47 protein-coding genes, 1 tRNA gene and 1 pseudogene (2 of these 49 only partly in view) are annotated in these 57053 nt (G+C 73.1%); 25 read left to right on the top strand and 24 right to left on the bottom strand.

The window, feature by feature from the left end; all coding sequences use genetic code 11:
- On the bottom strand, positions 1 to 1317 hold the 5' portion of the coding sequence (locus RBL05_RS06565) for an HNH endonuclease (RefSeq protein WP_308740195.1). The gene continues 153 nt to the left of window position 1, outside the view; only the first 1317 of its 1470 coding nucleotides appear in the window; it begins with the start codon at positions 1315 to 1317; the stop codon falls past the left edge of the window.
- Positions 1318 to 1801: 484 nt separating this feature from the next.
- Between RBL05_RS06565 and msrA the strand changes: the two genes are divergently transcribed.
- The gene (gene msrA, locus RBL05_RS06570) at positions 1802 to 2494 is read left to right on the top strand and encodes a peptide-methionine (S)-S-oxide reductase MsrA (protein ID WP_308740194.1); all 693 of its coding nucleotides are present in this window, start codon (positions 1802 to 1804) and stop codon (positions 2492 to 2494) included.
- Positions 2495 to 2506: 12 nt separating this feature from the next.
- On the opposite strand, the gene RBL05_RS06575 is transcribed toward msrA, so the two are convergent.
- The 3 genes from RBL05_RS06575 to RBL05_RS06585 all read right to left on the bottom strand — a co-directional run bounded on the left by RBL05_RS06575 (position 2507) and on the right by RBL05_RS06585 (position 7046).
- Positions 2507 to 3016, bottom strand: coding sequence for an arsenic metallochaperone ArsD family protein (locus tag RBL05_RS06575; RefSeq protein WP_308740193.1), 510 nt, complete (start codon positions 3014 to 3016; stop codon positions 2507 to 2509).
- A gap of 253 nt (positions 3017 to 3269) precedes the next feature.
- Complete coding sequence (locus tag RBL05_RS06580) at positions 3270 to 5951, bottom strand: S8 family serine peptidase (RefSeq protein WP_308740192.1); 2682 nt, start codon at positions 5949 to 5951, stop codon at positions 3270 to 3272.
- A 270-nt stretch (positions 5952 to 6221) separates the two neighbouring features.
- Positions 6222 to 7046 carry a hypothetical protein gene (locus RBL05_RS06585; RefSeq protein ID WP_308740191.1) on the bottom strand — a complete coding sequence of 275 codons (825 nt, stop codon included), beginning with the start codon at positions 7044 to 7046 and terminating at the stop codon, positions 6222 to 6224.
- Positions 7047 to 7111: 65 nt separating this feature from the next.
- Between RBL05_RS06585 and RBL05_RS06590 the strand changes: the two genes are divergently transcribed.
- The gene (locus RBL05_RS06590; RefSeq protein ID WP_308740190.1) at positions 7112 to 8542 is read left to right on the top strand and encodes a DUF2079 domain-containing protein; all 1431 of its coding nucleotides are present in this window, start codon (positions 7112 to 7114) and stop codon (positions 8540 to 8542) included.
- A gap of 57 nt (positions 8543 to 8599) precedes the next feature.
- On the opposite strand, the gene RBL05_RS06595 is transcribed toward RBL05_RS06590, so the two are convergent.
- From RBL05_RS06595 to RBL05_RS06605, 3 genes are read right to left on the bottom strand one after another with little or no spacing between them, the layout of a single operon-like run.
- Positions 8600 to 10084, bottom strand: a complete 1485-nt coding sequence (locus RBL05_RS06595) for an alpha/beta fold hydrolase (RefSeq protein WP_308740189.1) — start codon at positions 10082 to 10084, stop codon at positions 8600 to 8602.
- Between the two features lie 39 nt (positions 10085 to 10123).
- On the bottom strand, positions 10124 to 12331 hold the full coding sequence (locus RBL05_RS06600; protein WP_308740188.1) for a prolyl oligopeptidase family serine peptidase: 2208 nt from the start codon (positions 12329 to 12331) through the stop codon (positions 10124 to 10126).
- Between the two features lie 50 nt (positions 12332 to 12381).
- Entirely contained in the window at positions 12382 to 12966 is a 585-nt protein-coding gene (locus RBL05_RS06605; RefSeq protein WP_308740187.1) for a hypothetical protein, read from the bottom strand.
- 77 nt (positions 12967 to 13043) lie between these two features.
- Here RBL05_RS06605 and RBL05_RS06610 point away from each other — a divergent pair, with 77 nt between their 5' ends.
- Complete coding sequence (locus RBL05_RS06610) at positions 13044 to 14258, top strand: glycoside hydrolase family 3 N-terminal domain-containing protein (protein ID WP_308740186.1); 1215 nt, start codon at positions 13044 to 13046, stop codon at positions 14256 to 14258.
- 291 nt (positions 14259 to 14549) lie between these two features.
- Here the strand turns inward: RBL05_RS06610 and thiD are convergent, their stop codons facing one another.
- Complete coding sequence (thiD, locus tag RBL05_RS06615; protein ID WP_259882491.1) at positions 14550 to 15425, bottom strand: bifunctional hydroxymethylpyrimidine kinase/phosphomethylpyrimidine kinase; 876 nt, start codon at positions 15423 to 15425, stop codon at positions 14550 to 14552.
- A 205-nt stretch (positions 15426 to 15630) separates the two neighbouring features.
- Here thiD and RBL05_RS06620 point away from each other — a divergent pair, with 205 nt between their 5' ends.
- Both RBL05_RS06620 and RBL05_RS06625 read left to right on the top strand, forming a co-directional pair.
- Positions 15631 to 16560 (top strand): hypothetical protein, encoded by a 930-nt coding sequence (locus RBL05_RS06620; RefSeq protein WP_259882493.1) that lies wholly within the window; start codon positions 15631 to 15633, stop codon positions 16558 to 16560.
- Between the two features lie 34 nt (positions 16561 to 16594).
- Positions 16595 to 17392: a hypothetical protein gene (locus RBL05_RS06625; RefSeq protein WP_263312033.1), complete on the top strand. Its 798-nt coding sequence runs from the start codon at positions 16595 to 16597 to the stop codon at positions 17390 to 17392.
- Positions 17393 to 17435: 43 nt separating this feature from the next.
- Here the strand turns inward: RBL05_RS06625 and cls are convergent, their stop codons facing one another.
- The 7 genes from cls to RBL05_RS06660 all read right to left on the bottom strand — a co-directional run bounded on the left by cls (position 17436) and on the right by RBL05_RS06660 (position 25251).
- A complete protein-coding gene (gene cls, locus RBL05_RS06630; protein ID WP_308740185.1) occupies positions 17436 to 18920 on the bottom strand; it encodes a cardiolipin synthase in 1485 nt (494 codons plus the stop codon).
- A 111-nt stretch (positions 18921 to 19031) separates the two neighbouring features.
- Positions 19032 to 19940 carry a Bax inhibitor-1/YccA family protein gene (locus RBL05_RS06635; RefSeq protein ID WP_308740184.1) on the bottom strand — a complete coding sequence of 303 codons (909 nt, stop codon included), beginning with the start codon at positions 19938 to 19940 and terminating at the stop codon, positions 19032 to 19034.
- Between the two features lie 207 nt (positions 19941 to 20147).
- Entirely contained in the window at positions 20148 to 20921 is a 774-nt protein-coding gene (locus tag RBL05_RS06640; RefSeq protein WP_308740183.1) for an amino acid ABC transporter ATP-binding protein, read from the bottom strand.
- Positions 20908 to 21573: an amino acid ABC transporter permease gene (locus tag RBL05_RS06645; protein WP_263312037.1), complete on the bottom strand. Its 666-nt coding sequence runs from the start codon at positions 21571 to 21573 to the stop codon at positions 20908 to 20910. Before RBL05_RS06645 ends, RBL05_RS06640 begins: the two co-directional genes overlap by 14 nt.
- A gap of 6 nt (positions 21574 to 21579) precedes the next feature.
- A complete protein-coding gene (locus RBL05_RS06650) occupies positions 21580 to 22416 on the bottom strand; it encodes a transporter substrate-binding domain-containing protein (protein ID WP_263312038.1) in 837 nt (278 codons plus the stop codon).
- A 38-nt stretch (positions 22417 to 22454) separates the two neighbouring features.
- Positions 22455 to 23588 (bottom strand): trans-sulfuration enzyme family protein, encoded by a 1134-nt coding sequence (locus RBL05_RS06655; RefSeq protein WP_010551150.1) that lies wholly within the window; start codon positions 23586 to 23588, stop codon positions 22455 to 22457.
- Positions 23589 to 23943: 355 nt separating this feature from the next.
- Entirely contained in the window at positions 23944 to 25251 is a 1308-nt protein-coding gene (locus RBL05_RS06660; protein WP_263312039.1) for an MFS transporter, read from the bottom strand.
- Positions 25252 to 25442: 191 nt separating this feature from the next.
- Between RBL05_RS06660 and RBL05_RS06665 the strand changes: the two genes are divergently transcribed.
- Positions 25443 to 26534 carry an ROK family transcriptional regulator gene (locus RBL05_RS06665; protein WP_308740182.1) on the top strand — a complete coding sequence of 364 codons (1092 nt, stop codon included), beginning with the start codon at positions 25443 to 25445 and terminating at the stop codon, positions 26532 to 26534.
- A 92-nt stretch (positions 26535 to 26626) separates the two neighbouring features.
- On the opposite strand, the gene RBL05_RS06670 is transcribed toward RBL05_RS06665, so the two are convergent.
- Together RBL05_RS06670 and RBL05_RS06675 are read right to left on the bottom strand one after the other, a co-directional pair.
- Positions 26627 to 27358, bottom strand: a complete 732-nt coding sequence (locus RBL05_RS06670; protein ID WP_070501087.1) for a YggS family pyridoxal phosphate-dependent enzyme — start codon at positions 27356 to 27358, stop codon at positions 26627 to 26629.
- 49 nt (positions 27359 to 27407) lie between these two features.
- Positions 27408 to 27481: transfer RNA gene (locus tag RBL05_RS06675), tRNA-Leu, on the bottom strand.
- A gap of 64 nt (positions 27482 to 27545) precedes the next feature.
- Here RBL05_RS06675 and RBL05_RS06680 point away from each other — a divergent pair.
- From RBL05_RS06680 to RBL05_RS06690, 3 genes are all read left to right on the top strand, one after another.
- Positions 27546 to 29129 carry a hypothetical protein gene (locus RBL05_RS06680; protein WP_318604189.1) on the top strand — a complete coding sequence of 528 codons (1584 nt, stop codon included), beginning with the start codon at positions 27546 to 27548 and terminating at the stop codon, positions 29127 to 29129.
- Positions 29039 to 29704, top strand: coding sequence for a helicase-associated domain-containing protein (locus tag RBL05_RS06685; protein ID WP_318604190.1), 666 nt, complete (start codon positions 29039 to 29041; stop codon positions 29702 to 29704). Before RBL05_RS06680 ends, RBL05_RS06685 begins: the two co-directional genes overlap by 91 nt.
- Before the next feature lie 176 nt (positions 29705 to 29880).
- A complete protein-coding gene (locus RBL05_RS06690; RefSeq protein WP_053918986.1) occupies positions 29881 to 30156 on the top strand; it encodes a hypothetical protein in 276 nt (91 codons plus the stop codon).
- Positions 30157 to 30346: 190 nt separating this feature from the next.
- On the opposite strand, the gene gndA is transcribed toward RBL05_RS06690, so the two are convergent.
- The gene (gene gndA, locus RBL05_RS06695) at positions 30347 to 31807 is read right to left on the bottom strand and encodes an NADP-dependent phosphogluconate dehydrogenase (protein ID WP_010551144.1); all 1461 of its coding nucleotides are present in this window, start codon (positions 31805 to 31807) and stop codon (positions 30347 to 30349) included.
- A gap of 236 nt (positions 31808 to 32043) precedes the next feature.
- Between gndA and RBL05_RS06700 the strand changes: the two genes are divergently transcribed.
- The 5 genes from RBL05_RS06700 to RBL05_RS06720 all read left to right on the top strand — a co-directional run bounded on the left by RBL05_RS06700 (position 32044) and on the right by RBL05_RS06720 (position 37681).
- Positions 32044 to 32901, top strand: a complete 858-nt coding sequence (locus tag RBL05_RS06700) for a hypothetical protein (protein WP_308740180.1) — start codon at positions 32044 to 32046, stop codon at positions 32899 to 32901.
- Positions 32902 to 33033: 132 nt separating this feature from the next.
- Positions 33034 to 34689, top strand: coding sequence for a DNA repair helicase XPB (locus RBL05_RS06705; protein WP_318604193.1), 1656 nt, complete (start codon positions 33034 to 33036; stop codon positions 34687 to 34689).
- Positions 34690 to 34827: 138 nt separating this feature from the next.
- Positions 34828 to 35292: a lipopolysaccharide assembly LapA domain-containing protein gene (locus RBL05_RS06710; protein ID WP_308740178.1), complete on the top strand. Its 465-nt coding sequence runs from the start codon at positions 34828 to 34830 to the stop codon at positions 35290 to 35292.
- Between the two features lie 54 nt (positions 35293 to 35346).
- Positions 35347 to 36069, top strand: coding sequence for a response regulator transcription factor (locus RBL05_RS06715; RefSeq protein ID WP_062948766.1), 723 nt, complete (start codon positions 35347 to 35349; stop codon positions 36067 to 36069).
- 31 nt (positions 36070 to 36100) lie between these two features.
- Positions 36101 to 37681, top strand: coding sequence for a sensor histidine kinase (locus RBL05_RS06720; protein WP_308740177.1), 1581 nt, complete (start codon positions 36101 to 36103; stop codon positions 37679 to 37681).
- 5 nt (positions 37682 to 37686) lie between these two features.
- On the opposite strand, the gene RBL05_RS06725 is transcribed toward RBL05_RS06720, so the two are convergent.
- The 5 genes and pseudogenes from RBL05_RS06725 to RBL05_RS06745 form a co-directional block, all read right to left on the bottom strand.
- Entirely contained in the window at positions 37687 to 38241 is a 555-nt protein-coding gene (locus RBL05_RS06725; protein ID WP_308740176.1) for a DUF4031 domain-containing protein, read from the bottom strand.
- Positions 38238 to 39572 carry a DUF418 domain-containing protein gene (locus tag RBL05_RS06730; RefSeq protein ID WP_318604195.1) on the bottom strand — a complete coding sequence of 445 codons (1335 nt, stop codon included), beginning with the start codon at positions 39570 to 39572 and terminating at the stop codon, positions 38238 to 38240. The genes RBL05_RS06725 and RBL05_RS06730 overlap by 4 nt, the downstream gene beginning before the upstream one ends.
- Positions 39569 to 40590 (bottom strand): annotated as a pseudogene (locus tag RBL05_RS06735) (RNase H family protein). The gene RBL05_RS06730 and the pseudogene RBL05_RS06735 overlap by 4 nt, the downstream one beginning before the upstream one ends.
- A 122-nt stretch (positions 40591 to 40712) precedes the next feature.
- The gene (locus tag RBL05_RS06740) at positions 40713 to 40937 is read right to left on the bottom strand and encodes a hypothetical protein (protein WP_308740172.1); all 225 of its coding nucleotides are present in this window, start codon (positions 40935 to 40937) and stop codon (positions 40713 to 40715) included.
- An 8-nt stretch (positions 40938 to 40945) separates the two neighbouring features.
- Entirely contained in the window at positions 40946 to 42901 is a 1956-nt protein-coding gene (locus RBL05_RS06745) for a glycoside hydrolase family 2 protein (protein WP_308740171.1), read from the bottom strand.
- A gap of 384 nt (positions 42902 to 43285) precedes the next feature.
- Between RBL05_RS06745 and RBL05_RS06750 the strand changes: the two genes are divergently transcribed.
- Positions 43286 to 44926, top strand: a complete 1641-nt coding sequence (locus RBL05_RS06750; RefSeq protein ID WP_318604197.1) for a DEAD/DEAH box helicase — start codon at positions 43286 to 43288, stop codon at positions 44924 to 44926.
- Positions 44923 to 45372 (top strand): rhodanese-like domain-containing protein, encoded by a 450-nt coding sequence (locus RBL05_RS06755; RefSeq protein WP_308740169.1) that lies wholly within the window; start codon positions 44923 to 44925, stop codon positions 45370 to 45372. The genes RBL05_RS06750 and RBL05_RS06755 overlap by 4 nt, the downstream gene beginning before the upstream one ends.
- Before the next feature lie 124 nt (positions 45373 to 45496).
- Here RBL05_RS06755 and RBL05_RS06760 read toward each other — a convergent pair whose 3' ends face one another.
- On the bottom strand, positions 45497 to 47050 hold the full coding sequence (locus RBL05_RS06760) for a long-chain-fatty-acid--CoA ligase (protein WP_308740168.1): 1554 nt from the start codon (positions 47048 to 47050) through the stop codon (positions 45497 to 45499).
- 147 nt (positions 47051 to 47197) lie between these two features.
- Between RBL05_RS06760 and RBL05_RS06765 the strand changes: the two genes are divergently transcribed.
- The 9 genes from RBL05_RS06765 to RBL05_RS06805 all read left to right on the top strand — a co-directional run.
- Complete coding sequence (locus tag RBL05_RS06765) at positions 47198 to 47548, top strand: ArsR/SmtB family transcription factor (RefSeq protein WP_308740167.1); 351 nt, start codon at positions 47198 to 47200, stop codon at positions 47546 to 47548.
- Positions 47545 to 48543, top strand: a complete 999-nt coding sequence (locus RBL05_RS06770; RefSeq protein ID WP_308740166.1) for a cation diffusion facilitator family transporter — start codon at positions 47545 to 47547, stop codon at positions 48541 to 48543. Before RBL05_RS06765 ends, RBL05_RS06770 begins: the two co-directional genes overlap by 4 nt.
- A gap of 80 nt (positions 48544 to 48623) precedes the next feature.
- Positions 48624 to 49127, top strand: a complete 504-nt coding sequence (locus RBL05_RS06775) for a hypothetical protein (protein ID WP_308740165.1) — start codon at positions 48624 to 48626, stop codon at positions 49125 to 49127.
- Between the two features lie 304 nt (positions 49128 to 49431).
- Positions 49432 to 50844 (top strand): FAD-binding oxidoreductase, encoded by a 1413-nt coding sequence (locus RBL05_RS06780; protein ID WP_308740164.1) that lies wholly within the window; start codon positions 49432 to 49434, stop codon positions 50842 to 50844.
- A complete protein-coding gene (locus RBL05_RS06785) occupies positions 50841 to 52100 on the top strand; it encodes a PLP-dependent aminotransferase family protein (protein ID WP_318604199.1) in 1260 nt (419 codons plus the stop codon). Before RBL05_RS06780 ends, RBL05_RS06785 begins: the two co-directional genes overlap by 4 nt.
- Positions 52097 to 53836, top strand: a complete 1740-nt coding sequence (locus RBL05_RS06790; protein WP_318604201.1) for an ABC transporter substrate-binding protein — start codon at positions 52097 to 52099, stop codon at positions 53834 to 53836. Before RBL05_RS06785 ends, RBL05_RS06790 begins: the two co-directional genes overlap by 4 nt.
- A complete protein-coding gene (locus RBL05_RS06795; RefSeq protein ID WP_318604203.1) occupies positions 53833 to 54876 on the top strand; it encodes an ABC transporter permease in 1044 nt (347 codons plus the stop codon). The genes RBL05_RS06790 and RBL05_RS06795 overlap by 4 nt, the downstream gene beginning before the upstream one ends.
- 9 nt (positions 54877 to 54885) lie before the next feature.
- On the top strand, positions 54886 to 55755 hold the full coding sequence (locus RBL05_RS06800) for an ABC transporter permease (protein WP_308740160.1): 870 nt from the start codon (positions 54886 to 54888) through the stop codon (positions 55753 to 55755).
- On the top strand, positions 55752 to 57053 hold the 5' portion of the coding sequence (locus RBL05_RS06805; RefSeq protein ID WP_308740159.1) for a dipeptide ABC transporter ATP-binding protein. Its footprint extends 399 nt past the window's final position; the window shows 1302 of its 1701 coding nt (coding positions 1–1302); its start codon is at positions 55752 to 55754; the stop codon falls past the right edge of the window. The genes RBL05_RS06800 and RBL05_RS06805 overlap by 4 nt, the downstream gene beginning before the upstream one ends.

Consider the following 57053-nt stretch of genomic DNA (forward strand, 5'->3'; position numbering starts at 1 on the left):
CAGGAGACGCCTCAGCAGCGGGGAGGTCGACTGATAGACGTGTCCCGTGGGGGTCCTGATCGTGAGGCGGTGCGGACGGTCATCGCTCGAGGGGTCGACCGTCGACTCCCATCCCGGCATCTCCTTGACGAGGTTGAAGCGCTGACAGTGGCCGATGCCGTTGTCGGCGTCGGTGCTGCCGCCGTCGGCGAAGCGATGGGCGTGGTCGATGTCGTGGATCGGCGCATCGCACCATGGCGTGCGGCAGCGCTGATCGCGCAGCAGGATGAATCGGCGGACCTGCCCACGGAAGAGTCGTCGCCTGGCGTCGACCTCGGTCAGGTCTCCGACCTTGGCGTCGGCATAGAGGCGACGGATCCACCGCGCCGCGCTGCTGATCTCCGGCGGGGGTGCGGGAGCATCTGCGGCCACGTGTGCTGGAGACGGGAGCGTCGGCACGCCGAGCGCAAGGTCGCGGGCGACTCGTCCGGGAAGTGGATGACCCTCGATCCATGCCGTCGCCTCCTCGTCGGCGAGGAGGGTCATATCGGTCATGAGCAGCTGGATCTCGACGGGGATGTCGTCGGGACTCTCGAGTCCGCAGGCGCGCGCTGTCAGGGTGTCGGCCATGATCTGGCCCTTGGTGCGCGGGTCCCCCGCGGCCTTCGCCGTCTTCGCCGCCTCGGTCAGCACCTTCAGCACCGCGACGCCGTCCTTCACGGGGAGCGTGGCGCGGAGGATCGACATGCCGTCGACGGCCGGCTGGAGCGAGACCCGTCGATCGGCGACCGCGCGCTGGTGCCGGTGCACCGCGGCGTCGGCGTCGAGCTCCTGCGCCCGGGCGCGGGCGAGGTCCCCGGCCCGGCGCGCGGTGACCGATGGCAGCTGGTCGGCGAGGTCGACATCGACGCGGGCCCGGTCCTCCTCCTCGAGCACCAGCACGTTCTCGGCGACCCTGCGGGCGGCGTACTCGCTGATCTCCCCCGCCTCGAGCAGCTCGCTGGTGCGCGGCAGGGATCCGAGCAGCACCCGGTGCAGAGCGACCTCGTCGGACGCCTGCTTCGGGGTGATGCGACGGGCGAGGGCGACCTGGTCGGCGATGCCGCGGCCCCGCTGTCCCCTGGGCACTCCCTGTCTCTGCTGCTCGCGGATCTGCGCATCCCAGAAGGCGGCCTCTGCCCGGGCCTGTGCGGCGGCGAGCCGTCCTTTGGCGCGCTCCGTCGCGGCGATCAGATCGATCAGTGCAGCGTCGTCCTCTGCGGCGAGCGCCTCGGCCGACGGGGCATGGTCGAGAAGACGGGACAGCTGACCGGCCCAGTCCAGTGCGGATTCCGGCATGGCTCTCCTCCCCTCGCTCGGCGGTGGTCCCGACGGCTCCGAGAGCGGCGCGACCTGACGAGCCCAGCCTGGTCGCCTCGTCGACGACGTGCCAGCATCAGCGCAAGGATGTGGATGGACACGGCATGTGGAGGAGACGTCCGACAGCGGACAGCAGCGGGCTTGCCCGGGGCTCTCGATGCGTGACGCCGGAGTCTCGCCCCTCCTCCCGATGCGTGGTGCCGGGCCCTCGCCGTCTCTCCCGATGCGTGGTGCCGGGGTCTCCGCTCCTCCTCCCGATGCGTGGTGCCGGGCCCTCGCCATCTCTCCCGATGCGTGGTGCCGGGGTCTCCGCTCCTCCTCCCGATGCGTGGTGCCGGGCCCTCGCCATCTCTCCCGATGCGTGGTGCCGGGGTCTCCACCCTGTCACGCCCTCAGCGGAACCGGCGTGACCGCCGTCGCTCGCCCTTCCCGCTCGGCGTCGATCGGGACTACCGTGCTGAGCATGTGGCAGATGATGGATCTCCTGTACGCGCACAAGAAGGACATGGTCGCGCCGGAGGACGCCCTGCCCGGCCGCGACGCCTACCCCTACCCCCTCGAGCGCGAGCACCTCGTGCTCGGCACAGACATGCTCGGACCCGACGCGCCCCGCGACCCGCACCCGTGGCCGGAGGGCTCCGAGGAGCTGATCCTCGCCGGCGGCTGCTTCTGGGGCATCGAGCGGATCGCCTGGCAGATCCCCGGCGTGCACACCACCTCGGCCGGCTACGCGGGCGGGTACACGCCCCACCCCACCTACGAAGAGGTGTTCTCCGCCCGGACCGGCCACGCCGAGGCGGTGCGCGTGATCTACACCGGCGGCGAGGACACCCTGCGAGCGCTGCTGACCGAGTTCTGGCAGCAGCACGATCCGACCACCGCGAACCGCCAGGGCAACGACGTGGGCACCGAGTACCGCAGCGCCGTGTACTGGACCACGGAGGCGCAGGGCGAGATCGTGCGCGACTCCGCCACCCGCTACCAGGAGGCGCTGGACGCCGCCGGTCGCGGCGCGATCACCACCGAGCTCGCGCCGCTGGCCGAGGCCGGAAACGGCGTCTACTACACCGCCGAGCCCGAGCACCAGCAGTACCTCGAGAAGAACCCCACCGGCTACTGCAACCACGGGTTCAACGGGGTCGCCTGCTCGCTCTGAGCCGCAGGCCGGTCAGCGCTGCGGCAGGCCGTCCCCGGTGTCGCCGCCCATGAGGTTGCGCCGCCCGCCGATGTCGGGGCCGCCCGACGGCCGGGCCGCGGCCGGCGCGGCGCCCATCAGCTGCGCCGCGAAGCCGCCGGCTTCGCGCGGGAGCGGGGCCGCACCGCCCGGACCGCAGGCCGCGGCGGCCGCCGACGGCTTCGCCCGCTCGGCCGCGCCCGCCTGCGCGAAACGCTGCATCTGCGAGGTGGTCGGGTAGGTGCCGCTGACCACGATGTCCAGGCCCAGCAGGGTCACTGGCAGCACCGCCTCCCCGGCGGACTCCATCAGGGCACGGACCGGCTCGCACTCCTCGAAGGCCCAGGCGTCCTCGTCCTGCAGGTACACCGTGATCGGCTGGCCGTCCAGGGCGAGCGCCGCGGCCTCGTCCAGGAAGGCCTCCTGCCGCTCCGCGTCGGGCGGCGGGGACGGGAGGAAGATGTCCAGCCCCGCGAGCTGCGGGGCGTCGTCGGCGTCGGTCATGGCCCCACCGTAGCGCGGGACGGGATCACGACCGTGCGGTCGTGGGACCATGGCGGCCCTGCACGGGACCCGCGCCGACGGGGCGGAGCTCGAGCTGCACGGCGACATGCTGGGGCTCGTCCACGAGTTCCGGTACGGGGCGTGAGTCGCCGCGGCGCGCTCTCGACGGTCGCGGCGAAAGGCCGCGACGAGGACGGGGCGTCGGCACCATCGAGGTGCCGCCGCCCCGTCCTCGGGTGGCGTCGGGCCAGACTCAGCGGGCCCCGGGCTGACGCGGGTTCGCGTAGTCGATCGTGAACTGCGGCGAGGTCCAGGTCTCCCAGTGCTCCGGGTTCTCCGGATCGCCGAGGGGCCTCAGGACCTTCATCTCCAGGACGTAGTCGCCGTCCTTCACGCTGCGGGACTTCTGGTTCTTCATCGAGAAGGTGCCGTCCCAGGCGAACAGCTCGGGCTCGGGGGAACGGCCCAGGTGATCGGTCGCGTCGATCGTGCCCATGGAGGGGTTGACGACCTTGAGCTTCCCGTTGGCCCGCACCTGGTAGGCCGAGATCTCGAGCCGCTCGGCGGGCAGCGCGAAGGCGTAGGCGAGGTAGGGCACGTCGCCGTCGGCCATCGTGTAGGTGTGGCCGCCCTCGGGATCCAGCAGCACGCTGCCGGCGCCGTCGCTGACGCCGAGGCCGGGCAGGCCCATCCCCTGGTCGTCCAGGACGGTGAGGGCCTGGTAGTCGCCGGAGAGGCCGGCGAAGGGCACCACGAGGTCGTCATCGGCGCCGGTCAGGGTGATCCAGCCGCCGTAGATGAGGCCGTCCGTCCCGAAGCCCTCACCGAGGGTCACGGTGACCTCCGCGCTTCCGTGCGCGGGCACGGTCACCTGCTCGGCGGAGGTGCCGGTGGTCGCCTCGGCCGTGTAGAACTCGGGGTTGCTGGTCGGGATCGCGGTCGCGACGCCGCTCTCGAAGCCGACGTCGTACACCTTCTGGGCGTCGGAGTCGTTGGTGACCGTCAGGGTGACGTCCTTCGGCCCGGCCTCGCCCTCGCCGAGGGAGATCGTCGGGGTCGTGACGGACGAGGTCGCGTGCACCGCGGCGACCATGTTCAGCATGCCCGCGCCCTGACGGTGGACGGGCTCGAGATAGCCCTGCTCCGGCAGCAGCGACCAGGTGAGCTGGTCGGCGGTGTTCATCATCGCGGTCTTCACGTCCGCGGGGGCGAGGTCGGGCTTCGCCTCCAGCAGCAGCGCGGCCGCGCCGGCGACGTGCGGCGCCGCCATCGACGTGCCGGACATGGAGCCGTGGCCGCCGCTCTCGAGCGGCAGCGTCGACCAGATCGAGCCGCCGGGCGCCGCGACGTCGGGCTTGAGGTCGAGGTCGGCCGTCAGACCGTAGGAGGAGAAGTCGGAGACGAGACCGCCGGTCCCGTTCTCGACCGTGGTGGAGCCGGACTGCCAGGCCCAGGTGACCGGGCCGGCCGCGAGCGCCTCCTGCAGGGCCAGGCCGTCGGCCTGGGAGAGCATCACGACCGGGACGGTGAGCGCGGGATCGCCCTCGACCGTCGGGTTCACGACGCCGGGGGCGTTGTCGTACAAGATCACGGCGTCGTAGCCGCCCTGCTCGCCGGCGACGGCCTTCTCGCGGAACGCGCAGCTGCCGCGCTCGACGAGCAGGGCCTGGCCCGGCTCGGCGGCGGGCACGGCCGTCGGGTCGCAGGCCTGTGCGGCGGTGGTGCCGGGAGCGCCGGCGGCGACGAGCGCGAGCTCGCCCGAGGTCGGCGGCTGCGGCGAGCCGGTCGCGGCCGAGTAGGGCCGGTCGGCCCCGCCCGCGGTCGCGAAGGGCGCGGAGCGGTGGGTGTTGTCGACGGAGGCGACGGTGATCGCGCTCTCGGCCACGCCCGGCGCGCCGCTCGAGAACAGGCCCGCGGCCCCCTCGTTGCCCGCGGAGATGACCACGGTGACGTCGTCGTCGACGAGCGTCTCGACCATCTGCGCGGTCGGGTAGTCCTGCCAGGTCATGAAGGAGGCGCCGAGGGACATGTTGACCACGTCCGCGCCGTCGTCCATCGCCCGCTCCATCGCCTCGAGGATCACCTCGGTGTCGCTGGAGCCCTCGCAGCCGAACACGCGGTAGGAGAGCAGGTCGACCTTCGGGGCCACGCCGACGACCTCGCCGTCGGCGCCGATGATGCCGGCGACGTGGGAGCCGTGGCCGCCGCAGTCGTCGGGGAACTCGTCGGGGACGGGGGCCTCGCCGGTGCGGGAGTCGTAGGCGTCGCCGACGAGGTCGTAGCCGCCGACGACGCGGTCGTTCGGGAAGTCCTTCGTCTCGTCGTCCACGCCGGAGCCGCCGAGATCGGGATGGTTGTAGTCGATGCCGGAGTCGATCACCGCGACGGTGACTCCCTCGCCGCTGAGGCCGTCGACCTGCTGGACCTGGTCCACGCCGGTCATCGCGTTGCCGTAGACGTCCGAGGGCGTCGCGTCGGCCGGCTCGGGGGCGGCGACCTCGAGCACGGGGTACACGGCCCGCACGCCCTCGACCTCGCTGAGCTTCTGCGCATCGGCGTCGTCCATCTCGACGGACATTCCGTTCCAGCCGGTGGTGAAGCTCTCCTGGACCTCGAGCGGGATCGCGGCGTCCTCGGCGCGCTCGGCCACGGTCTCCTGCGCGGCGGTCGCCGACGTCTTCGAGCCGCCGCGGAGCGTGGGCTGCCCCTCGACCTCGACCAGCCAGCGGCCGGGGACGGTGGTCTCCCCGGCGGCGCGGAGCTCGTCGGCCGTGGGGATCTCGACGCCGAGCTCGGCGGCGGTGCCGAGCTTCTCGGGGGTCTCGCCGTCGGCGAGCGCGGGGGCGCTCACCAGCATGCCGGCGACGAGCGCCGTGCCGGCGGAGGCCGCGAGCAGGCCGCGGGGTCTGGGAAGATCTGGTCTGGGCAGAGGCATCGGCGCCGTCCTTCGAGGAGAGAGGGAGGACGGTGCGCGCGCGAAGGGTCGCCCCGGGATGTCCGGTGCGCACCGCCGCTCACCATTTGATCATGTGACTCCCCTCACCGGGAGTCGAACGACCGGATTGCGGGAGGGAGGGTCCCGATCAGGTCACGGATCCGCGCCGCCGGCGGTCGCGCGGACGCTCAGGAGGTAATGCTCAAGGCGTCCCGGCCCACGGCTCGGCCCGGCCCGCTCTCCCGGTCCGGGACGGCTCGGTCTCCCGGTTCAGGGCGCCTCCGTCTCGCGGCGCAGCGCGATCCGGTCCGGATCGGGCAGCACGAAGGCCGGGGAGGCGAGCTGGGAGAGCGCGTGCTCGAGCCGGGGCTCCTCGTCGGGGACCATCACCGAGAGCATGCCGAGCCGGCCCCCGTCGATCTGGAGCTCGAGCTCGTAGCGGATCCCGCCGCGGAGGAACTCGCCGCGCACCGGCCACTGCTGCTGGCGCGGCACCGCGAGGCGCCGGGGATCCTCCACCACGAGCTGCAGGTCCGCGCCGACCCCGCCGGTGTCGAGGACCCGTGCGGTCTCGAGCTGCTCGCGCAGCGCCTCCGCGCCCGGCGGGGCCGGGGCGTCCGGGGCATCGGCCAGGAGCGCCTCGATCAGGGCCCGCGCCTCGGAGGGCAGCGGCACCCCGGCGGGCTCCCCGAAGGTCTCCTCGCGCAGGGACCAGCTGCGATCGGGGTCCCCCAGGTGGGGCAGCGCGATCACGGCCGCGGTGCCCGCCGCGCCCAGCGCCGCGAGCGCGAGGCGGGGCCGGGTCATCCCGAGCCCGCGCAGGGCGTCGACCATCCGGGCGTCGAAGCCCTCGACCACGTCCATCAGCCCCAGCGTCACGCCGCCGGCGACGACGCCGTCGCGCACCGGGTCCAGCACCGGCAGGTCGTAGCGGGAGGAGTCCGCGACGAGCGCGGCGGTCGCCGCGGCGACGCCCACCCGGTAGGCACCGTGCGCGAGCGGACCCAGCCGACGCGGCTCGGCGAGCGACAGCGCCCCGACGGCGCCGGCACCGGCGACGACTCGCAGCATCCGTGCCCTGGTCAGCGAGATCATGCTCGGAGTCTAGAGCCCCGCGGGGCGGGATCGACGTGCGGTCCGCGGCGACTACCCTCTCCTCTGTGAGCCAGGCACCCGAGATGTCCCGCCCGGCGCGCCCCGCTCCCGTGCCCGCCGAGCCGACGCGCCTGCGCCTCCTGGTGCCCGCGCTGCTCGCGCTCGCCGGCACCCTCGCCTACGGCCTGCTGGGCAGACAGCAGTTCCGCAACCTCGTCGCGCAGTCCTGGGACCTGGGGATCTTCACCCAGCTCCTCCGCGCCTACGGGGAGCTGCGCGCTCCGATCGTGCCGATCAAGGGCGATGCGGTGAACCTGCTGGGCGACCACTTCCATCCGCTGCTCGCGCTGCTGGCCCCGGTGTGGTGGATCTGGCCCAGCGGCGAGGCGCTGCTGTGGACCCAGGCGCTGCTGTTCGGGATCTCCGCGATCCCGCTGACCCGTCTCGCGATCGACCGGCTCGGAGCGGGCCTCGGCACGGTCGCGGGCGCCGCCTACGTCTTCTCCTTCGGGCTGCAGTCCGCGGCGGCGGTGCAGTTCCACGAGATCGCGCTCGCCGTGCCTCTGCTGGCCTTCTCGCTGACCGCGCTGCTGCGGGAGAAGGTGCTCGCCGCGGCGCTGTGGGCCGCGCCGCTGGTGCTGGTCAAGGAGGATCTGGGGCTGACCGTCGCGGCGCTCGGGCTCGTGATCGCGCTGCGGGGCCGGCAGCACCGCCCGCTCGGCGCGCTGCTCGCCTCCTGGGGCGCGGCATGGTTCGTGCTGGCGACCTTCGTGATTCTCCCAGCGCTGAACACCGCCGGGCAGTACGACTACACCGACAACCTCGGCTCGCCGCTGGAGGTGGTCTGGCCGCCGGTGAAGTGGCTGACCGTGCTGATGCTCCTCGCGCTCGCCGGCGGGATCGGTGCCCGCTCGCCGCTCATCTGGCTGATGGTGCCGACCCTCGCATGGCGCTTCACCGGGACGGTCGAGTTCTACTGGGACTGGTACTGGCACTACAACGCGGTGCTCATGCCGATCGCACTCGCGGCCCTGCTGGACGCCCTCGGCGACCGCCGCACCGGGTGGGCCACGGCCTGGCTGCGCCGCGACGCGCCGCTGCCGCCCAAGCCGGTGCGGACCGCCGCCGTCGCACTGTGCGCCGCGGTCACGCTGGTGCTCGGACCCCAGATGCCCGTGCTGGACGTGCTGCGCCCGCAGCAGTGGGAGCCGACGTGGCGGGCCGAGCCCGCGCAGGCCGCGCTCGAGGCGGTGCCCGACGACGCGGTCCTCGCCGCGGACATCACACTCCTCGCCCAGGCCGTGCCCGACCACGACGTGCAGTGGCTGCACGGCCCGAACGACCGCGTCCCCGACTGCGTGCTCGGGGACTGGTACGCGTTCTCCTGGAACTCGATGCCGCCCGATGACCTGGCGGTCTGGGCTCAGCAGCGGTGGGGCGCCGAGTACCGGCCGGTGTTCGACGAGGGCGGCTTCACCGTGGCCTGCCGGGCCTGAGCCGCGCACCGGAAGGCAGCGTGGTCAGGTCTCGTCAGGCCGGGCCGGCGGTGCTCCTCAGACCGGGTCCTCCCGGACGGTGCCGGTGCGTCGGCCCCGCTGACCTCGGGAGGTCGCCTGCGCCCGCTCCAGCACGTGTCGCTCCCGCTCCGCCCGCGCGGACTCGAGCCGGAGCCGCCACGGCGAGTGCCGCTCCGCCGCCAGCGCGATCTGCAGGCCCCGCGACAGGGCCCGGTCGGTCGCGGAGACCGGCAGCGCCGCGAGCTCCGCGGCGTGCTCGGGCAGCCGGTGCGCGACCCCGCAGGCGCTCCAGCGCGCCGCGATCTGGAGGATGCGGCTGCGGGTGTCGAGCATCGAGTGGCCCGCGCCGCGGATCTCCAGCAGCTGCGCGCCGGGGATCCGCCCGGCGACCTCCCGGGCGACCCGCGTCGGGCTGACCAGGTCCTGGCTCCCCGAGATCACCAGGGTCGGGGCGGTGATCGCGGGGGCGAGGGCGTGCAGGTCGATCGGCTCGCGCGCGAAGGGCGGCACGGCCCGGCGCTCCTCGCCCGTGAGCAGCAGCGGGTCCAGCGGTCCCCCGTCGGCGTACGCCCCGTACCCGAGCTCCGTGTGCACGAGACGGGCCACGAGGTCGTGCTCGACCACGAACGGGGTCGACTCGAGCCAGGCCCGGTTCAGCACCTTCCGCACGCTGGACCAGGTCAGGGAGCCGCGACCGACGGCGAGCAGGTCCACGAGATCGCGCACCGCGGCCGGTCCTCCGTGCTCGTGGACGGCGAGCACGACGGGGCCGGCGCGGGAGGCCTCCACCTTCCCCTCCGCGGCGAGGCGACGCAGCACGGCGGCGGTGGACGAGGTGGTCGCCTCGCCGCCGTCCCAGTACAGCTCGCGCAGACGTCGCTGGGCGACCAGCTCGTCGGTCGCGGCGCTGCGCGGGGAGTCCAGCACCAGGGAGTGCACCCGCTCCGGGTGCAGGATCGCGAGGATCTGGGCGAGCTGGGCGCCGTAGCCGGTGCCGACGAGCGCCGCCCGCTCGACGCCGGCGCGGTCGAGCACGGCGAGCACGTCCCGCACCACCTCCCGCAGCGTGATCGCCCGGGCGGGCAGGTCCTCCCCGACGGCGTCCAGCCGGGAGAAGCCGACGCCGCGGTGCTCCATCATCAGCACGTCCACCCCGCGCGCGGCGAGGCTGCGGCGCAGCACGTCGTAGGGCAGCACCGAGGCCCGTGCCGGACCGTCGGGCAGGATCAGGACCGGCACCTCGGGGCTGAGGGACTCGGGCGGCGAGCTCCCGTCCGCTCCCCGCACCCGGCGGGGACGGCGCGGGGTCGCGCGGGCGTAGCGCAGCGGGAACAGCTCCGGCCCCTCCCCCTCCACCTCGCGGTAGACGGTCATGAGATCGTTGCGGATCTGCAGCAGCTCGTCCTGGGTGGCGCGCTCGATGATCTCGACCGGCCGCGCCCAGGGCGCGATCCGCCGGGGCAGGGGCAGGGCCGGCAGCCCGGACGTGGGGGTCCGGGAGGTGCGGGGCTCCTCGCTCATCGCCGTCCTCTCATCGCGTCCGACGGGGCACGGGGCTTCTCATGCGTCGCCGCCCGTCGCACCGCTGCCCGTCGCGCCGCCGATCGTGTCCCACAGGAAGGTGTACAGCAGCGCATTCATCCGCGCCGCCTGCTCGTTGTTCGCCGCGCCGCCGTGACCGCCCTCGATGTTCTCCCAGGAGCGCACGTCGGCGCCGAGCGACTCGAGCGCCGCGGTGAACTTCCGGGCGTGCCCGGGATGGACGCGGTCATCGCGGGTGGAGGTGAGCACGAAGGTGGGCGGGTAGTCCGCGGCCCGCTCCTCGGAGAGCAGGTGGTACGGGCTGAAGGTGCGCACGAACTCCCAGTCCTCGGTGTCGGGGTCGCCGTACTCCGCCATCCACGAGGCTCCGGCCAGCAGGTGGCTGTAGCGCTTCATGTCCAGCAGCGGCACCTGGATGATCACCGCGCCGAACAGCTCCGGGTACTGGGTGAGCATGTTCCCGGTGAGCAGGCCGCCGTTGGAGCCGCCGCGCACCGCGAGGTGGTCACGGTCGGTGACGCCCCGCTCGACGAGGTCCTTCGCGACCGAGGAGAAGTCCTCGTAGGCGCGATGGCGCTCCTCCTTCAGCGCCGCCTGGTGCCAGGCCGGGCCGTACTCGCCGCCGCCGCGGATGTTGGCGAGCACGTAGGTGCCGCCCCGCTCGAGCCAGGTCTTCCCGATCGCGCCGAGGTAGGACGGGGTCAGGGAGATCTCGAAGCCGCCGTATCCGTAGAGCAGGGTGGGACGCGGGCCGGGCTCCTCCCCCTCCTGGCGCACCTGGGAGATCTCGAAGTACGGGATGCGGGTGCCGTCGTCGCTGGTGGCGAAGTGCTGGGTGACCTCGAGCCCCTCGGCGTCGAAGCGGGCCGGGGCGGACTTCACCGGCTCGAGGTCCGTCGGCTCGCCGCCGCCGGCGACCTCGGCGAGGTCCCCGAGCAGCAGCGCGGTCGGCTCGATGAAGTCGGTGACGGTCACCCAGATCTCGTCGCTCTCGTCGGCGTCGACCGCGGAGACGCCGATCGAGCCGCGCAGCTCGGGGTACAGATCTCGGCGCACCCACTGCCCGTGCTCGTCGCGGGTGTGGACCTCGAGGCGGTGCACGACGTCCTCGAGGATGGAGAGGACCACGGCGGTGCGGGTGATGGTCATGTCCGCGAGGGAGGTGGAGGCGGTGGGCTCGAAGAGCATGTGCAGCTCGGGCTCGCCCGACTGGAAGCGGGCGAAGTCGCCGACGACGAGGGAGCCGGCCGGGTAGACGTCCTCTCCCACCTGCCAGTCGCTGCGGGGGCTGAAGATCCCGAGGTCCCTGTGCGCGGTCGCCTCGAGGTCGCGGGGCACCTCGACGGTCGTCAGCTCCGGCGGGGTCGCGGACCGGTCCACGACGTGCACGGTCTGGTCGTAGAAGGCGTGGGCCTCGACGATCCAGTCCCGCTCCCAGCCGGGGGTGTGGTCGTGCGCGGCGAAGACCGCCATGTCCGAGGCGGGGATCTCGTGGACGAGCTCCGCCTCGTCCAGCGGCGTGCCGCGTCGCCAGATCCGGGCCTGGCGGGCGTAGCCGGAGCTGGTCATGGTGTCCTCGCCGAAGTCGGTGCAGGCCCAGACGGTGTCCTCGTCGATCCAGGACAGCGAGCCCTTGGCCTCGGGGCGCACGAAGCCGCCCTCGAACTCGGGGACGAAGGAGAGGGTCTCGAGGTCGAACTCGCGCGTGACGTCCGCGTCGGAGCCGCCGTGGGAGAGCGCGACCAGGGCGCGGCGGTAGGGCTCCCCGTCTGCCAGGCCCGCGGGGCGGAGCAGGCGCGCGCCGTGCCACACCCAGTCCTCGCCCTCGGCCTCGTTCAGCGCGTCGACGTCCAGCAGGATCTCCCACTCGGGCTCGTCCGTGCGGTAGGACTCCATCGTGGTGCGTCGCCACAGCCCGCGCTCGTGCTCGGCGTCGGTCCAGACGTTGTAGAGGTGCTCGCCGCGTTTGACGACGCCGGGGATGCGGTCCTTCGCGTCGAGGATCTCCCGGATCTGCCCCTGCAGGGTCTCCGCGAGCGGGGCGCCGTCGGGATCGGCGGGGTCCTGGACGCTCTCCAGCGCGGACTCGGCGCGGGCGTTGCGCTCGCGCACCCAGTCCAGCGCCTCCTCGCCGGTGACGTCCTCCAGCCAGGCGTGCGGGTCGGTGCTGCCGTCGGGGGCGGGGAGATGCGCGGTGTGCTCGGCCTGGTCGGTGCTGTCGGTCATCGTGGGGATCTCCGTGGTCGTGGTCCGGTCGGTCGTGGGGGCGGGGTCCGTCACCGGTCGCCCTGCCCGTCGGTCTGCTCGGGGAGCGCGGTGAACTCGCCGAGCACGCCCTTCCAGGCGCCCTTCCAGGCGGTCCGCGCATCGGCCGTCTCCAGGCCCTTGTGCTCGATGCCGAGGGTGCTGCGGCCCTCGTCCTTCGCGGTGATGTTCACCGAGACGCGGCTGCCGTCGGCGACGGCCGCGCGCCAGTAGCGCCACGTCGCGGTGTCGCTGAGCAGGGGCTCCTCGAGACCGAGGCCGTCGCGGCGGGCCTCGGTCATGAAAGCGTCCCAGCGGTCGCGCACCTGCGTCGGCGTGCCGGGCACGGTGCGGGAGGCGGAGGCGAAGAAGTCCCCGTCGCAGCTCTGCCCCACCACGCGGCGGCCGATCACCTGCTCGTAGGCGACGGTGACGCCCTGCGCCCACCACTCCTCGACCTCCCACCGCTCCACCAGCATCCGCGCGATCGCGGTGTGGTCGAGGTCGCGCCCGCCGGCCGCGTCGAGCCGGTCCGTCCACTCGGCCAGCGAGGTGCCGGTGCCGTTCTCGAGCCGCGCGGCGTGCGGATGGTCCTGCGGGAGGATCTGGTCGCTCATGGAGGACACGATACGGCGAGCGCCGGGCCCGGGGACCCGGTCCGACGGGCCCGCTGCGTGCATGGAACACTGGCGGGATGCGACGTCGTCACCTGCTCGCCCTCGCCCCCGCGGCCGCTCTCGCCGCCTGCACCGCCCCTGAGGAGGACCCCGCGTGCCCGGGCGGCGACGGCGGGGGCGCGGCCCCCTCCGACGGCGGAGACGGCGGCACCGCCCCGTCCGACGGCGACCCGTCCGACGGCGAGGAGCCGACGACGACCGCCCCGCCGAGCGCCGCCGAGCAGCTGCTCGAGGGGCTCTCGCCGCGCGAGATCGCCGGACAGCTGGTCCTCGTCGGCATCGCCGCCGGCTCCGAGATCCCGACCGCGACGTTCGAGGAGCACCACGCCGGAGGGATCTTCCTGCTGCAGGTGTGGGAGAGTGCCGAGCAGGTCGACGCCGTCGTCGACTCCGCCTTCTCGCTCGCCCGCCCCGAGCTGCCGCCGCTGCTGGCCGTGGACCAGGAGGGCGGCCAGGTGCGGATGCTGCGGGGCGACGCGGCACGGGAGACGGCCTCGGCCGAGACCCTCGGCGCCGAGGGTCCGCAGGCGGTGGCCGACGCGTACACGAGCATCGGCGAGGACCTCTCCGCGCGGGGGCTGCACGTGGCCCTCTCCCCCGTCGCCGACGTCGTCGACCCGGAGCTCGGCGACGCGAACGAGCCCGTGGGCGGGCTGGACCGCGGCTTCGGCACCGATCCCGAGCAGGTCGCCGACTGCGTGACCACCGCGGTCGAGGCGCTGTCCGAGCAGGGCATCGGCGCGACGCTGAAGCACTTCCCGGGCTTGGGCAGGGTGGAGCAGAACACCGACTTCTCCGCCGAGGGGATCGAGGACACGACCACCGGGCCCGAGGACCCGTTCCTCGAGTCCTTCCGCGCCGGGATCGACGCCGGCGCGCAGCTGGTGATGATGTCCTCCGCGATCTATCCGCGGATCGAGCCGGACGTCCCGGCGATGTTCTCCGCCGCCGCGATCCAGGACCTGCTGCGCGACGGCCTCGGCTTCGAGGGGCTCGTGGTCACCGACGACATCGGCGCCGCTCAGGCCGTCGCCGACGTCCCCGTCGCCGAGCGCGCGACCCGGCTGCTCGAGGCAGGCGGCGACGCGGTGCTCACCGCCGACCCGTCACTGACCGGCGAGCTCGTCGACGCGATCGAGGAGTGGGCCGGGCGTGGCGAGGAGCAGGAGCAGCGGGTGCGGGAGTCCGCCGGCCGGATGCTCGCGCTGAAGGAGGCGCTGGGGCTGCTCTGACCGCGCGCGGCACCAGGAGGCGGGCAGGGCGAGGCGGCGGGCCGGGCCGGGCGCTCCGCCCGACTCAGTCCTGTACCTTCGACCGAGCTCCTACCGGCTCGTCCCTCGCCAGTACGTCGCTCAGTCCTTGCCCTCTCGACCGAGCTCCTACCGGCTCGTCCCTCGCCAGTACGTCGCTCAGTCCTTGCCCTCTCGACCGAGCTCCTACCGGCTCGTCCCTCGCCAGTACGTCGCTCAGTCCTTGCCCTCTCGACCGAGCTCCTACCGGCTCGTCCCTCGCCAGTACGTCGCTCAGTCCTTGCCGAGGGTGATGAGGTGGTTCACCGGGCCGTGGCCGCCGGCGGTGCGGGAGAGGCGCCAGTCCTGCGCGTTCTCGCTCGCGCTCGCCACGAACTCGCGCGCCGAGGCGACGATCGTGGGCATGTCGTCGTCCGTGCCCGACTCGCCGATCTCCTGCAGCTCCCCCGCCCGATCGAACTCGGCGATCCGTGCGAGCTGGGCCGTCAGCGCGGCCGACAGGGTCGTGCCCGCCCCGCGCAGCGTCCGTCCCTCGATCCGCTGCGCCCGCAGCAGATCCGTGCCGCCGGGATGGACCAGCACGTCGACGACCTCGTCTCCCGGGAGCGACCCGCCCGTGATCAGGACGGAGCGGGGCCCCTTCGCGACGAGCGCGAGCGCGTGCTCGCGCATCTCCTCGATCGAGGTCGCCACCGCCCGGCGCAGCAGCTGCGCGGACTCCCTCATGGTCAGCACCAGCACGTCCACGAGCGGGAGCAGATCGTGCTCGATCGCCGCGGCGCCCTCCGCCGAGATCAGCGCCGTGCCGTCGGCGCTGACCATCACCGGGTCCAGCACCACGGTCCCGAAGCGCTCACGATGGGCCCGCAGCGCGGCCACGACCTCGGCGACCACGGCGGCGCTGCCCAGCGAGCCGATCTTCGTCGCGTCCAGCAGCAGCTCCTCGGAGACCGCGTCGATCTGGGAGCGCACCACCTCGGGCGGCAGCGGGTGCACCCCGCGCACGCCCTGTGGGGACGCGGAGACCACCATCGTCACGGCGCTCGCACCGTAGGAGCCCAGCGCCGTGAAGGTCTTCAGGTCCGCTTGGACGCCGGCGGCGCCGTCGGACTCCGATCCGGCGATGGACAGGACGAGGGGCGGGCGCATGCGATCTCCATCCGACGAGTGGACCGGGCCCCGGATGACCCGTGAGCGGAGAGTACCAACCGTCCCTGGCATCCCCCTGCCGGGACGCGGCGGCCCGGATGCCCGGCGGACGCGCCCGGTCGTGGGACAATCTCCCCCGGACGGGGGTCACGGGGACCCCGCCGGGAGGCGACCGGGGACAGGGCCCGGGACAGGGGAGGTGCCGATGACGCAGGAGCCGCACGGCGAGGGCTCGCCCGAGAGCGCCCCCCTGCCCGACTTCGCCTCCTCGACCTCCCCGACGGGACTCCCCGACTTCGGCGAGGACCACGGGCCGGCGACCCTCGGCGAGCCGAGCGAGCGCGCCCGCCACCGCACCCGGCTGACGATGATCGCCGTGATCGGCGGCTCGGTCGTCATCCTGCTCGTGCTGGCGCTGATCCTCTCCCAGACCGTCTTCCGCTCCGTGCTCGAGGATCCGGACCCGTCGGCCTATTCGACCGGGCCCCGCAGCGCCGAAGGCCAGTCCGAGTACGTCCCCGATCCCGAGGACCCGGACATCGCCCCTCCCCCGCCGATCTTCACCCAGGCTCCCACCACCGAGTGCACGGTCCCGCAGAACACGACCCCGCCGCAGCCCTCCGGTACGGGCACGGTGCGCGGCGGCGGGCTGGAGTACACCAGCCCCGAGGGCTGGGGCGACGGCTGGGCCGTCCACTCCCTGCCCTATCTCACCGAGATCGCGGCCGACGGCCGACGGGTCGAGGGCAGCTGGTACAGCGTCGTGAACCTCGGCCGGGTCACCTTCCCCGAGGACGAGGGCGGCTATCCCGGTCTCGAGGCCTCGGCCGTCGCGATCTTCCAGTGCTACGCCACCACCTCCGGGGTCGTCTCCCACTTCGGCGAGCACCCGGAGGTGACCGACTACCGCTCCGAGGTGATGACGGTGGACGGCACCGCCGCCTGGATCGTCCAGGCCACCTACCACTTCGAGGACCCCGAGGTGCTGGACACCTCGAGCGCCTCGATCGTCACGTCGATCGTCGTGGAGACGCCGAACGGCCCCAGCGCCCTGGCCAGCGACGTCGCCGCCGATCAGCCCGAGCATGTCCAGAACCTCGAGGACATCATCGCGAGCCTCGACGTCGTCGAGTGACCGACCGCTTCCCGATCCCCCTGCAGGAGCAGCCGTGCACACCGGACCGCAGTTCACCCCCACCCAGCCCGCCACCCCCGGCGGGGGCGGGGGCCGGGCGACGCCGCTGCTGATCGGCGGGATCGCCTTCGCCGCGGTGTTCCTGCTGATCGTCGGCGGCACCATCGGCTATCTCGTGCTCCGCGGGAACGGCGGCGAACCCGCCTCCGGCGGGACCGCGACCACGACGGACCCGTCGAGCGCCTCTGCGAGCGCGTCGGCGACCCCGACGGGCGAGGTCGAGGAGGAGCGCTGCTGGCAGCCGGAGACCATGGAGCGCGCCGGCGACAACCCCTCCGGGAAGCTGCGCGGCGGGGGCCTGCAGTTCATCCCGCCCGCGGTCTACGACCAGCGGCAGACGCCCCGCGGCGTCGCGTACGTGAACGACGCCCAGGGCGCCTACGCGCAGGTCGAGGACGGCTGGTACTCGGGAATGTTCGTCGGCGCGGTCGAGTGGCAGCCCGGCATCGAGTACCCGGGCAACGAGGTCGCCTCCGAGAAGATCGTCGCGTGCTACTTCGCCGCGTCGATCTGGGGAGACACCGAGGGGCGCACGCTCGACGACCAGGTCACCGAACCGGTGACGATCGCGGGCCTGCCCGGCTATCGCACCACCGCGACCGTGAACTTCGCGAAGGCCCCGATGGAGTTGACCTCCGCGACGAGCCTGACGGTCATCGTGCTGGACACCCCGCAGGGTCCGAGCGTGTTCATGCTCGAGACCGCGGTCGGCGTCGCCGAGCACGAGGAGGCCGCCGCCGAGGCCCTCGAGTCCCTCACCGGCGTCGCCTGAGCTCCTCCCCTGCCCAGGCCCGCCGCTCGGCCGGGGCGCTCCCTCACACCACCGAGGAGGCGAGGCGGCAGAGGTTGTCGATGACCTGCATGGTGCGGGGCCGGGACTCCCACTCCTCGCGCGTCAGCTGCCGGCTGCGGGAGCGGTAGGTGTCCTCCACCTCGCGCATCTTCTCCATGAAGTCGGTGCCGCCCACCATCAGCGAGCACTCCATCTGCAGCAGGAACGAGCGCATGTCCATGTTGGAGGAGCCGATCACGCTGACCGAGTCGTCGATCGTGACATGCTTGGCGTGCAGGATCGTCGGGGCGCGGTAGAGCCAGATCTTGACCCCCGCATCCAGCAGCGTCGAGTAGTAGGAGCGCTGGGCGTGGAAGACCAGGAACTGATCGCCGATCTCGGAGACGAACAGCTCCACCTCGACCCCGCGCCGCGCGGCGGTGATGAGGGCCGAGAGCATCGACTCGTCGGGCACGAAGTAGGGCGAGACCGCGACGATGCGCCGGGCCGCCGAGTAGAACAGCTGGTTGAACAGCAGCAGGTTGTTCTCCGCGACGAAGCCGGGGCCGCTGGGCACGAGCTGGCACTCGTAGGTGCCGGAGGAGTCCGGGGAGGGCCTCACCAGCGTCTCCACGGGCAGCATCTCGTCGGACTCGTAGTACCAGTCTGAGGCGAACAGCAGGTTCAGCTCCGAGACGATCGGGCCGCGGAAGCGGGCCATCGTCTCCTGCCAGTGCAGGCCGCGGCGGATGTTCGCGGGCTTGTCGTAGTGGGCGGCGATGAGGTTCTGGCTGCCCATCCAGCCGACCTCGCCGTCGACGATGACCATCTTGCGGTGGTTGCGCAGGTCCGGGCGCTGGAAGGCACCGTCGCGGAACAGGCGGATCGGCATCATCGGAGCGTGCTGGATGCCGTGGGCGTCGAGCTTCTGCCGCATCGCGCGGTACACGGCGCGGTGGCTGACCGCGCCCCAGTGGTCGTACAGCACCCTCACGGTCACGCCGGCGTCGGCCCGCTCCGCGAGCGCCTCGAAGAAGTCCTCGGTGACCTCGTCGAGGCCCATGATGTAGAAGAGCACGTGGACGCTCTCGCGCGCGGTGCGGATGTCCTCCGCCATCCGCGCGATCGAGGTGTCGTAGTCGATCTCGAGCTCAGCCGAGTTCTTTCCGGTCAGCGGGAACGCGCCGAGCTCGCGGTTCAGCTGCACGGCGGACTGCAGCCAGCTGGGCGCGTCCTCGTCGAGCTCGCTGTCGGGGATCTCGTGGGCCCGCACCCGCAGCAGCCGGTTCACGACCTTCTGCTTCGCGAGCCGGCGCTTCGGGAGCTGGGAGCGGCCCAGCAGCAGGAACAGCGGGAAGCCGACGATCGGCAGCACCATGATCGCCAGCAGCCAGGCGAGCGCCGAGCCGGGCCGACGGTTCCGGGGGACGACGACCAGGCTGATCAGCCGCAGGACGACATCGATGCCGACGTAGAGATAGGTCCACACCAGGGCCCAGTTGTCGAGCACCCACTGCCACAGTCCCATCGGTAGTCTCCTCCTGCATCGTCGGGTCCCCGGAAGGCGGAACGGCGGGCCCCCGAGAGGACCCGCCGTTCAGCATACGGAGTGCGACGCCGGCGGCGCCGCGCGGTGGCGTCAGTCGTTGCCGCGCAGGATCATCAGGATCCGCAGCACCTCGACGTACAGCCACACCATGGTCACGGCGATGCCGAATCCGAGGCGCCAGGCGTACTTCCGCGGCGTGCCCGCCTCGACGGAGCGCTGGACGTCCTCGAAGTCCATCACCAGCGAGTAGGAGGCCATGACGACGGCGAGGCCGCCGATCACGAGGCCGAGCACGCCGTCGCGCAGGCTCTGCCCGGAGAGCAGCAGGTAGCCGATGTTCACGAGCCCGAACAGCAGGTACGCGACCATCGCGACGAAGAAGATCTTGTTCAGGCGCGGGGAGGTGCGCAGGACGCCGACCCGGAAGAGGACCAGCACGGTGGCGGCCACCGCGAGGGTGCCGAGCACGGCCTGCAGGCCGATGCCGCGGTAGGCGCCGCCCGCCGCCCACTCGAGGCTGCCGGTGATGCCGCCGAGGAACATGCCCTCGAAGGCCGCGTAGGCGAGCACCGCGATCACCGAGGGCTGCTTCTTGAAGATGTTGATCAGCGAGGTCACGAGCCCGCCGATGACGCCGACGAAGGTCAGGACGCCGGTGACCGCGAGACCGATCTGGATGCCCTGGTCGCCGGCGACGAGGCCGAGGGCGAGCGGCATCATCGCGACGGCGAAGCCGACCACGATGATCACGCCGAGGGTCGCGCTGATGGCGTTGAGCGCATCGCGCATGGTCATGCGACCGGTGTCGTGACCGGTGGCGGCCGGGCGGGCGTACATCGCCTCGAGCTGGTCGCCGCCCTGCTGGCCGAAGCCGGAGGACCACCGGGTGTCGGAAGCGGGTCCGGTCTGTGCGCCCTGGCCGAAGCGGGGGCCGCTGTACGCGCTGCCGCCCTGCTGCACTGCCTGGTCACGGCCGAACACGATGTTGTGGCGTGCCATGTGACTCCTCACGTGGGAATGATCGGGGGTCGACGGCGGAGCTCGACAGGGTCCACCGGACCGACCCGCCCAGCCTAACGGGCGTTCCCGAGATCCACCTGGGCGTGCTCTGCGCCGTGAGCGAAGCGTGACCCGCGCTCGGGGCCGCCGCCGCGCCGCTCCTCGCCCGTGCCGGCGCTCCTCGTGCAGGCGCCGGGCCCCGCCGGCTCAGACGGAGCTGATCACCTCGCGGAAGCGGCGCAGGCGCTCGTCGATGCTGGAGAAGAACTCCTCCGGGCTGCCGTCCTGGAGGATCCGCCCGTCCTCGAGGAAGACCACCCGGTCCGCGACCCGTCGGGCGAAGGCGAGCGAGTGGGTGACCACCACGAGGGTGCGGTGCTCGGCGGCGAGGTCGGAGAGCACCGCGACCACCTCTGCGGCCAGCTCGGGGTCCAACGCGGAGGTCGGCTCGTCGAACAGCAGCACGTCGGGGTCCATGGCCAGCGCCCGGGCGATCGCGACGCGCTGCTGCTGGCCGCCGGAGAGCCGGTCGGGATAGGCCTCTGCCTTGTCGGCGAGACCCACCTTCCCCAGCAGCTCGCGCCCGCGCGTCTCGGCCTCCGCCCGGTCCAGGCCCAGGTTCTCGATCGGGGCGAGGGTGACGTTCCCGAGGGCGGTCAGGTGCGGGAAGAGGTTGAACTGCTGGAAGACCATCGTCGAGCGGGAGCGGATCTGCCGGACGGTCCGGGCCGGGAGCCTGCCGCCCACGTCGATCGGGCCGTCGCCCAGGTCGAGGGTCCCCGCATCGGGCTGCTCGAGCAGGTTCAGGCAGCGCAGCAGGGTGGACTTGCCCGAGCCCGAGGGGCCCAGCAGCACCGTCGTGGTGCCGCGCTCGATCTCCAGCGAGACCCCCTCGAGGGCGACGAGCTGCCCGAAGGTCTTGCGGAAGCCGGCCACGCTCAGCGGCGGCCGGGCGTCGGGAGCGTTCTCAGGCGCGGACATGGGCGGACACCTTCCTCTCCAGCTGGTTCTGCCCGAGGCTCAGCAGAGACACCACGAGGAGATAGATCAGGGCCACCAGGGTGTACATGATCAGCGGCTCGTAGGTGGTCGCCGCGACCTGCCGGCCCACCTGGAACAGGTCGATGAGCGTGATCGCGAAGACCAGGCTGGTGCCCTTGACCAGGTCGATGAAGTCGTTCGCGAGCGGCGGGAGCACGATCCGCATCGCCTGCGGGGCGACGACGCGGCGGAAGGTCGCCGCGCGTGAGAGGTTCAGGGACCTGGCCGCCTCGAACTGGCCGCGCGGGATGGAGAGGATCGAGGCGCGCACGGCCTCCGAGGCGTAGGCGCCGGTGTTCAGCGCGAGCGTGATCACGGCTGCGGGGAAGGCGGCGAGCTCGATGCCGATGCCCGGGAGCCCGAAGTAGACGATGAACAGCTGCACCACCAGCGGCGTGCCGCGGAACACCTGCACATACGCCCAGGCCAGAGCCTTCAGCGGCACCGGGGAGTACAGGCGCGCGAGCGCGACCAGCACCGCGATCACCAGCGCGATCGCGAAGGACAGCAGGGACAGCGGGATCGTGACCTGGACCAGCGCGGCGAGCAGCCGCGGGAAGGACTCGATCCACAGCTCGAGGAAGCGGGGCACGGCGCCTCAGCCCTCCGGGGTGATGTCCTGACCCACCCACTCCTCGTAGATGGCGGTGAGCGAGCCGTCCTGCTTCATCTCCTCGAGGATCGCGTTCACCTCGGTCAGCAGCGGCTCCTGCCCCTGCTGCATGATGACGCCGACGGTCGTCTCGTCGGGCAGCTCCTCGTCGAGGAGACGGAAGTCCGCCTCCGGATGCTCCTCCTGGTAGGTCTGGAAGGAGATCAGGTCGTTCGCGGTCGCGTCGGCCCGGCCCTGGAGCACCAGCTCGATCGCCTCGGCGAAGCCCTGGACCGGCACGATCTCGGCGCCGAGATCCTCCATCTGGGCGGCCCAGTTGCTGGTCGCGGTCTGGGCGCTGCGCGCGCCGTCGAGCTCGGCGAGGGTCTGCACCTCGGAGTCCGCGGGCACGGCGACCCGGCCGATCGAGCGGGCGTAGGGCTCGGAGAAGGCGTAGACCTCCTCGCGCTCGGGGGTGATGCCGACGTTGTTGACCACGAGGTCGTAGCGGTCCACGTCGAGCCCCGCGATGAGGGAGTCCCATTCGGTCTCGACGTACTCGGGCGTCGCCCCGAGTCCTTCGGCGATGCGATCGGCGATCTCCTTCTCGAAGCCGACGAGCTCGCCGGAGCCGTCGTGGAAGGCGTAGGGGCGGTAGGTGCCCTCGAGCCCGATGCGTACGGTGCCGCTCTCCTGGATGCGGGCGAGGACGTCCTCGCCGCTGCCGCCGCCGTCGGAGGCGCCGGAGCCTCCTTCGGAGCTGCAGGCCGCCAGGACGGCGAGCACGGAGGTGCCGCCGAGGGCGAGGGCGAGGCGACGGGTGGGGCGCGGGGCGGGGCTCATGGTGATGTCCTCTGCGGTGGGGAGCGGTCGGGGGCGGGTCAGCCGGCGGCGGCGAGGGCCTGGTCGAGGTCCTCGAGGAGATCGGCGAGGTCCTCGATGCCGACGCTCAGGCGCAGCATCTCGGTGCTGATGCCCGCCGCGGCCTGGGCCTCGGGGGTCATCGCCTCGTGGGTCATGGTGGCGGGGCGGCAGATCAGCGACTCGACGCCGCCGAGGCTCACCGCGTAGGCCGGGTAGCGCAGGGCGCGCAGGAAGGCGACGCGGTCCAGACCGTCGGCGAGCTCGAAGGAGAGCACGGCGCCGCGGCCCGTGGCCTGGGCGTCGTGCAGGCGCGCCTCCTCCTCGCTGTGCGAGCCGGGGTACCAGACCCGGGCGATGCGCTCGTGACCGCGAAGATGCTCCACGATCGCCTCGGCGTTGGCCTGCTGGCGCTCCAGGCGCAGCGGGAGGGTCTTGATCGACTGGATCAGGCGGAAGGAGTCCTGCGGGCCGAGCACCCCGCCCTGGGCCTTCTGGGCGAGGCGGAGCGCGTCGGCGAGCCCGTCGTCGTCGGTGGTGACGGCCCCGGCGAGGAGGTCGGAGTGGCCGGCGAGGTACTTCGTGGCGGACTGCACGACGATGTCGACGCCGAGCGCGAGCGGCTTCTGCAGCACAGGCGTCATGAAGGTGTTGTCCACGATCACGAGGGCGTCGTGGCGGTGGGCTAGCTCGACGATGCGGCGCAGGTCGGTGATGCGCAGGGTCGGGTTCGCGGGGGTCTCGACGAAGACGGCGCGCGTGGCGGGGGTGAAGTCCTCGTCGGTGAGCTCGGCGAGGTCCGCGACGAAGCGGCCGGTGATGCCCCGTCCCGGCAGCACGAGGTCGACCAGGCGATAGGTGCCGCCGTAGACGCTCGCGGGGAGGATCACCTCGTCGCCGACCTCGAGGGTGGACAGCGAGGCGGCGGTCGCGGCCATGCCGGAGGCGAAGGCGAAGCCGTGGCGGGCGCCGTCCAGCGCCGCGAGGACCTGCTCGAGCTGGGCGCGGGTGGGGTTCGCCCCGCGCTGGTAGGCGTAGGCGCCGTCCTCGGTGGCGGGGTCGAGCTCGAAGGTCGAGGCCAGGTGCACCGGTGGGACGACGGCTCCGTGCTCGAAATCGCGCAGGGTATGCACGGCGGCGGTCTGGATGTGCACGGCAGCTCCTCATCGGGGGACGTCGGGGATGCGGCCACACTAGGTCGCCGCCTCCCCGGAGGCCAGCTGGGATGAACGACTGTGACGTCCAAGTGGAGCCGATGCTACGCCCAAGACCGCTTTATGGGCAGGGACGTGGGACCCGTTCCCGCCGAGCCGCGCCTCGGACCCACGGCAGGCTGCGGGGCCCACCCGGCGGTCCGGCGCACACGGCGCACGCGGCGGCCGTCGGCCCCGAGGATGCACGAGGGCCCGCGACCGTGATGGTCGCGGGCCCTCGCGGCGGGGGTCCAGCGGGATCCGGCGCCGACGGGTCGCTCGTCGGCGTCCGGCGCCGACGGGTCGCTCGTCGCGCTCAGACGCCGGCCGGGACGACGGGGATCGAGCCGGTGATGGTCTCCTCGTGCTCGCTGAGCACCTGCAGGGTGCGGCGCGAGCGGACCTTCAGCGCGATCAGCGTGGTGACGACCATGGCGAAGCCGGTGCTCGCCAGCACGATCGCGACCACCATCGGCGCCTCGTAGCCGAAGCCCGCGGCGATCACGGCACCGCCGAGGGTGGCGCCGAGCGCGTTGGCGACGTTGAACGCGGCCTGGTTCATCGAGGCGCCCAGCAGCTCGGAGCGGTGGGCGATGCGGATCATCCAGGTCTGCATCGCGGGGCTCAGCGAGGAGTTCACCAGGTTCGCCGCGAAGAACGCGATGATCAGCGCGGTCAGCGACGTGTGGGCGACGGCGAAGAGCACCACGAGGGCGGTGATGTAGAGCGGGAAGCCGATCAGCAGCGTGCCCTTCAGGGAGCGGTCGGTGGTCACGCCGCCGACGATGTTGCCGATGGTCATGCCGAGGCCCGCGGCGGCGAGCACCCACGGCACCGAGCTCTCGGGGGCGCCGGTGACCTGGGTGGTGATGTCGGCGACGTAGCTGAACACGGCGAAGGCGCCGGAGAAGCCGACCGCGGCGATGCCGATGACGACCCACAGCTGGAGGCGCTTGAGGGCCACGAGCTCGTCGACCATGCGGCGGCCGATCGTCTTCTCCTGGTGCGGGACGGTGAGGTAGAGGGCTGCGAAGGTCGCGACGAACACGCCGGCCAGCAGCAGGTAGACCACGCGCCAGCCGGCCGCCTGGCCGACGGCGGTGAGGATCGGGACGCCGATCAGGTTCGCGACGGTCAGCCCGGACAGGGCGAGCGCCGTCCCCTTGCCCTGGCTTCCGGGGCCCATCAGCGAGGCGGCCAGCAGCGAGGCGACGCCGAAGTAGGCGCCGTGCGGGATGCCGGCGACGAAGCGGGCGAGCACGGTGAGCTCGAAGGTCGGCATCATGCCGGAGAGCAGGGTGCCGACGGCGAGCGCGATCGCGAGCAGCATGATCATCGTGGTGCGGCTCCAGCGCACCGAGAGGAGCGCCAGGGCGGGGGCGCCGACGACGACGCCGAGCGCGTAGGCGGTGATCGCGATGCCGGCGCGGGCGATGCCGCCCTCGGGGTCGGCGGCCATCATCTCGGGCAGCAGGCCGTGGGCGATGCCGGGCAGCAGGCCCATGGAGACGAACTCGGAGCCGCCGATGCCGAAGCCTCCCAGCGCGATCGCGAGCAGGGCGAGGCGGACGCGGGTAGGGCTGAGCTCGGAGGAGGCGGGGCGCGGGGTGTCGAGGAGGGTCATGAGGGGACCTCGGAGTTCGGGAGCGGACGGTCAGGGGACGGGCTCCATCGACCCGGGGCACAAGAATAAGCAAACGCTGTTGCGTTGGGTCAAGGGGGTGGCGGGGATCTGTTGGATCACACAGGAGCGCGGCACCTCGCCTCGGAGCGCTGCTGCCCGGTCACAGCGTCGTGGCGTGCGAGGATGACCGCGTGAGACCGACCACCCCGCTGGACCGCATGGCGGGCGCGCACGACGCCGCCGTCCTCGCCGTCGCGCGCCGCGGCGACCCGGTCTCCCGCTCCGGCCTCGCCCAGGAGCTGCAGGTGACCCCGCAGGCGATCTCGAAGATCCTGGCTCGACTGATGGAGCGCGGCCTCGTCGAGGAGGCCGGCACCGTGACCTCGGGCCCCGGCAAGCCCACGACCCTGTACGAGATCGTCCCCGGCTCGCGCCGTGCGATCGGGCTGCACCTGACCCGCTCGCGGCTCCACTCCGTCGTGGTCGATCTCACCGGGGAGATCCTCGAGCGCCGCGAGCTCGAGATCGGCCGCCTCCAGCCGGTGCCCGAGCTGGTCGCCACGCTCGCCGACGAGGCGCGCGCGCTGCAGGACGTCGGCCCGGGGATCCTGCTCGGCGTCGGCGTCGGGATGCCCGGCCCGGTGGACGGCGAGGAGGGCGTCTACCGCGGCACCTCCGACCCCGATCCCTGGCGGGGCGCGCCGATCCGCCGCCTGCTCGCCGAGGAGCTCGGCATGCCGGTGCTGCTGGACCACGACTCCCGTGCGGCGCTGGTCGGCGAGGCCTGGTCCCAGCCCGGGCTGCTCCGCAACGCCGCGCTGCTGCTGGTCGAGGACGGGCTCGGGGCGGCGCTGTGCCTGGACGACCAGATCGTGCGCGGCGCCCACTCCCACGCCGGCGAGATCGGTCACACCGTGGTGCGGATGGACGGGATCCCCTGCCCCTGCGGCCGCCGCGGCTGCGCGCAGAGGGAGCACCGGGCCGCGCTCGAGCGAGGGGAGGACGAGCTCGCCGCTCGCATCCTCGCCGAGGTGGTGGTGAACCTGGTGCGCCTGGTGGACGTGGACCGCGTGGTGCTCGGCGGGCGGACCGTCCACGAGCAGCACGAGGCGTCGATGGACGCGATCCGCGAGGCGCTGACCGCCGGGCTCAGCGACGAGCCGTGGGTGCACGTCGAGGTGATGCTCTCCACCCGCGGCATGGACCTGATCGCCGTGGGTGCGGCCTGCGAGGTGCTCGAGCACGAGTACGGTCTGCCGCAGGTGCTCGTCGGCCCCGAGTGACGCGGCGGGCCGGCCCGGAGTGACGCGTCGGCCCGGAGTGGGCGGCCCGAGGGGCCGGGTCGAGCGCCGGGACGCCGCTCGCCGGAGCCGGGTCAGTCCCGGGGGCCGAAGAGCGCCGAGCCGACGCGCACGATGGTCGCGCCCTCCTCGACGGCGATCTCGAGGTCGCCGCTCATCCCCATCGACAGCTCGGTGAGCTCGGGGATCCCGAGCCGCTCGCGCAGCGCGTCGCGCAGCTCGCGCAGGGAGCGCAGCGAGGCGCGCACCGCGGTCTCGTCGCTCGTGTTCGCCCCGATGGTCATGAGGCCGACGGGGCGCAGGTGCTCGCTGCCGCGCAGGCGCTCCACGATCGGCGCGAGCGCTTCGAGGCTCGGGGCATAGCCGCCCTTGGACTCCTCGCCGGAGGTGTTGACCTGCACCAGCACGTCGCGGCGGAGGTCCGCGAGCTCGGCCCGGCGCTCCAGGGCGTCGGCGATGTCGTCCCGGTCCACGCTGTGCACGAGCTCGGCGAAGGCGATCACGTCGCGGGCCTTGTTCGTCTGGAGCCGGCCGATGAAGTGCCGGGGCACGCCGTTGCCCGCGAGCAGCGGGTCCTCGTGCTTGGCGATCTCCTGGGCCCGGTTCTCTCCCACCGCGATCCGTCGGCCGCGCTCTTGCAGCAGCTCGATCATCTCCGCGATCTGGGCTGGGGTGCGGGTCTTGGTGGCCAGCAGCAGCGTGATCTCCGCGCCGTCGCGCCCTGCACGGGCCGCGGCGGCATCGATCCGCCCGAGCACCTCGTGGAGGCGGGCGATGAGCTGGGGGTCGGCGGAGGAGGCGGTCATGACCTCCATTGTGGCCGATCCCGGGCGTGCCCGGGACGCGGGCATCCGGTGCCCCCAGCGGGACTCGAACCCGCACTGTGCCGCTTTTAAGGCGGCCGCCTCTGCCGATTGGGCTATGGGGGCGTGCACGCGCCGGCGCTCGCGGTGGTGCGACCGGCGGCGGCGTCACCCTATGCTGGAATGCATCATGACCGCTGTGATCCGGTCCCTCGCGGACTCCCTGCGACGGTTCGGCGACGACCGCCTCGAGGCCCTGCTCGTCGCCCGACCGGATCTCGCCTCGCCCCTGCCCCGGGGGATCGGCCCCCTGGCCGCGCGCGCCGGAGGCAGCACGTCGGCCCGTCGGGCGCTCGACTCCCTCACCCTGCCCGAGCTGCATCTCGTCGAGGCGCTCGCCGTGCTCGAGGACGGCTCCTCCCCCGCCTCGCTCGCCGCCGCGGTCTCCTCCGATCCGGCGACGATCGCCCCGTCCCTCGAGCGGCTGATCACCCTCGCGATCGTGTGGGGCGAGGACGAGCTGCACCTGCTGCGGCCGCTGCGCGACGGCCTGCGCGCCCCGGCCGGGCTCGCCGCCGCGACCGCCTCCGATCCCGACGCCGAGGAGGCCGCGCGCCGCGTCGAGGCGGCCCGCGACCGGCTCGGCCCGGCGCTCGACGCGCTCGCCTGGGGGCCCAGCGCCGTCACCGGCAGCGGGAAGCTCGCCGCCGCGCTGCGCCAGGCCGGGATCGTCGAGCCCGACGGGGAGAGCCTGCACATCCCCCGCTCCGTGCACCTCGCCCTGCGCGACGGGAGGGTGCGTCGCAGCCATACGGCGCAGCGCCCCGTGCCCGAGGGCCCCGAGGTCACCGAGCGGATCCCTGGCTCGCGCACCGCGCAGGCCGTCGAGCGGGCCTTCGAGGCGCTGCGCCTGCTGGGCACCGTGCGCGGCTTCGACGAGGACCCGCCCGGGGTGCTCAAGCGCGGAGGACTCCCCCAGCGGGACCTGCGCCGCCTCGCCGAACGCGCCGGCGCCCCGCTGCTGGACCACGCGACCGTTCTGCAGAGCGCCTGGCAGGCCGGGCTCATCGGGCACGACGGCCAGGAATGGCATCCCACCCGCGACTGGGACGTGCACCGGATGCTGCCCCCGTCCCAGCGCTGGGCCGAGCTCGTGCTCGCCTGGGCACGCGGGCACCACCTCGCCGCCGTGGTCGGCACCCCCGACTCCTCCGGCACCGGGCGCTCGCTGCTGTCCGACCTCACCCGACGCGACGGCGTGCGCACCCGGCGCGGCAGCCTGCTGCGCCTGCTGCGCACGAGTCCGGGCGTGGACGCGACCGAGGACTCGCTCGTCGCGGCGCTCGCCTGGGCGTTCCCGCTGGTGCCCTCGGAGGTACTGCGGGAGGAGACCTCGGCACTGCTGGTCGAGGGCCGGGCACTCGGCGTGCTCGACGCCGGCAGCCTCACCGTGCTCGGCCAGACCCTGGTCCCGGCCCTCGACGAGGACATCACCACCGCCGACGCCCGCCTCGCGGCGGCGCTGGAGGAGGTCGCCCCCGCCCCGGTCGAGGAGGTGCTGCTGGACGCGGACCTCACCGCCGTGATCCCGGGCCGCCCCGCCGAACGCCTGCTGCCGCTGCTGGACTGGACCGAGGTGATCTCCCGGGAGGCGCGCTCACGCTCCGCTTCAGCGCCGCCACGGTGCGGCGGGCCCTCGGCGACGGCCGCGATGCCGAGGCGCTGCTCGCCCTGCTCGAGGACGTCTCCCGCTCCCCCGTCCCGCAGGCCCTGACCTACCTCCTGCGCGACGAGCAGCGACGGCACGGCCGGGTGCAGGTCTCCCGCGCCTCGACCGTCCTCACCGCCGAGCCAGAGGTGCTGGACCTGCTGCAGGCCGCGTCCGAGGCGGTGCCGCTGGGGCTGCACCGTCTCGCGCCGACCGTCGCCGTGACCCTCTCGGATCCGGGCTTCGCCCTGCAGATCGCCCGGCAGGCCGGGCTGTCGCCGCAGGCCGTCGGCCCCGACGGCAAGCCCGTGTCCGAGGAGCTGTCGCACTCGCTGCGCCCGGGACCGGTCGATCCCGATCTCGTGACCGTCGAAGGTCCGGAGCTGCGGATCCCCGCCGCGGAGGCGGTCGCACGGATCCGCGACGCCGAGGAGGGCGGCACCGACCTCAGCGTCACCGACCGGCTGCTGGACGCGATCGCCCGGTCCACCGCGATCCCGCTCGGCATCGTCGACGGGCAGGGCGGCGTGGTCGTCAAGCAGGCCCTCCCGCTCTCCCTGGAGGGCGGCCGGCTGCGGGCCCGCGAGTCCGGCAGTCAGGAGGAGTTCACGGTGCTCGTGCACCGGGTGACGCTCGGCTGAGCACGCCCCTGCGCCGGTGCAGGTCACGGATCGGTCCATGGGGAGCGCTCCCCATGGCGGAGCACCTCCTGCATCGGGGTACTATTCCGCTCGCCAGGCACGGGGCGACCTCAGCGCCTCCCTGGGCCCGGGCGCATCCGTCTCGGGGCATGATCATCAGGAAAGAGGGGTTTCCCATGACCAACCAGCCCTACGCTGCGAGCACCGGCGCTCCGGTCTCCAAGACGAAGTGGATCGTGCAGCTCGTCGTCTCGGTGCTCTGCTTCTTCAACATCATCACCATCGTGCTCGCGATCCTCGGCCTGACCAAGGCCGACACCGATCTCGCGACCGCGAACAAGTACTACAAGTGGGGCTGGATCGCCTACATCATCTGGGCTGTGCTGGTCATCGGCGTCAACCTGCTGCTCCTGCTCACGGGCGCCTTCACGGCCTCGTTCGAGACCTACTGAGTCGACCGACTCCAGCACGAAGGCCCCGGACCGTTCGGTCCGGGGCCTTCGTGGATCAGCGGTGCTGACGCCAAGTAATCAGTCCTGCATCGACTCGACTGATCTCCTACCGCTCGTACCTCGCAGTACGTCGATCAGTCCTGCGTCCGATCGACTGATCTCCTGCCGCTCGTACCTCGCAGTACGTCGATCAGTCCTGCTTGGTCTCGCGGCGGTCCTGGGTCCACTCGACGTGGAAGGTGCCCTCGGTGTCCACGCGCTGGTAGGTGTGGGCGCCGAAGTAGTCGCGCTGGGCCTGGACCAGGGCGGCCGGGAGGCGCTCGGCGCGCACCGCGTCGTAGTAGGACAGGGTCGAGGAGAAGACCGGGACCGGGTAGCCGGAGGCCGCCGCGAAGGCGACGATGCGGCGCCAGGCCGGGATGCACTTGGCGATCTCCTCGGTGAAGTACGCATCGGCCAGGAGCAGCGGCAGGTTCGCGTCGCGCTCGTAGGCCTCGGTGATGCGGTTGAGGAAGCGGGCGCGGATGATGCAGCCGCCGCGCCAGATCCGCGCCATCGCGCCGAGGTCGATGTCCCAGCCGTACTCCTTCGCGCCGGCCGCGATCTCGTCGAAGCCCTGCGAGTAGGAGACGAGCTTCGCCGCGTACAGCGCCTTCTGGAGGTCGTCGATGAACTGCGCCTTGTCGGCGATCTCGAGGGTCTGCGCCTCGGCCTTCAGCACGCCGCGGGCGGCCTCGCGCTGCGGGGTCGAGCCGGAGGTGGAGCGGGCGAAGGTCGCCTCGGCGATGCCGGTGACCGGGACGCCGAGGTCCAGCGCGGTCTGCACGGTCCAGGCGCCGGTGCCCTTCTGGGCGGCGCGGTCGAGGATGACGTCGACGAAGGGCTTGCCCGAGGTCTGGTCGGTGTGGTGGAGCACCTCGGCGGTGATCTCGATGAGGAAGGACTCCAGATCGCCCTTGTTCCACTCGGCGAAGACGTCACCGATCTCGGAGGCGCCCATGCCGAGCGCCTTGGACATCATGTCGTAGGCCTCGGAGATGACCTGCATGTCCGCGTACTCGATGCCGTTGTGGACCATCTTCACGAAGTGGCCCGCACCGTCGGCGCCGACGTGGGTGCAGCAGGGGACGCCGTCCACGTGGGCGGAGATCTTCTCGAACATCGGGCCGAGGCGGTCGTAGGACTCCTTCGTGCCGCCGGGCATGATCGAGGGGCCGTTCAGGGCGCCCTCCTCACCGCCGGAGACGCCGGAGCCGACGAAGTGCAGGCCCTTCTCGCGCAGCGCGGCCTCACGACGACGGGTGTCGCCGAACAGGGCGTTGCCCGCGTCGACGATGATGTCGCCCTCCTCCATGAGGGAGGCGAGCTCGTCGATCACGGCGTCGGTGGGCTTGCCGGCCTTGACCATGATGATCGCCACGCGCGGCTTCTGCAGGGAGGCGACGAAGTCCGCCATGGACTCCGACGGGTAGAACTCGCCCTCGGAGGCGTAGTTGTCCATGACCGTCTCGGTCTTGCCGACGGAGCGGTTGTGGATCGCGACCTTGAAGCCGTTGCGGGCGAAATTGCGAGCGAGGTTCGAGCCCATCACCGCCATACCGGTGACGCCGATGTCCGCGACATCGGCAGGGGACGGAGCAAAGCTGGCCATGGGTTCTCCTCAGATCGTGTGACTGTCGAGCCGGGCCGAACCGCGGCGCCGAGGGCGTCGGCGGGCATCGCGGGCCCGACCCATCGCGGTCCATCCTAGGGAATTCCGGCCCGAGACGTTCCCGTGTGCCAGCGCTTGCCGCGCGAGGGTGGCCGCCGACACGGTACCGTCGCCCCGGGAAAGCGGGAGGATGCTCTCCCCGCACGCCCGGACACACCTCGAGAGCGAGCCACCCGATGACTCAATCCCCGTACGATCCGCAGCCGTCTCCCGGCGCCCCGCGCGACCACGACCCGTACGGGCAGGACCCCTTCGCCCACGGCGCACAGCCGCAGGGCGCACCGGCCCACGGCTCCCCCGGTGCCGCACCGCAGGGCACCGCCGGCGCTCCCGGCCCGGCCCCGGGCACCGACCTCGGCGCCGACCTCGGGGCGGGCCTGCGCTTCGCGGGCACCGGCCTGCTGCGCGGCGCGGCCGCGCTGCTGGGCGTCGGCGCGCTCTACGCCGTGGCCATGGTCGTGGTGCTCGGCGTCGGCTTCGCCCTCACGCTGTTCCTCTCGATCGCGATGGTCGAGACGTCCTCGTCGGCGGGCGGCGATCCCTCCTTCGGACAGATGATCGTGATCTTCGCGCTGTGCTTCGTGCTGGTGCTGGTCACCGGAGTGATCGGAGCGCTGTGGCAGGCCGGTGCCGCGCAGGCCGGCGGAATCCTCGCCGGCGGCGAGCGTCCGAGCTTCCGGCAGGGCCTGACCGGCCCCGGCCGGGTGGTCATCACCGCCGTGCTGGTGCTCGTGATCGTGATGATCGGCTCGGTGCTCCTCTACCTGCCCGGCATCATCGCCGCCGTGCTGCTGTTCTACGCGATCCCCGCGGCACTGCGCGGAGCGTCCCCCGGCCAGGCGCTGCGGGAGTCGGTCTCGACGGCCACGTCGAACCTCGGCGTCACGATCGTCGGCTTCCTGATCACGATGGTGGTCTCCTCGGTCGGCGGGACGCTGGTCGTCGGCTTCATCGCGGTCATCCCCTTCACCGTGCTGCTCCAGATCGGGCTCTACGAGAGGGTCAACGGGCGCACCCCGTCCCTGCCCGCCTGATCCCGGCCCCGCCGCACCCCGCATCCGAGCCCGCGCCCCGTCCTGGGAGCGCGGGCTCGTGCACGTGCCGGCCCGGGGAGGCGCCCCTCACGTCGCCCCCTCCCCGGCCCGGACTGGACGTAGCCTGATCCGATGACCGACGGCCCCCTCATCGTCCAGAGCGACAAGTCCCTCCTGCTCGAGGTCGACCATCCCTCGGCACAGGCCGCCCGGATCGCGATCGCGGCCTTCGCCGAGCTCGAGCGGGCGCCCGAGCACGTGCACACCTACCGCATCACCGACCTCGGGCTGTGGAACGCGCGCGCCGCCGGCTACGACGCGGAGACCGTCGTCGCGGCGCTCGTGGACCACTCCCGCTACCCGGTCCCCCACTCGCTGCTGATCGACGTGGCAGACACGATGGACCGTTACGGCCGCCTGCAGCTGCTCTCCGACCCGCAGCACGGGCTCGTGCTGCACGGCCTGGACCGCGCGGTGCTCGAGGAGGTCACCCGCGCCAAGCGGGTCCAGGGCATGCTCGGCGAGCGCGTCGACGACACCACGGTCAGGGTCCATCCCTCCGAGCGGGGCGCGCTCAAGCAGGCGCTGCTGAAGCTCGGCTGGCCCGCCGAGGACCTCGCCGGCTACGTCGACGGGGAGGCACACCCGATCGCGCTGGCGGAGGACGGCTGGCAGCTGCGCCCGTACCAGACCGAGGCGGTGGACGGCTTCCGCCACGGCGGCTCGGGGGTGGTGGTCCTCCCCTGCGGCGCGGGCAAGACCCTGGTCGGCGCCGGGGCGATGGCCGCGATGCAGCGCACCACGCTGATCCTGGTGACCAACACCGTCTCCGCCCGCCAGTGGCGGGACGAGCTGCTGGCACGCACCACCCTCACCGAGGACGAGATCGGCGAGTACTCCGGCACCACGAAGGAGATACGCCCGGTCACGATCGCCACGTACCAGGTCCTCACCATGAAGCGGAAGGGCGTCCACCCGCACCTGGAGCTGATGAGCGCCCGCGACTGGGGTCTGATCCTCTACGACGAGGTGCACCTGCTGCCTGCGCCCGTGTTCCGGATGACCGCGGACCTGCAGGCCCGGCGCCGCCTGGGTCTGACCGCGACGCTCGTGCGCGAGGACGGCCGCGAGGGCGAGGTCTTCTCGCTGATCGGGCCGAAGCGCTACGACGCGCCATGGAAGGACATCGAGGCGCAGGGCTACATCGCCCCGGCCGTCTGCACCGAGGTGCGGGTGACCCTGCCCGCCTCGGACCGCATGGCCTACGCGATGGCGGAGGCCTCCGACCGTCCCCGCCTCGGCGCCGCGCACGGCGCGAAGGTGCCGGTGGTCGAGCGGATCGCCCGCGCCCATCCCGGGGAGCCGCTGCTGGTGATCGGCCAGTACCTCGACCAGCTCGAGGAGATCGCCGAGCACCTCGGCGCGGAGCTGCTGACCGGGCAGACCCCGGTCAAGCGTCGCCAGCAGCTGTTCGCCGACTTCCGCGAAGGCCGGATCGACCGCCTGGTCGTCTCGAAGGTCGCGAACTTCTCGGTCGACCTGCCCGAGGCCTCCGTCGCGATCCAGGTCAGCGGCGCCTTCGGCTCCCGCCAGGAGGAGGCCCAGCGCCTCGGCCGCCTGCTTCGCCCCAAGGCCGACGGGCGCTCCGCGCACTTCTACACCGTCGTCATGCGCGACACCCAGGACCAGGACTTCGCCGCCCACCGTCAGCGGTTCCTCGCCGAGCAGGGCTACGCCTACTCGATCGTGGACGCCGAGCAGCTGGACGGGGCGCTCGACGCGGGCTGAGCGGTCCCGGGCCGCATATCCGTCGGCCCGGCTCCACGGCGAGGGGACGCGACGTCGTTACAGTGAACACGCACGACATCCCCGCCGGCTCCGCCGGCGCTTCCCCGCCGCCCCGTCGGCCGTCCCCAGGAGATCGACATGACCGCACCCGACGATCCCAGCCGCACCTCCGGCACCGGCGACGCCTCGCGCGCCGACGCCCCGCGTCCGGACGCCGCCCCCGACGCCCCCGCCCCGCGTCACGAGGACACCGCTGCCACCGCCCCGACCGGTCGCCGTGCCGCCGGGCGCCCCGCCGCCGAGGAGCCCGCCGACATCCCGCCCTCCTCCGGCGGCAAGACCGCGACGACCTGGATCGCGCTGATCCTCGGCGCGATCGTGCTGGTGCTGCTGCTGATCTTCGTGATCCAGAACAACGTCTCGGCCCGCTTCCAGTACTTCGGGGCGGAGTTCGACCTTCCGCTGGGCGTCGCGATGCTGCTCGCCGCGATCGCAGGTGCGCTGGTCATGGCCCTGGTCGGCTCGGTGCGCATGATCCAGATGGGCTGGACGATCCGCAAGCTGCGCAAGCAGCAGGAGAAGGCCCAGCGCACCCTGCGCTGAGGCCGCCCAGGAGACGTCCAGGCATCTCCCAAGCACAGGGAGGACGGTAGGGCCATGACTGCTGCGAGCGAGGAGAACGACTACGAGGCACGCCTCCTGGTCGTCGACGACGAGCCCAACATCCGCGACCTCCTGGCCACCTCCCTGCGCTTCGCAGGCTTCGAGGTGTTCACCGCCTCCACCGGCAACGAGGCGATCCGAGAGGCGACCGAGCACCAGCCGGACCTCGTAGTTCTGGACGTGATGCTCCCGGACATGGACGGCTTCACCGTCACGCGCCGCCTGCGCGACCGCGGCGAGCAGTACCCGATCCTCTTCCTCACCGCGAAGGATGAGACGCAGGACAAGGTCGCCGGCCTCACCGTCGGCGGCGACGACTACGTCACCAAGCCCTTCAGCCTCGAGGAGGTCGTCGCCCGGATCCGGGCCGTGCTGCGCCGCACCCACGGCGGCTCGGAGACGGCCGTGGACAGCGCCCTCGTCGTCGGCGACCTGCGCCTGGACGAGGATTCCCACGAGGTCCATCGCGGGGACGTGAACATCGAGCTGTCCCCCACCGAGTTCAAGCTCCTGCGCTATCTCATGCTGAACGCGGGCCGCGTGGTCTCCAAGACCCAGATCCTCGACCACGTCTGGGACTACGACTGGTCCGGCGAGGTGGGCATCGTCGAGTCCTACATCTCCTACCTGCGTCGCAAGATCGACGTGGTGGGCGAGCCGATGATCCACACCAAGCGCGGCATCGGCTACGTGCTGCGCGCCGCCGAGGGCGCCTGACCCCGACGCCCGACCCGAGGAGCACCACCCCGTGGCCCTGCCGAGCCTGCGCACCGAGCGCCCGATGTCCCTGTGGACCCGGATCGTCGCGCTGATCTCGCTGCTGCTGGTGCTCGGCGTGGTCGTCACCGGGAGCCTGTCGCTGTTCCTGCTGAACCGCACCCTGATCCAGTCGGTCGACAACAACCTGCAGTCCTCGGTCAGCGAGATGCTCTCCCTGGCGCAGCACGAGCTCGCCGGGGACGACGACGCCATCACCTCGAGCACGTACATCCCCGTGGAGTACGCGGTCGAGATCCGCGACGAGCAGGGACAGCCGATCGAGCAGGAGGTCTTCCACTACGGGCCCGGGAAGGTCTCGGTGCAGTTCCCGGACCTCACCGACGAGCAGATCCTGCAGCGCGGCGGGCGCCCCTTCACGGTGCTGGACTCCGCCGAGAACCGCTGGCGGGTCATCGCGATGGTCAACTCCGGGCCGGACAAGGGCAGCGTGTACGTGGCCCTGCCGCTGACCTCGGTGGACCGCACCATGCACGAGATGGCGCTGATCATCGTGCTGGTGGGCACCCTCGTGGTGCTGGTCGGGATGGGCGCGGGAGGCTATGTCACCCATCGGGCGCTCGATCCGCTGCGGGACGTGGAGGCCACCGCCTCCCAGATCGCCGGGGGCGACCTCTCCCAGCGCGTGCCCGTGACGGACACGAGCCTCGAGGTGCACGACCTCGCGCTGTCGCTGAACGAGATGCTGGTGCGGATCGAGCAGGCCTTCGCCGCGCAGTCCGCCTCGGAGGAGAAGGCCACCGCCTCAGAGGCCAGGATGCGCCGCTTCGTGGGCGACGCCTCCCATGAGCTGCGCACGCCGCTGGCAGCGATCCGCGGCTTCGGGGAGCTGTACCGGATGGGGGCCCTGCGCACCGATGAGGACACCGCCTCCGCGATGCGCCGCATCGAGGACGAGGCGAGGCGCATGGGCTCCCTCGTGGAGAACCTGCTGCGCCTGGCGCGGCTCGACGAGCGCCCCGACCTCGACCTCGAGCCGCTGGACCTCACCGACGCCCTCTTCGACGCCGCCCAGGACCTGCGCGCCCTGGACCCGGACCGGCAGGTCATGGTCGTCTCCCTGCAGGGGACGCCGCTGTCGGTGCAGCCGCACGTCCCGTTCGGGGTGCTGGGCGACGAGGCCTCGCTGCGCCAGGTGATCCTGAACCTTGTGGGCAACGCGAACCGTCACACCCCCAAGGGATCGCCGGTCGAGTTCGCGGTGGGCCGCCTCGAGGACGGCCGGGTCCGGATCGAGGTGCGCGACCACGGCGAGGGCATCGACGACGACCAGCGGGAGAAGGTGTTCGAGCGGTTCTACCGCACCGACTCCTCCCGGGTCCGCTCGGCGAGCCAGGGCGGCGGCGCGGGCCTGGGCCTGTCGATCGCGGCGACCATCGTCCAGCAGCATCGCGGCGCGATCGGCGTGCAGCCGACGCCCGGGGGCGGAGCGACCTTCTGGATCGAGCTGCAGGGCACGGACCTCGACCCCGAGCAGCAGGTGGAGCCGGACCAGCTGCGCGCGCTGACCCGCTCCGACGGGAGCCCGGACGGGGCCGACCCGCAGGACTGATCCGCTCAGCGGTGGGCGGCCGGTGCGTCCATCACCTGACCGACGAAGCCCTCCTCGCCCGCCGCGCGAGCGAGCAGGTCCACCCGCTGCAGCAGTCGCTCGGCGGCCCGTCGGCCCTCCGCATCGTGCGCCTCGATCCGCGCCCTGCCATGCGGCCGGTCGCGGGTGAATCGAAAGGCGCCGGGCACCTCCGGCAGCGGATCGACGTGGCCGAGGAGCCCGACGATCAGGTCCCGCGGGACCTGATCGAGCCCCAGCGCGGCGGCGTGCTCGGCGCTGCGTCGGGCGCGGGCGGCGGGACGCTCGGAGAGCTTCACCCGCAGCCCGGAGCGCAGCAGGATCCGGGTCAGCTCGCGGTCGCCGACGAAGCTCACCCCGGCGGCCTCGAGGTCCTCGCGGGCGGAGGCGGGCCAGTCGTAGTGGTCGAGGTCGAAGGCGCGCGGGGGCAGTCCGGCACGGGCGGCGGCCTCGTGCAGCTCCTCGAGGGAGCGGTCCGAGACGAGATGGCCCCACACGGTGCCGTGGCGGGGCCAGCGGGGGGTGTCGGCGAAGACGGTCATCGGGTTCCTCCGCGGGCTCGGTGGGCGTAGGCGGTGCGCGGCGTGCGGGGTGTGCTCGATCCTGCCAGAACGCGCAGCACGTGCTCCATCGGGCCGCGTCGTCCGCTCCGGCGCAGCAGCACGGCGGGCAGGAGCATGAGGAGCCAGCCGGCGAGCACGAGCGCCGCGGCGCCCGCGCTGCCGAGCTGCGCGCCGAGGTCGAGGGTGTACGGCGGGAACAGGAGCAGGCACAGGACCGACTGGGCGAGATACGCGCTGAGCGAGACCGCGCCGAGCGCCTCGACGGCGCGCACCGCCGCACCGAGGGGGCCGCGGGCTCCGACCGGTGGCGGGTCCGTGGCCGTGACCGTCGCCATGGCCAGGGGCGTGGGCGTGGCCGTGGCGGCCGCGGGGCCGCCGTCGGCACCCGGTGCACGCGCCGCGGGGCGCGGGTCCCACCGCGCGGCCAGCAGCGCGGCCCCGGCGGCGAGGCCGACGGCCCCGGCGAGGCCGCTGACCTGGTGGAGCACGCCGAGGATGCCCAGCACGATCTCGGCGTCGAGCCGGGTATGGGCGGGGTCCAGGACCAGCACGGCGGTGAGCGGCACCGCGCCGACCAGTCCGATCGCGAGGCCCCACCGGGCGAGCCGGCCGAGCCGCCGGCGATGCGCGGGGACGTCCTCGAGCAGGGCGCCTCGGGCCATGAGCGCGCCGAGCGCCATCGGGGAGAGCAGGCCGATCTCCTCGATCGGGGCGAGCAGCAGGCCGTGCAGGGCGTCAGGCGCTCGGATCCCGACGCCGGCCAGATAGTCCGGTGCGGAGGCGGACGCGTAGCCGGTGCCGCCGCCGAGCCCGACCGTGCCGTCCACCCATCCCCAGACGCCGAGCGCCGGCAGGGTCACGATCGCGGCGGCGGCGAGCAGCACCCGGCCCCGGGTCATCAGCAGTGCGCAGAGCATCCCGATCACCGCGTACCCGACCAGGATGTCCCCGCTGAACAGCAGGATCGCGTGGGCGAGGCCGATCGCGAGCAGCACGAGATGCCGGCGCAGCATGCGCCGGAGGAACCGTCCTGTGCGCTCCCCGCGCTCGAGGGAGCGGCGGCGGAGGATCCCGATCCCGTACCCGAACAGCAGCGCGAACAGCGGGAAGCCGCGGTTGTCGACGAGCAGGGCGAGCAGCACGTCCACGACGCGGTCCGCGGCGCTCGCGTCCTGCTGCTTCAGCAGCACCGTCCAGGCGGAGCCGTGCAGCCAGCCCACCAGGTTCGCCAGCGCGATGCCGAGCAGGGCGATCCCGCGCGCGAGGTCGGGACCGCCCGCACGGGCGTCGAGCGGGACGGAGGAGGTCACCGTCCTCCGGCGCCCTCCGGGGTGCCCTGGTGGTGACGCAGCAGCCAGCGGCCCCGCTCCTTCACCCACACCGAGCTGCGGCGGACGGTGCCGTCCGGGCCGGTGGTGACATAGCGCAGGAGGATCGCGCCGGACGCGATCTCGTCGGCGAGGAAATCCTCGGCCTGCACGTCCGCCAGCGGGGCGAGGGCGGAGAGGATCTCGTCGCGGTCGTAGCTGCGCCCGCTCGCGCCGATCTCGGTGAAGGCGGGGTGCAGCAGCTCGGCCGCGCTCGGCGCGTCGGCGCGCAGCGCGTCGGTGAGCAGCGCCTGCTCACGAGTGATGACCTGCTCGAAGTCGCTGGTGCCGGGGGCGTCGGCGACGAGCACCGTGTCCTCGACCGCGGTGGAGCAGGAGGCCGCGGGGGCGGGATCGGCGGTGTCGAAGAGGCTGAAGAGGTCATCCGGATCGCCGGCCGCGCCGGTCTGCGAGGAGGACGGCGCGGCCGACGGGGAGGCCGTCGACGAGGAGCCGGCCGACGGTGCGGGAGAGGAGCCGCCCTGCGCGGGGCCGCTCCCCGGTATCCGGGACCGACCTGCGGGTCCTGCTTCTTCGCGAAGGCGGTCGCGGCGGCGTTGGCGCGCTTGTCGGCCGCCTCGTTCATGGCATGGCCGGCGTGGCCCTTGACCCACTCGAACTCGACGCTGCGCCCGGCGAGCGCGCGGTCGATGTCCTTCAGCAGCTCGACGTTCATGACGGGCTTGCCGTCCTTCTTCCGCCAGCCCTTGCGCTTCCAGCCCGGCATCCACTTGGTGATGGAGTTGATGACGTACTGGCTGTCGCAGAGGATGTGCAGATGCTGGTCGGCGTCCACGGCCGTCGCCTCGAGGAGGTCCAGGACGGCCTTCAGCTCGCCCATGTTGTTGGTGCCGTGGGGCCAGCCGCCCGCACGCCAGGTGTCCTCGTCGATGTACCAGGCCCAGCCGGCGGGTCCGGGGTTGCCGAGGGCGGAGCCGTCGGCCGCAGCGGTGATCGTCATGGGCGCAATCGTTCCACAGCCCTGCGACGTTCCCCGCTTCGGCCAGCGGTCGCTCGCGGTCCGCTGCTCGATCCGCTGTCCGCTCCCCGTGCCTCGCGGAGCACGGCCCCGCGGACTCCAGCTCAGCCCACCGGCTTCTCGTAGGTCGCGTAGACGTGGGCGCTGTGGAAGCCGACGGCCTCGTAGAGCCGGGTCGCGTCGCCGCCGTTGCCGATCGCGACCTCGAGAGCCGGGCCGCTCGCGGCGAGCTCGCCCAGCACCTCGACCGTCGGCCCCAGCACCTCGGGCGCGCCGCCGTCGGCGCCACGGATCTCTCCGTCGTCGAGGAGGACGGGGCGAGAGAGCACCCGGAGGCTCAGCCCTCGGTCTCGTACGCCGCGGGCTGCTCCTGGATCGCGCGGAGCCGGGCGAGGTCGAGCTTGCGGCCGCGGGCGAAGTCGACCACGCCGTTCTTCTCCTGGAACACGTCGGTCATCTGCGTGTAGCAGTAGCCGAACATCAGCGGGTCCCCGAGCAGCACGCGGGTGAGCCCCTCGAAACGCTCGTAGAGCTCCTCCTCGCTGGTGACCCGCTGGCCGTAGCCCCAGGACTCGGCGGCGTTGTTCCCGGCGCGCGCCGCCTCGGCGGCCTCCTTCGCCTCCTGCTCGTTCCACCAGATGCCGCCGTACTCCGAGACGAAGTAGGGCTGGCCGGCGAAGGGCAGGGAGAACTCGCCGTCGGCGAAGGGGTGCTCGTCCGGGGCCAGGTCGCGGCGGTTGGCGAAGGGTCGGCCCTCGGCGAGCCCGGCCTGCTCGGCACGGAACCGCTCGGGGTCCTGCTCGTAGGAGTGGGAGTCGTAGACGTCGGCGCCGCGCACCCGGTGGGAGTAGCCGGAGGCGTCGAGCACGGGGCGGGAGGGGTCGGCGAGCTTGGTCGCGTCGTACATCGCCTGGGTGACGGTATCGAGCTGCGTGAAGCGGTCGTGGAGGATCTGGTGGGTCTCGTTCAGCGGGCACCAGCCGATGATCGAGGGGTGGTTGATGTCGCGGGCAACCGCCTCGATCCACTGCCCGATGAACGAGGCGGTGGGCTGCTGGTTGTCTCCGAGCGGGCCGAGGCCCGAGACGCCCCAGTCCCCGAACTCGCCCCAGGTGAGATAGCCGTGCAGGTCCGCCCAGAAGAGCATGCGCTGGTCGAAGACCTTCTGGTGGAGACGAGCGCCGTTGAAGCCGGCCTCCATCGCGAGGCGGATGTCGGTGGTGAAGGCGTCGTCCGACGGGGCGGTCATGAACGAGTCCTCCCAGTAGCCCTGGTCCAGGACCAGGCGCTGGAAGACCTTCTCGCCGTTCAGGCGGTACTCGTGGGCGTTCAGGGAGGTCGAGCGCAGGCCCGCGTAGGAGCGGACCTCGTCGAGCACGGCGCCGTCGGCGTCCAGCAGCCGCACCTGCAGGGCGTAGAGCTCGGGCGCGCCGGCGCCCCACACGCGCACGTGCTCGGAGGGGATCGTCAGCGACAGGTGCGGGGCGAGGTCGAGGTCGGCGCGGACGCTCGTGCGCGCGACCTCCTCCCCGCCGGGCACCGTGGCGATGACCTCGAGGGAGGTGCCGGGGGTGCTGCGCGAGAGCGGCACGTCGATCGAGAAGGAGGCGGAAGCGAGCGAGGGGATGATCCGCAGGGAGCGGATCTCGTCGGCCGGCACGCCCTCGAGCCAGACGCTCTGCCAGATGCCGGTGGTGCGGTGGTAGTTGGCGTGGGTGGGGCGGAACCAGGTGGACTGCTTGCCGCGGGCCTGGGGCGCATCGTGCGGGTCGCGGGCGCGGACCACGATGCTCACCTCGTCGCCGGCGCCCAGGCCGGGGACCTGGGAGAGGTCGGCGGCGAAGGGGGTGAAGCCGCCGCGGTGGCGGGCGACCTCGACGCCGTTCGCCCAGACGGTCGCGTCCTGGTCCACCGCCTCGAAGCGGAGGATCGGGCGCAGGCCCTCCCAGTCCGCGGGGATGGTGAGGGTGCGGCGGTACCAGACGGCTTCGAGGAAGTCGCGGTCGCCGATGCCGGAGGCCGCGGTCTCGGGCGCGAAGGGCACCGTGATCTCGTCCTCGAGGGCGCGGTCCAGCAGGCCGCGCTCGCGTCCGGTGTCGCCGCGGTCGATCTCGAACTGCCAGGTCCCGTTGAGGTTCAGCCAGGTGGGGCGCTGCAGCTGGGGGCGCGGGTGCTCGGGGCGGGGCACGTCGGATGCGGCGGGGAGCGGGGCATCCAGCTGGGCCGCGAGCTCGTCGGCTCGGCTGAACAGCGCGGCGAGCGCCTCGGGCAGCGCGGGGGTCGGAGGGGTCATCACAGAGGCTCCTGGCGCGTGATCGGCGGTGATCGGTCGGGAGCCAGTCAACCCCATCACCACGGAATGTGCAACGTTGGAAATCCCGGGCGGGCGGCCGACGGGGAGGCAGGCCGCGGCGGGAGGACACGGTGGTATCTCACATGCGGGGCACCGCCCGTCGCCTGCGAGGTGACCGCCGCGTAAGGTGGGCGGGAGTGCCGTCCTCCCGCCGCGGCACAGGTCCCGTCCGGGCAGCCCCGCACCCCTCGACGCACGGCGTCGGGCACGAGGAGCGGCAGGCCCCGCCGACGGCGACAGCGTCGGCCGGAGAGGACCGCCCCCGGCGGTCGCGACGCGACGACGACGTGCGGGGTGCAACGCACAGAGAACGGATCACCCTTCGTGACCACCCCTGACTTCGCACGCCTCGGCGTGCCCGCCTCCCTCACCGCCGCCCTCGCGCCGCTGGGAATCACCGACCCCACCCCCATCCAGGCCGCGACCCTGCCGGACTCCCTGGCCGGGCGCGATGTGCTGGGCCGGGGCCGCACCGGCTCGGGCAAGACCTACGCCTTCCTGCTGCCGCTGGTGGCGCGCCTGCTGGAGACCCCGAAGCGCCGCACCGCCCGTCGGCCGCGCTCGCTCGTGCTCGCCCCCACCCGCGAGCTCGCCTCGCAGATCGCCGACTCGCTGAAGCCGCTGGAGAAGGCCGCCGGCCTGCGCAGCGCCGTCGTCTTCGGCGGCGTCGGCCAGAACCCGCAGGTGAACGCCCTCGCGGGCGGCGTCGACGTGCTCATCGCCTGCCCCGGACGGCTCCTGGACCTGATGGGCCAGGGCCACGCCGATCTCGGCGCCATCGAGATCACCGTGATCGACGAGGCCGACCACATGGCCGACATGGGCTTCCTGCCCATGGTGCGCCGCATCCTCGAGGCGACCCCGCGTCGCGGCCAGCGCATGCTGTTCTCCGCGACCCTCGACTCCGGCGTGAACAAGCTGGTCAAGGAGTTCCTCCACGACCCGGTCACGCACTCCGCGGACCCCGCGACGAGCCCCGTGGGCACGATGGAGCACCACGTGCTCGAGGTCGACAAGGAGACGCGCTTCGACGTGCTGCGCGACCTCGCGGCCGCCCCCGGCCGCACCATCATGTTCACCCGCACCAAGTACGGCGCGAAGAACCTCGCCCGCAAGCTCTCCGCCCGCGGCGTGGACGCGGTGGACCTGCACGGGAACCTCTCGCAGAACGCCCGCACACGGAATCTGGAGGCCTTCGGCTCCGGCACCGCGACGACGATGGTCTGCACCGACATCGCCGCGCGCGGCATCCACGTGGACGAGGTCGCGCTCGTGGTCCACGCCGACCCGCCCGTCGAGCACAAGGCCTACCTGCACCGGTCGGGCCGCACCGCGCGCGCCGGCGAGTCCGGCACGGTCATCACCGTGCAGACCCCGGACCAGAAGCGCGACGTGAACGACCTGATGCGCAAGGCCGGGATCACCCCCACCTACCACCAGCAGGTCGTCTCGACCAGCCCCGTCCTCACCGAGCTCGCCCCCGGCGAGCGCGTGGCGACCCATGAGCCGCGCCAGCCGGAGGAGCCGCTGGACGAGCGCCGCATGGCGGGCGAGCGCCGCGGCGGCGGCCAGGGCGGTCGCGGTCGCGGCGGTCAGGGCGGCGGACGCGGCCAGGGCGGCCGCGGCCAGGCCGGACGCGATGGCCAGGGCCGCGGGCGCGGCGAGGGTCAGCAGGTTGGTCGCGGCCAGGGCGGCCGCGGTGGCGAGGGCGGCTCCGGCCGCTCCGGCGGCCAGGGACGTTCGGGCGGCGAGCGCCGTTCCAGCGGCCAGGACCGCTCGACCGGCCAGGGTCGCAGCGGCGGCCAGGGCGGCGGGCGCCGCGGCGGTCAGGGCCAGGGCTCCGGCGGCGGGCGCCGTCAGGGCCGTCCGGCCCCCACCACCTACTCGACCAGCTCCGAGGGCTCCGGCAGCGGGAACACCGTCGGCGGCGGCCTCGCGGCTTTCTCCTCCGGGCGGCGCCGATGACGGAGCCGTCGGCTGCCCACGGCCGTCGGCGCGCCGAGGCGCCCGCCGGCCACGGGATCGACGAGGTCCTCGCCGCCGCGCGTCGGGGCGTGGACCGCGTCGAGCCCGCCGACCTCGCCGCCGCGCAGGCGGCCGGGGCGCACGTGATCGACATCCGCTCGGCCGTGACGCGCGCGCCGGAGGGCCACGTCCCCGGGGCGACCGTGATCGAGCGCCTCGTGCTCGAGTGGCGGCTGGACCCCTCCTCCGCGCACCGCATGGACGGCGGGCCGGACCACGACGACCCCGTGATCGTGCTGTGCAACGAGGGGTACTACTCCTCGCTCGCCGCCCGCGACCTGCGCGACCTCGGCTTCCACCGGGCCACCGACCTGGTCGGCGGGTTCCGCGCCTATGCGCAGGCCGGCCTCCCGGTCGACGAGGAGCCCACCCGCTGCGTGGACTGAGCCCCTCCGCCGCACGACCCGAGCCCGCCCGCGGCGACCGGAGCACCGGTCCCCGCGGGCGGGCTGATGTGCGCCCGATGCAGCGCCGCCCGATCCGTCACCGCTCGAACCGGCGCCGGCTGCGTCAGCGCAGCTCGCGCTTGAGGATCTTCCCGGTCGAGGTCATCGGCAGGGACTCGGCGAGGACGATCTCGCGCGGATACTTGTAGTCCGCCATCTGCTCCTTCGCCCAGGCCTTCAGCTCCTCGGCGGTGGCGGTCGCGCCGTCGACGAGGATGAGGTGCGCGATCACCTCCTCCCCCAGGCTCTCGTGCGGGACGCCCACCACGGCGGCGAGGGAGATCTGCTCGTGGGTCAGCAGCACCTCCTCCACCTCGCGCGGGTACACGTTGTAGCCGGCGCGCACGATCATGTCCTTGGAGCGGTCGACGACCCAGTAGAAGCCCTCCGCATCGCGGCGTCCCAGGTCGCCGGTGCGGAACCAGCCGTCCCGCAGCACCGCGGCGGTCTCCTCGGGGCGGCCCAGGTAGCCGGTCATGACGTTGTGGCCGCGCACGATGATCTCCCCGATCTCGTCGACCTCGCCCACGCGGGTCCAGTCGGGATCGGCGGGGTCGATCAGGTCCATCTCCACGCCCCACACCGGCAGGCCGATCGATCCGGGGCGCGGGCGCTCGCGGCGGGAGAAGGAGGCGACCGGGGAGGTCTCGGAGAGCCCGTAGCCCTCCATGATCGAGATCCCGAGGTGCTCCTTCACGCCGCGCAGGATCTCGACCGGCAGCGGGGCGCCGCCGGAGATGCCCAGGCGCAGGTGCTCGGAGAGCCCCTCGGCCGCGGCGCCGCCGGTGAGCAGGCGCAGCAGCGCCCACCACATGGTGGGCACGCCCGCGAAGACGCTCACGCGGTGGCGCAGCAGCAGCTCGAGGGCCTGCTGCGGCTCGAATCGGGGCAGCATCACCAGCGTCGCCCCCATCGAGAAGCCGGCGTTCATGTTCACCGTCGCCCCGAAGGTGTGGAACAGCGGCAGGACGACCAGGTGGGTGTCCTCCCCCGGCCGCGAGTCGAACAGCCGGTTGCAGGTCAGGGCGTTCATGAGCTGGTTGGAGTGGCTGAGCTCGGCGCCCTTGGGCCGCCCGGTGGTGCCCGAGGTGTAGAGGACCACGGCGGTGTCGGTCTCGGCGCGCTGCACGGTGGGGAAGGTCCCGGGCCGTTCGGCGACGGCGCCGGCGAGGGTGGGCACCCCCTCGTAGGGGCTCTCGGCCGATGGGTCGGCGGTGATCAGCACGATCTGCGGCGGACGCGCCGCGGCCGCGGCGCCCTCGACCACGTGGCGGCCGATGGGCAGCTCCTCGGTGCCCTCGAAGCAGAAGGCGACCGCGGCGTCGGTGTCGTCGAGGTAGTAGGTGATCTCGCGGGGCTTGTTCAGCACGTTCAGCGGGACGACCACCGCGCCGGCCTTAAGGATCCCGAAGTAGACGATCGGGAACTGCGGCAGGTTGGGGCAGCTCAGCGCCACCCGGTCACCCGGCTCGACCCCGAGCTCGACCAGGAGGTGCGCGACGCGGCAGGCGGCAGCGTCGACCTCGGCGTAGGTCAGGGAGGTCTCGCCCAGCACCAGGGCGGGACGGTCGGGGGCGGTGCGGGCGCTGTCCTCGAGCACCACGGAGAGGTTGTACATGCGGAGACTCCTTCGTCGACGTCGCTGTGACGGGGGCCTCACAGTACGACGCGCCGCCCCCGCTCAGGGCGCGCTCCTCGTCGGGAGCGCCACATCGTCCATTTCGTCAGTTGCGCGAATGACGAAACATTAGGGAGGATGGCGGGCATGACGACGCCCTTGGAGGACCGCGCGCCCACCGAGCCGCAGCTCGCTGCGGCCGCGGACACCTTCTCGATGCTGGCCAGCCCTGCTCGCCTCCATCTCGTGCAGCTGATGAGCACGGGCCGCTACGACGTGGGCGAGCTCGCGGAGCGGGTGGGCCTGAGCCTGCCCACCACCAGCCAGCACCTGCGCAAGCTGCGCCTGACCGGCATCGTCTCGGCGACCCGCGAGGGCCGCCACAGCTACTACACCGTCGAGGACCCGCACGTGGTCCAGCTCGTCGAGCAGATCTTCGAGCACATCGCCCCGGACGGCTCCCTCGCCCCCGACCCTCCCCGCAAGGACCATCCGTGAGCAGCACCGAGACCTCCTCCCGTCCCGTCCGACAGAAGGTGGACCTGACGAAGTTCGCCTGGCTCTCGATCGCCGCGGCGATCGTCACGATCACCCTCAAGGCCGGTGCCTGGGTGATGACCGGATCCGTCGGCCTGCTCTCCGACGCGGCGGAGTCGGTGGTCAACCTCGTCGCCGCGGTCGTCGCGCTGATCGCGCTGCGCGTCGCGTTCCGTCCGGCCACCGAGCGCTTCCTCTACGGCCGGGCCAAGGCGGAGTACTTCTCCGCCGCGGTCGAGGGCGTGATGATCTTCGCCGCCGCCGGCGTCATCCTCGTCACCGCCGTCGAGCGCTTCCTGAACCCGCGACCCCTCGAGAACGTCGGCTGGGGCCTGGCGATCTCCGTGATCGCCTCGCTGGTCAACGGCGGCGTGGCGCTCGTGCTGCTGCGCGCCGGGACGAAGCACAGCTCGATCACCCTGCGCGCCGACGGCAAGCACCTGATGACCGACGTGGTCACGAGCGCGGGCGTGCTGGTGGGCGTGGCGCTGGTGGTGCTGACCGGCTGGGAGCGACTGGACGCGCTCGTCGCCTTCGCCGTCGGCGTGAACATCATCGTCACCGGCATCGGCCTGATCACCGAGTCCGTCTCCGGCCTGCTGGACAAGGCGCTTCCGGACGAGGAGCACGAGGTGATCACCGAGATCCTGCGCCGCCGCACCGACGGGACCGTCACCTTCCACGGCCTGCAGACCCGCGAGGCGGGGCAGGAGAAGTACATGAACGTGCACGTGCTCGTGCCCGACGACTGGACGGTCAAGCGCGGCCACGACTACATCGAGGGCCTCGAGCACGAGCTGATGGGCGTCATGCCGACGCTGCACGTGCTCACCCATCTCGAGCCGATCTCGGATCCCGCGAGCTACGAGGACATCCCCGAGGCCCACGTCCCGATCCACGGCGAGGACGAGACCGCGCTGCGCCCGCCCCGGGACGACGCGGACGCGCAGGGCTGACCCCGTCCACATCTCGTGGGCCCCGGACAGATGTCCGATCCCGCCCCTACGATGAGCGGAGTCGACCGAGGGGGACTCCGATGACGCATCCGGGGCACGACGGGCACGGGCCCGTGATCGAGGGGACGACGGTGCCGCCGCGCGGCCTCGCACCGCAGGGACGGGAGTACGACCCGTTCGCGACCGGCGCGCCAGGGGGCGCGCACGGCGGGCCGACCGGCGGAGCCGTCCCGCACGGCGCGGTGCAGCCGTGGGTCCCGGCGCAGGGCGCCTACGGACCGCCGCCGGTGGTCGTGATGCCCGCCGAGAAGAGCGTGGGGGTCGCCTTCGTGCTGACCTTCTTCTTCGGGGTGCTCGGCATGTTCTACGCGACCGTGCCGGGGGCGCTGATCCTGCTCGGCATCACGCTCGGCGCGATCCTGCTGGCCTCGCTCCTGATCGGCGTGCTCTCGGTGCTCACCCTCGGATTCGGGGCGATCCTCTTCACCCTGGTGCCGCTGATCGGGATCGCCGCATGGATCACGAGCATCGTCTGGGGGTGCCTGGCCGCCTCCCGACACAACGAGCGCGTGCGCGCGCAGTAAGCACAGGCCGGGTTCCGCCCGCCCGGGCGCTGACCAGGACCTCGAGAGGTCCCGCCGACGAGGCCCCGCCGCTCTGTGATCGGCGGGGCCTCATCGCGTCCGGGTGCGGAGAGGGCGGACGCGGTGGGGACGGGCACAGAGGCTGCCGGGCACGGAGAGCGCCGACGCGGAGGGGCGACGCGCCCCCCGGGATGCCGCAGATCACCCACCGTGACGACTTATGACGGTCAGCACTTGCACTTATGAAGGGCGAGGGCGCACCCTGGGCCACGACCACCGCCCGGCCCACCTGGAGTCCCGCCCCGTGACCAGCCTCGCCAGCCCCCTCACCGACGCCCGCCCCGCCGAGCGCCTCGCCGAGCTCGCCGCGCACCTGCGCCCCCTGCTCGGGGACGAGGCGGTGATCGAGGACCCCGCGCCGCGCTACGCCGGCGACACGGCGGTGCAGGCTCCGGACGGCACCGCCTTCCTCCTGGTCCTGCCGGCGGACACCGCCGGGGTGCAGGAGGTGCTGCGCCTGGCCCACGAGACGGGCACCCCCGTCGTGCCGCGCGGCGCCGGTTCCGGCCTCTCCGGCGGCGCCGCCCCGAGCACCGGCGCGATCGTGCTGGGCCTGGAGCGGCTCACCCGGATCCGCGAGATCGACCTGCTCGACGAGGTCGCGGTGGTCGAGGCCGGGGTGATCACCGCCGACCTCTCCGCCGCCCTCGCCCCGCACGGCGTCTTCTACGCCCCCGATCCCGCGAGCGCGCGCCTGTCCACGATCGGCGGGAACATCGCGACCAACGCGGGCGGGCTGCACTGCGCGAAGTACGGGGTGACGCGCGAGTCCGTGCTCGGCCTCGAGGCGGTCCTCGCCGACGGCACGCTGCTGCGCACCGGGCACCGTTCGATCAAGGGCGTCACCGGCCTCGACCTCACCCAGCTGCTGATCGGCTCCGAGGGCACCCTCGCCGTCATCACCGCCGCGACCGTGCGGATCCGTCCGCTGCCCGTCGCACGACGCACCGTCCTGGCGCGCTTCGACTCGGCGGGCGCCGCGGCCGAGGGGGTGAACGCGATCTCCCGCAGCCCCGTCCGGCCCGCCGCGACCGAGCTGATGGACGGCCCCACCCTCGCCGACATCGACGCGCACACCGGCTCCGAGCTCGCCCGCGGCGAGAGCACGATCCTGCTGATCGAGCTCGACGGCTACGGCGTCGACGAGCAGCTCGCGGACCTCGCCGCCGCGCTCACCGCGGCCGGCGGCACCGTGCGCGAGATCGAGGACGAGGCCGAGGCGGAGCACCTGTGGGAGCTGCGCCGCTCCGGCCGCGGATCCGGCGCGGGCGGGCACCGCCTCGGTGAGGACGTCGCGGTGCCGAAGTCCCGCCTCGGGGAGATGTTCGAGGCGCTGCCCGGCATCGGCCGCCGACACGGCGTGGAGACCTCCGCGATCGCCCATGCCGGCGACGGGAACCTCCACCCCTCCCTCGCCCTCCCCCACTCCGAGGACCATGCGCCCGGGCAGCTGCCCGCCCCGCTGCTGGCGGCGGCCGACGAGCTGGTCCGCACCGCGCTCGCGCTCGGCGGCACCGTCAGCGGGGAGCACGGCATCGGCACCGCGAAGCGCGGCTGGCTCGACCTCGAGCTCTCCCCCGCCTCCCGCGACCTCCAGCACCGCCTGAAGACCACCTTCGACCCCCACCAGCTCCTCAACCCCGGGAAGGCCCTGTGATCAGCACGACCGCCCTCGACCCCGCCGCCCTGACCCCGGAGAGCCTCTCCGCGGGGCTGCTCTCCCGACTCGGCGCACGCGAGGACCTCGCCCGCGGCTTCGGCCCCGCCGCCTCTCCCCTGCCCGGCGCCGTCTCCCTCCTCGGCGGCGCGCCGAGCGCCGGGGACCTCCCGCTGGAGGCGCTGCACCGCGCGGCCGAGGACCTCACCTCCGATCCCGCCGCGCTCGTCGGCGCGCTGCAGTACAGCAGCCCGGCGGGCATCGCGCCGCTGCGGGAGTGGATCGCGCGCCGCGAGGGCGTGGACGCCTCCCGGGTGCTGCTCACCAACGGCGCCTTCCACGGCCTCTCCCTGCTGTTCGACGCGCTGCTGGACCGCGGCGACCGGATCGTGGTGGAGGACCCGACCTATCCGCTGATCTTCCGCGACCTCCAGCACCACGAGGTCGAGGTGCTGCCCCTGCCGCTCACCGCGGAGGGGCTGGACCTGGACGCCCTCGAGGACCGGCTCGAGGCCGGGGCGCGGCCGAAGCTGCTCTACACGGTGCCCGACTTCCACAACCCGACCGGCCTGATCACCCCGGCCCTGCAGCGCGAGCGACTGACCGCCCTCGCCGAGCACTACGGCTTCGTGATCGTCTCCGACAACGCCTACGCGGGCCTCGCCTTCCCCGGCGTCCAGGTGCCCGAGGACTATCCGACCGACTCGGAGCTCGTGGTGCGGGTGCGCACCTTCTCGAAGATCCTCGGGCCCGGGCTGCGCCTGGGCTATCTGGTGCTGCCGAGCTGGCTCGTCGGCCCCGTGACCCGCCTGCGCGCCAACCAGGACCAGCACTCCTCCGTGCTGGTGCAATCGGTGGTCGAGCGGGTCGTCGGAGCCGGGGGACGCGAGGGGCTCGACGGAGGCCTCGAGGCGATCGCGGACCGCGCCCGCACCCGCTACGCCCTCCGCGCCGACCTCCTCGCGCACCTGCTCGAGACCGGTGTGCCCGGCGGCGTGCGCATCGAGCAGCGCACCGGCGGGATCTTCCTGTGGGCGCGGGTGCTGGACGACCGGATCGACCTCGCCGCGGCGCAGCGCCTCGCCCGGGAGCGCTTCGGCACCGACATGGCGCTGGGGCGGTACTTCTTCCTCGCCGGGGACGACGATGACCACGGCCGCCTGCGCGTGGGCATCAGCCACCTCGACGAGGCCGCGCTGACCGACGGCGCCGAGCGCCTGATCGCCGCCCTGACCGCCCCCGAGGCCCGACGATGAGCGCCCGCCGCCCCGCGCCGGGACCCGTCGGCCCTTCGGAGGACGGGGCCGCGACCGTCGGGCGCGCGACCACCGCACGCCCCGACGGGCCGAGCCGCCGCCGTCTGCTGCAGGGCCTCGGCGCCGGTGCGCTCGGCCTCGCCGCACTGCCCCTGGCCGGCTGCGCCCTGGACGGCGCCCTCGCCGACGGGGGCGGCAGCGGCGGCGCGGGAGACGACCTCGAGCTGTCCTTCCTGATCTCGAACCTCGACGGCGGCTGGGTCCCCTCCAAGAGCGCGATCTCCAGCTACGAGGCGAACGTGTGGCAGCAGCTGACCGACAAGCTCGTCCACACCGACCCCGAGGGGAAGGTCACCCCGTGGATCGCCGAGTCCTGGGAGCAGAACGAGGAGGCGACCGAGTACGTGCTGCACCTGCGGGGCGGCGTCACCTTCTCCGACGGCACCCCGCTGGATGCCGAGGCGGTGCTCGCGAACCTCGAGGCCTGGGCCGTCGGCCGCCCCGACGAGGGCCTGGCGCGGGTGGGCCTGTTCCCCGGCGGCACCTACGAGGGCGCCGAGGCGCTGGATCCGCTGACCGTGCGGGTCTCCTTCACCGCGCCGACGCTGTCCTTCCTGCCCACCCTCGGCTATCACGGCTGCCAGCTGATGGCTCCCTCCTCCCTCGCCCTCTCCCTCGAGGAGCAGGCCGACCTGGCCCGCCAGATCGGCTCGGGACCCTTCGTGCTGGAGAGCTGGGAGCCGCGGCAGCGCGTGCGCCTGGTGCGGCGCGAGGACTACGACTGGGCCCCGGAGGCGCTCGGTGCGAGCGGGCCGGCGCAGCTCGCCGCGATCACCTTCACGGTGCTGCCCGACGACACCCTGCGCGCCTCGGCCGCCAGGGCCGGTCAGACCGACCTCTCCTACAACGTGAACCCGCAGGTGCTGGATGCCCTTACCGAGGCCGGCTTCGTGATCGAGGTGCCCCGCTACCTGGGCTTCGTGCACGGCTACAGCCTGCGCACGAAGGTGGCGCCCTTCGACGACGTGCGGGTGCGGCAGGCCGTCACCCGCGGCATCGACCGCGCCGAGATCCTCCGCACCGTGTTCACCGACGCCTGGGAGCCGGCGACCAGCTGGCTGCAGGCCGGGGTGCCGGAGACCACCGACCTCACAGAGCTGTTCTCCTACGATCCCGAGCTCGCCGCGACCCTGCTCGACGAGGCCGGCTGGACCGGCCGGAACGCCGACGACTTCCGGGAGAAGGACGGCGCAGAGCTCGGCTTCACCATCTACCCCACCCCGTATCTCACCGGCTCCGTCCCCGAGGCGGAGCTGATCTCCCAGCACCTGGGACGTCTCGGGATCCGGGTGGCCACCCAGAAGCTCGACATCCCCACCTGGACCGAACGGGTCACCAACAACCCCGAGCAGGGCGTGAACGAGGTGACGCGCAGCTTCGTGGACGTCGGCACGGTCGCCGGGGTGATCACCGACGAGGGAGAGGACTGGTTCCAGACCGGCTCCTCCGATGCGGAGCTGGTGCGACTGCGGGACGAGGTCGCCGGCGCCGCGACCCGCGAGGAGCGGGCGCCGCTGGTCGAGGAGCTCGCCCGCCATGTGCTCGAGAAGGCGTACTTCATCCCGCTCGAGCAGAACGTGCAGCGCATCTACGTCCAGTCGCCGGAGCTGACCGGCATCTCCTTCAACGCCGTCGCGATCCCCTCCTACCACGCCGCCCGCAAGGAGCAGCCATGAGCGCCCTGACCCCCAGCGCGACCCCCACCGCCCCGGGCGGTCCGACGTCGGGCCTCGCCCCCGCGGCCCCGTCGGCCGCCGCGCGCACCGCCCGGCGCTACGCCTCCCTCGCGGCGCGCCGCACCGGGCAGGCGCTGATCGTGGTGGTGCTCTCCTACGTGCTCGTGTTCGCGGTGCTCGCCGCGATCCCGGGCGATCCGATCTCCGCGCAGCTCGAGGACCCCCAGGCCGGGTACAGCGAGGCGGAGAAGGCGCAGATTCGCGCCTTCCACGGCCTGGACCGGCCCGTGCCCGTCCAGCTCGTCGTCTCGCTCGGCCATGCGCTGACGGGCGACCTGGGCACCTCGCTGTCGACCTCCCAGCCGGTCACCGCGATGCTCGCCGCGGCGATCCCCTCGACGCTCGCGCTGGCCGCGACCGCGCTCGTCCTCGCCGTGCTGATCGCGGCGGTGCTGGCCCTGGCCTCCCGGCTGCTGCCCGAGGGCCCCGCGAACACCCTGGTCCGCGCCCTGCCCGCGGTGTTCCTCTCGACCCCGAACTTCCTGATCGGACTGGTGCTGATCCAGGTGCTCGCGGTGACGCTGGGGCTGTTCAGCCTCGTCGAGCCGCACAGCCCCGGCTCGACCCTCGCCGCCGCGCTGACCCTCGCGATCCCGGTCTCCGCGCAGATCGCGCAGGTGTTCATCACGGCGCTGGACGAGGCGGCCGGTCAGGACTACGCCGAGGTCGCCCTCGCGCGCGGCATGCGCCCGGGACAGGTCGTGGTGCGGCATCTGCTGCGCCCCTCCCTGCTGCCGACGGTGACGATCATCGGGCTGGTGCTCGGCGAGGTGCTCGGCGGCTCGCTAATCACCGAGGCGATCTTCGGCCGCTCCGGCGTGGGGACGCTGGTGCAGAAGGCGGTCGCCGCGCAGGACGTGCCGGTGCTGCTCGCGGCCGTGGTGCTCTCCGCCCTGGTGTTCGTGGTGGTGAACCTCGTGATCGACCTGCTCTATCCGCTGCTGGACCCGCGCCTGCGCGGGAAGGAGGATCTGCGATGAACGTCCTGGATGCCGCCCCCCGGCCCCGTCGCCGGCGGTCCCGTCGCCGCCGCGACGGCCCCGGCCCGTGCCCTCTCCCGTCGTCTCCCGCCCGCGAGCGTGCTGGCGAGCCTCGCCGTGCTCGCCGTCGTGCTCCTGTGGTCGCTGGTCCCGGGCCTGGTCACGGGGCACGATCCCGCCGTCGGCGTGCCGGACGACAAGTTCACCGCGCCCGGCGCCGAGTACTGGCTGGGCACCGACCACCTGGGCCGGGACCTGCTCACCCGCATCGTCCACGGCTCCGCCTCCTCGATGACCAGCGCCCTGATCGCGGTCGCGATCGGCGTGCTCGCCGGCGGGCTGCTGGGCCTGCTGGGCGGGTACCTGGGCGGCTGGGTCGACGCGGTGATCGGCCGCGTGGTGGAGGTGCTCCTGGCGATCCCGGGCTTCCTGCTCGCGGTGGTGATCGTGACCGCGCTCGGCTACGACACCCGCAATGCGGCGATCGCGACCGGCGTCTCGGCGGTGGCGGTGTTCGCGCGGCTGATGCGCTCGGAGGTGCTGCGGGTGCGGACCAGCGTGTTCATCGAGGCGGCCCGCCTCAGCGGCGCCTCGGCCGGATACGTCCTGCTGCGCCATGTGCTCCCGAACGCGGTGCGCCCCGTGCTCTCGCTCGCGGTGCTCCAGTTCGGCATCGCGATCCTGGTGATCGCCGGCCTCGCCTTCCTCGGCTACGGCGATCCGCCGCCCGCCTCCGACTGGGGTCTGCTCGTCTCCGACGGCCGCGAGCACCTCCTGCACGCGCCGTGGCTCGTGATCGCCCCGGGCCTCGTCATCGCCGTCGTCGTGCTGTCCGTGAGCCGCCTGTCCAGCTGGCTCGACCTCGGGAGGAACCGATGAACTCCACTGCCGCATCCACCGCCGACGCATCCACCGCCGAGGCCTCCGCCGCCACCGCAGCGGGGGCCGACGCCGCCGCTCCGGCCCCGCCGCTGCTGCAGGTCGAGGAACTGCGCGTCGCCTACGGCCCCGCCGAGGTGGTCCACGGGGTCTCCTTCGCCGTCGGCGCGGGCCGGGCGCTGGCCCTGATCGGCGAGTCCGGGTCGGGCAAGTCCACGATCGCGCGGGCCGTGCTGCGCCTGCTCGGCACCCGCCGCGCCCGCGTGGACGGGTCGATTCGGATCGAGGGCCGCGAGGTGACGGGCCTGCGCGAGCGGGAGTTCCTGCCACTGCGCGGGAGGGTGCTGGGCTTCGTGCCGCAGGACCCGGGCTCCGCCCTGAACCCGGTGCGCACGATCCGGGCGCAGGCCCTCGAGGCGGCGGCGCTCGTGCCCGGCGCCCGTCGCGGCGAGGAGCGCGAGGCGCTCGTGCACGCGGCGCTCGAGCGGGTGGGCCTGCCCGAGCCGCGACGGATCCTCGACTCCTTCCCCCATCAGCTCTCCGGCGGGCAGCTGCAGCGGGTGCTGATCGCGCTCGCGATCCTGCCCGGCCCGCGGCTGCTGATCGCCGACGAGCCCACCAGCGCCCTCGACGTCACCGTCCAGAAGCAGATCCTCGACCTGCTCGATGAGCTGCGGGCCGAGCTCGGGATCGGGATCCTGCTGATCACCCACGACCTCGCCCTCGCCGCCTCCCGCGCCGACGAGGTGGTGGTGCTGCAGCAGGGCGAGGTGCAGGAGGCCGGCCCCACCACGACCGTGTTCACCGCGCCCCGCGCGGAGTACACCCGCGCCCTGCAGGCCGACGTGCCGGGCCTGAACCCGGACCGCTTCGCCCCGCTGCGCGCCGAGCGGGACGAGCGCCACCCGGCGGGCGTCGCGCACGTCGAGGCAGGCCGCATCTCCCGCACCTTCCGCACCCGCGACCGGGAGGTGCGCGCCCTCGCGGAGGTCTCCTTCGCGATCCCCCGCGGGCGCACCCATGCGCTGGTCGGCGAGTCGGGCTCGGGGAAGTCCACCGCGGCCCGGGCGCTGCTGGGGCTCGAGACGCTGGATGCCGGCACCCTCTCCGTCGGCGGCCGTCCCGTCGATCTCGCCGATCCCGCGGGGCTGCGTGCGCTGCGGCGCGACCTGCAGCTCGTCCACCAGAACCCCTTCACCTCGCTGGACCCGCGCTTCACCGTCGAGCGGATCGTGCGCGAGCCGCTCGAGCACTACAAGGTCGGCGACCGCGCCGACCGGGCGGAGCGGACGGCATGG

Origin of the sequence: Brachybacterium sp. GU-2 (genome assembly GCF_030866705.2) — a bacterium.
Lineage (GTDB): Bacteria > Actinomycetota > Actinomycetes > Actinomycetales > Dermabacteraceae > Brachybacterium > Brachybacterium conglomeratum.

Coding starts and splice junctions, on each gene's coding strand:
- RBL05_RS06635 (WP_308740184.1), bottom strand. CDS start 19,940: ATGGCACGCCACAACATCGTGTTCGGCCGTGACCAGGCAGTGCAGCAG.
- RBL05_RS06600 (WP_308740188.1), bottom strand. CDS start 12,331: ATGACCGACAGCACCGACCAGGCCGAGCACACCGCGCATCTCCCCGCC.
- RBL05_RS06670 (WP_070501087.1), bottom strand. CDS start 27,358: ATGACCGCCTCCTCCGCCGACCCCCAGCTCATCGCCCGCCTCCACGAG.
- RBL05_RS06585 (WP_308740191.1), bottom strand. CDS start 7,046: ATGATCTCGCTGACCAGGGCACGGATGCTGCGAGTCGTCGCCGGTGCC.
- RBL05_RS06705 (WP_318604193.1), top strand. CDS start 33,034: ATGACCGACGGCCCCCTCATCGTCCAGAGCGACAAGTCCCTCCTGCTC.
- RBL05_RS06610 (WP_308740186.1), top strand. CDS start 13,044: ATGCGACGTCGTCACCTGCTCGCCCTCGCCCCCGCGGCCGCTCTCGCC.
- RBL05_RS06680 (WP_318604189.1), top strand. CDS start 27,546: ATGACCGCTGTGATCCGGTCCCTCGCGGACTCCCTGCGACGGTTCGGC.
- RBL05_RS06660 (WP_263312039.1), bottom strand. CDS start 25,251: ATGACCCTCCTCGACACCCCGCGCCCCGCCTCCTCCGAGCTCAGCCCT.
- RBL05_RS06710 (WP_308740178.1), top strand. CDS start 34,828: ATGACCGCACCCGACGATCCCAGCCGCACCTCCGGCACCGGCGACGCC.
- RBL05_RS06595 (WP_308740189.1), bottom strand. CDS start 10,084: ATGAGCGAGGAGCCCCGCACCTCCCGGACCCCCACGTCCGGGCTGCCG.
- RBL05_RS06715 (WP_062948766.1), top strand. CDS start 35,347: ATGACTGCTGCGAGCGAGGAGAACGACTACGAGGCACGCCTCCTGGTC.
- RBL05_RS06755 (WP_308740169.1), top strand. CDS start 44,923: ATGACGGAGCCGTCGGCTGCCCACGGCCGTCGGCGCGCCGAGGCGCCC.
- RBL05_RS06790 (WP_318604201.1), top strand. CDS start 52,097: ATGAGCGCCCGCCGCCCCGCGCCGGGACCCGTCGGCCCTTCGGAGGAC.
- RBL05_RS06765 (WP_308740167.1), top strand. CDS start 47,198: ATGACGACGCCCTTGGAGGACCGCGCGCCCACCGAGCCGCAGCTCGCT.
- RBL05_RS06775 (WP_308740165.1), top strand. CDS start 48,624: ATGACGCATCCGGGGCACGACGGGCACGGGCCCGTGATCGAGGGGACG.
- RBL05_RS06800 (WP_308740160.1), top strand. CDS start 54,886: ATGCCGCCCCCCGGCCCCGTCGCCGGCGGTCCCGTCGCCGCCGCGACG.
- RBL05_RS06640 (WP_308740183.1), bottom strand. CDS start 20,921: ATGTCCGCGCCTGAGAACGCTCCCGACGCCCGGCCGCCGCTGAGCGTG.
- RBL05_RS06605 (WP_308740187.1), bottom strand. CDS start 12,966: ATGAGCGACCAGATCCTCCCGCAGGACCATCCGCACGCCGCGCGGCTC.
- RBL05_RS06700 (WP_308740180.1), top strand. CDS start 32,044: ATGACTCAATCCCCGTACGATCCGCAGCCGTCTCCCGGCGCCCCGCGC.
- RBL05_RS06575 (WP_308740193.1), bottom strand. CDS start 3,016: ATGACCGACGCCGACGACGCCCCGCAGCTCGCGGGGCTGGACATCTTC.
- RBL05_RS06690 (WP_053918986.1), top strand. CDS start 29,881: ATGACCAACCAGCCCTACGCTGCGAGCACCGGCGCTCCGGTCTCCAAG.
- RBL05_RS06760 (WP_308740168.1), bottom strand. CDS start 47,050: ATGTACAACCTCTCCGTGGTGCTCGAGGACAGCGCCCGCACCGCCCCC.
- gndA (WP_010551144.1), bottom strand. CDS start 31,807: ATGGCCAGCTTTGCTCCGTCCCCTGCCGATGTCGCGGACATCGGCGTC.
- RBL05_RS06620 (WP_259882493.1), top strand. CDS start 15,631: ATGACGCAGGAGCCGCACGGCGAGGGCTCGCCCGAGAGCGCCCCCCTG.
- msrA (WP_308740194.1), top strand. CDS start 1,802: ATGTGGCAGATGATGGATCTCCTGTACGCGCACAAGAAGGACATGGTC.
- cls (WP_308740185.1), bottom strand. CDS start 18,920: ATGGGACTGTGGCAGTGGGTGCTCGACAACTGGGCCCTGGTGTGGACC.
- RBL05_RS06580 (WP_308740192.1), bottom strand. CDS start 5,951: ATGCCTCTGCCCAGACCAGATCTTCCCAGACCCCGCGGCCTGCTCGCG.
- RBL05_RS06725 (WP_308740176.1), bottom strand. CDS start 38,241: ATGACCGTCTTCGCCGACACCCCCCGCTGGCCCCGCCACGGCACCGTG.
- RBL05_RS06745 (WP_308740171.1), bottom strand. CDS start 42,901: ATGACCCCTCCGACCCCCGCGCTGCCCGAGGCGCTCGCCGCGCTGTTC.
- thiD (WP_259882491.1), bottom strand. CDS start 15,425: ATGCGCCCGCCCCTCGTCCTGTCCATCGCCGGATCGGAGTCCGACGGC.
- RBL05_RS06650 (WP_263312038.1), bottom strand. CDS start 22,416: ATGAGCCCCGCCCCGCGCCCCACCCGTCGCCTCGCCCTCGCCCTCGGC.
- RBL05_RS06795 (WP_318604203.1), top strand. CDS start 53,833: ATGAGCGCCCTGACCCCCAGCGCGACCCCCACCGCCCCGGGCGGTCCG.